General features: G+C 73.3%; 51 protein-coding genes (1 of these 51 only partly in view). 30 read left to right on the top strand and 21 right to left on the bottom strand.

Annotated features, from left to right (window positions below; all coding sequences use genetic code 11):
- Positions 1–234 precede the first annotated feature (234 nt).
- The gene (locus ACFOSY_RS12840) at positions 235–1,515 is read left to right on the top strand and encodes a transglycosylase family protein (RefSeq protein WP_394306897.1); all 1,281 of its coding nucleotides are present in this window, start codon (positions 235–237) and stop codon (positions 1,513–1,515) included.
- A 49-nt stretch (positions 1,516–1,564) separates the two neighbouring features.
- On the opposite strand, the gene ACFOSY_RS12845 is transcribed toward ACFOSY_RS12840, so the two are convergent.
- Complete coding sequence (locus ACFOSY_RS12845) at positions 1,565–2,713, bottom strand: DMT family transporter (RefSeq protein WP_394306898.1); 1,149 nt, start codon at positions 2,711–2,713, stop codon at positions 1,565–1,567.
- Positions 2,714–2,939: 226 nt separating this feature from the next.
- On the opposite strand from ACFOSY_RS12845, the gene ACFOSY_RS12850 reads away from it, so the two are divergent.
- From ACFOSY_RS12850 to ACFOSY_RS12885, 8 genes are all read left to right on the top strand, one after another.
- Positions 2,940–3,716 carry a (2Fe-2S)-binding protein gene (locus ACFOSY_RS12850; RefSeq protein WP_394306899.1) on the top strand — a complete coding sequence of 259 codons (777 nt, stop codon included), beginning with the start codon at positions 2,940–2,942 and terminating at the stop codon, positions 3,714–3,716.
- A 37-nt stretch (positions 3,717–3,753) separates the two neighbouring features.
- Positions 3,754–4,905 (top strand): glycogen synthase, encoded by a 1,152-nt coding sequence (gene glgA / locus ACFOSY_RS12855; RefSeq protein ID WP_394306900.1) that lies wholly within the window; start codon positions 3,754–3,756, stop codon positions 4,903–4,905.
- A 50-nt stretch (positions 4,906–4,955) separates the two neighbouring features.
- On the top strand, positions 4,956–6,176 hold the full coding sequence (gene glgC / locus ACFOSY_RS12860) for a glucose-1-phosphate adenylyltransferase (RefSeq protein WP_394306901.1): 1,221 nt from the start codon (positions 4,956–4,958) through the stop codon (positions 6,174–6,176).
- A gap of 196 nt (positions 6,177–6,372) precedes the next feature.
- Positions 6,373–8,991, top strand: coding sequence for a PA14 domain-containing protein (locus ACFOSY_RS12865; RefSeq protein ID WP_394306902.1), 2,619 nt, complete (start codon positions 6,373–6,375; stop codon positions 8,989–8,991).
- Positions 8,992–9,250: 259 nt separating this feature from the next.
- Positions 9,251–10,678, top strand: coding sequence for a wax ester/triacylglycerol synthase family O-acyltransferase (locus ACFOSY_RS12870; protein WP_394306903.1), 1,428 nt, complete (start codon positions 9,251–9,253; stop codon positions 10,676–10,678).
- Positions 10,679–10,781: 103 nt separating this feature from the next.
- Positions 10,782–12,275 (top strand): SDR family NAD(P)-dependent oxidoreductase, encoded by a 1,494-nt coding sequence (locus ACFOSY_RS12875; protein WP_394306904.1) that lies wholly within the window; start codon positions 10,782–10,784, stop codon positions 12,273–12,275.
- A 432-nt stretch (positions 12,276–12,707) separates the two neighbouring features.
- Entirely contained in the window at positions 12,708–12,881 is a 174-nt protein-coding gene (locus tag ACFOSY_RS12880; protein ID WP_394306905.1) for a hypothetical protein, read from the top strand.
- A 52-nt stretch (positions 12,882–12,933) separates the two neighbouring features.
- Positions 12,934–13,416, top strand: coding sequence for a GNAT family N-acetyltransferase (locus ACFOSY_RS12885; protein WP_394306906.1), 483 nt, complete (start codon positions 12,934–12,936; stop codon positions 13,414–13,416).
- A gap of 11 nt (positions 13,417–13,427) precedes the next feature.
- Here the strand turns inward: ACFOSY_RS12885 and ACFOSY_RS12890 are convergent, their stop codons facing one another.
- A complete protein-coding gene (locus ACFOSY_RS12890; protein WP_394306907.1) occupies positions 13,428–13,823 on the bottom strand; it encodes a VOC family protein in 396 nt (131 codons plus the stop codon).
- Between the two features lie 314 nt (positions 13,824–14,137).
- Here ACFOSY_RS12890 and ACFOSY_RS12895 point away from each other — a divergent pair, with 314 nt between their 5' ends.
- Positions 14,138–17,158 carry an alpha-mannosidase gene (locus tag ACFOSY_RS12895; protein ID WP_394306908.1) on the top strand — a complete coding sequence of 1,007 codons (3,021 nt, stop codon included), beginning with the start codon at positions 14,138–14,140 and terminating at the stop codon, positions 17,156–17,158.
- 114 nt (positions 17,159–17,272) lie between these two features.
- Positions 17,273–18,271 (top strand): aldo/keto reductase, encoded by a 999-nt coding sequence (locus ACFOSY_RS12900; protein ID WP_394306909.1) that lies wholly within the window; start codon positions 17,273–17,275, stop codon positions 18,269–18,271.
- On the opposite strand, the gene ACFOSY_RS12905 is transcribed toward ACFOSY_RS12900, so the two are convergent.
- The gene (locus tag ACFOSY_RS12905) at positions 18,268–19,692 is read right to left on the bottom strand and encodes a lipase maturation factor family protein (protein WP_394306910.1); all 1,425 of its coding nucleotides are present in this window, start codon (positions 19,690–19,692) and stop codon (positions 18,268–18,270) included. The two genes, ACFOSY_RS12900 and ACFOSY_RS12905, sit on opposite strands and share 4 nt — an antisense overlap.
- A 173-nt stretch (positions 19,693–19,865) precedes the next feature.
- On the opposite strand from ACFOSY_RS12905, the gene ACFOSY_RS12910 reads away from it, so the two are divergent.
- Positions 19,866–22,004, top strand: coding sequence for a SpoIIE family protein phosphatase (locus ACFOSY_RS12910; protein WP_394306911.1), 2,139 nt, complete (start codon positions 19,866–19,868; stop codon positions 22,002–22,004).
- A 31-nt stretch (positions 22,005–22,035) separates the two neighbouring features.
- Complete coding sequence (locus ACFOSY_RS12915; protein ID WP_394306912.1) at positions 22,036–22,899, top strand: Fpg/Nei family DNA glycosylase; 864 nt, start codon at positions 22,036–22,038, stop codon at positions 22,897–22,899.
- Positions 22,900–22,920: 21 nt separating this feature from the next.
- Here ACFOSY_RS12915 and ACFOSY_RS12920 read toward each other — a convergent pair whose 3' ends face one another.
- From ACFOSY_RS12920 to ACFOSY_RS12930, 3 genes are all read right to left on the bottom strand, one after another.
- The gene (locus tag ACFOSY_RS12920; protein WP_394306913.1) at positions 22,921–23,577 is read right to left on the bottom strand and encodes a zf-HC2 domain-containing protein; all 657 of its coding nucleotides are present in this window, start codon (positions 23,575–23,577) and stop codon (positions 22,921–22,923) included.
- Positions 23,578–23,794: 217 nt separating this feature from the next.
- A complete protein-coding gene (locus ACFOSY_RS12925) occupies positions 23,795–24,310 on the bottom strand; it encodes a hypothetical protein (RefSeq protein ID WP_394306914.1) in 516 nt (171 codons plus the stop codon).
- A 133-nt stretch (positions 24,311–24,443) separates the two neighbouring features.
- On the bottom strand, positions 24,444–24,989 hold the full coding sequence (locus tag ACFOSY_RS12930) for a sigma-70 family RNA polymerase sigma factor (protein ID WP_225652818.1): 546 nt from the start codon (positions 24,987–24,989) through the stop codon (positions 24,444–24,446).
- A gap of 210 nt (positions 24,990–25,199) precedes the next feature.
- On the opposite strand from ACFOSY_RS12930, the gene ACFOSY_RS12935 reads away from it, so the two are divergent.
- Entirely contained in the window at positions 25,200–26,357 is a 1,158-nt protein-coding gene (locus ACFOSY_RS12935) for a CapA family protein (RefSeq protein ID WP_394306915.1), read from the top strand.
- A gap of 12 nt (positions 26,358–26,369) precedes the next feature.
- Here the strand turns inward: ACFOSY_RS12935 and ACFOSY_RS12940 are convergent, their stop codons facing one another.
- From ACFOSY_RS12940 to ACFOSY_RS12950, 3 genes are all read right to left on the bottom strand, one after another.
- A complete protein-coding gene (locus ACFOSY_RS12940) occupies positions 26,370–27,455 on the bottom strand; it encodes a DUF3533 domain-containing protein (protein ID WP_394306916.1) in 1,086 nt (361 codons plus the stop codon).
- A gap of 50 nt (positions 27,456–27,505) precedes the next feature.
- The gene (locus ACFOSY_RS12945; RefSeq protein ID WP_394306917.1) at positions 27,506–28,180 is read right to left on the bottom strand and encodes a DUF1275 family protein; all 675 of its coding nucleotides are present in this window, start codon (positions 28,178–28,180) and stop codon (positions 27,506–27,508) included.
- A gap of 220 nt (positions 28,181–28,400) precedes the next feature.
- A complete protein-coding gene (locus ACFOSY_RS12950) occupies positions 28,401–28,874 on the bottom strand; it encodes a MarR family winged helix-turn-helix transcriptional regulator (protein WP_394306918.1) in 474 nt (157 codons plus the stop codon).
- A 57-nt stretch (positions 28,875–28,931) separates the two neighbouring features.
- Between ACFOSY_RS12950 and ACFOSY_RS12955 the strand changes: the two genes are divergently transcribed.
- Positions 28,932–29,747 carry an alpha/beta fold hydrolase gene (locus tag ACFOSY_RS12955; RefSeq protein WP_394306919.1) on the top strand — a complete coding sequence of 272 codons (816 nt, stop codon included), beginning with the start codon at positions 28,932–28,934 and terminating at the stop codon, positions 29,745–29,747.
- A gap of 25 nt (positions 29,748–29,772) precedes the next feature.
- On the opposite strand, the gene ACFOSY_RS12960 is transcribed toward ACFOSY_RS12955, so the two are convergent.
- Both ACFOSY_RS12960 and ACFOSY_RS12965 read right to left on the bottom strand, forming a co-directional pair.
- Positions 29,773–31,212, bottom strand: coding sequence for an amino acid permease (locus ACFOSY_RS12960; protein ID WP_394306920.1), 1,440 nt, complete (start codon positions 31,210–31,212; stop codon positions 29,773–29,775).
- 108 nt (positions 31,213–31,320) lie between these two features.
- The gene (locus ACFOSY_RS12965) at positions 31,321–31,782 is read right to left on the bottom strand and encodes a universal stress protein (protein ID WP_394306921.1); all 462 of its coding nucleotides are present in this window, start codon (positions 31,780–31,782) and stop codon (positions 31,321–31,323) included.
- 147 nt (positions 31,783–31,929) lie between these two features.
- Between ACFOSY_RS12965 and ACFOSY_RS12970 the strand changes: the two genes are divergently transcribed.
- Positions 31,930–32,769, top strand: a complete 840-nt coding sequence (locus ACFOSY_RS12970) for a polysaccharide deacetylase family protein (RefSeq protein ID WP_394306922.1) — start codon at positions 31,930–31,932, stop codon at positions 32,767–32,769.
- Positions 32,770–32,809: 40 nt separating this feature from the next.
- Here ACFOSY_RS12970 and ACFOSY_RS12975 read toward each other — a convergent pair whose 3' ends face one another.
- Positions 32,810–33,475, bottom strand: coding sequence for a class F sortase (locus tag ACFOSY_RS12975; RefSeq protein WP_394306923.1), 666 nt, complete (start codon positions 33,473–33,475; stop codon positions 32,810–32,812).
- Positions 33,476–33,812: 337 nt separating this feature from the next.
- Between ACFOSY_RS12975 and ACFOSY_RS12980 the strand changes: the two genes are divergently transcribed.
- The gene (locus ACFOSY_RS12980; RefSeq protein ID WP_394306924.1) at positions 33,813–34,310 is read left to right on the top strand and encodes a hypothetical protein; all 498 of its coding nucleotides are present in this window, start codon (positions 33,813–33,815) and stop codon (positions 34,308–34,310) included.
- Between the two features lie 132 nt (positions 34,311–34,442).
- Here ACFOSY_RS12980 and ACFOSY_RS12985 read toward each other — a convergent pair whose 3' ends face one another.
- Positions 34,443–35,207 carry a bestrophin-like domain gene (locus ACFOSY_RS12985; protein ID WP_394306925.1) on the bottom strand — a complete coding sequence of 255 codons (765 nt, stop codon included), beginning with the start codon at positions 35,205–35,207 and terminating at the stop codon, positions 34,443–34,445.
- 173 nt (positions 35,208–35,380) lie between these two features.
- Between ACFOSY_RS12985 and ACFOSY_RS12990 the strand changes: the two genes are divergently transcribed.
- The 5 genes from ACFOSY_RS12990 to ACFOSY_RS13010 all read left to right on the top strand — a co-directional run bounded on the left by ACFOSY_RS12990 (position 35,381) and on the right by ACFOSY_RS13010 (position 40,606).
- Positions 35,381–35,776 carry a hypothetical protein gene (locus ACFOSY_RS12990; protein ID WP_394306926.1) on the top strand — a complete coding sequence of 132 codons (396 nt, stop codon included), beginning with the start codon at positions 35,381–35,383 and terminating at the stop codon, positions 35,774–35,776.
- Between the two features lie 271 nt (positions 35,777–36,047).
- Entirely contained in the window at positions 36,048–36,974 is a 927-nt protein-coding gene (locus ACFOSY_RS12995; protein WP_394307357.1) for an SCO0930 family lipoprotein, read from the top strand.
- A gap of 281 nt (positions 36,975–37,255) precedes the next feature.
- A complete protein-coding gene (locus ACFOSY_RS13000; RefSeq protein WP_394306927.1) occupies positions 37,256–38,068 on the top strand; it encodes an SAM-dependent methyltransferase in 813 nt (270 codons plus the stop codon).
- Positions 38,065–40,206 carry a putative bifunctional diguanylate cyclase/phosphodiesterase gene (locus tag ACFOSY_RS13005; protein ID WP_394306928.1) on the top strand — a complete coding sequence of 714 codons (2,142 nt, stop codon included), beginning with the start codon at positions 38,065–38,067 and terminating at the stop codon, positions 40,204–40,206. The genes ACFOSY_RS13000 and ACFOSY_RS13005 overlap by 4 nt, the downstream gene beginning before the upstream one ends.
- Before the next feature lie 10 nt (positions 40,207–40,216).
- Entirely contained in the window at positions 40,217–40,606 is a 390-nt protein-coding gene (locus ACFOSY_RS13010; RefSeq protein WP_394306929.1) for a nuclear transport factor 2 family protein, read from the top strand.
- Here the strand turns inward: ACFOSY_RS13010 and ACFOSY_RS13015 are convergent.
- Positions 40,603–41,448, bottom strand: coding sequence for a LysR family transcriptional regulator (locus ACFOSY_RS13015; protein WP_394306930.1), 846 nt, complete (start codon positions 41,446–41,448; stop codon positions 40,603–40,605). The genes ACFOSY_RS13010 and ACFOSY_RS13015 overlap by 4 nt on opposite strands.
- A gap of 160 nt (positions 41,449–41,608) precedes the next feature.
- Here ACFOSY_RS13015 and ACFOSY_RS13020 point away from each other — a divergent pair, with 160 nt between their 5' ends.
- The gene (locus tag ACFOSY_RS13020; RefSeq protein WP_394306931.1) at positions 41,609–42,499 is read left to right on the top strand and encodes an NAD(P)H-binding protein; all 891 of its coding nucleotides are present in this window, start codon (positions 41,609–41,611) and stop codon (positions 42,497–42,499) included.
- 163 nt (positions 42,500–42,662) lie between these two features.
- On the opposite strand, the gene ACFOSY_RS13025 is transcribed toward ACFOSY_RS13020, so the two are convergent.
- A complete protein-coding gene (locus ACFOSY_RS13025; RefSeq protein ID WP_189482260.1) occupies positions 42,663–43,547 on the bottom strand; it encodes a LysR family transcriptional regulator in 885 nt (294 codons plus the stop codon).
- Between the two features lie 120 nt (positions 43,548–43,667).
- Between ACFOSY_RS13025 and ACFOSY_RS13030 the strand changes: the two genes are divergently transcribed.
- The 4 genes from ACFOSY_RS13030 to ACFOSY_RS13045 all read left to right on the top strand — a co-directional run bounded on the left by ACFOSY_RS13030 (position 43,668) and on the right by ACFOSY_RS13045 (position 48,268).
- Positions 43,668–44,339, top strand: coding sequence for a succinate dehydrogenase (locus tag ACFOSY_RS13030; protein ID WP_394307358.1), 672 nt, complete (start codon positions 43,668–43,670; stop codon positions 44,337–44,339).
- A gap of 2 nt (positions 44,340–44,341) precedes the next feature.
- Positions 44,342–46,291 carry a fumarate reductase/succinate dehydrogenase flavoprotein subunit gene (locus tag ACFOSY_RS13035; protein ID WP_394306932.1) on the top strand — a complete coding sequence of 650 codons (1,950 nt, stop codon included), beginning with the start codon at positions 44,342–44,344 and terminating at the stop codon, positions 46,289–46,291.
- Entirely contained in the window at positions 46,288–47,037 is a 750-nt protein-coding gene (locus tag ACFOSY_RS13040; protein WP_394306933.1) for a succinate dehydrogenase/fumarate reductase iron-sulfur subunit, read from the top strand. The genes ACFOSY_RS13035 and ACFOSY_RS13040 overlap by 4 nt, the downstream gene beginning before the upstream one ends.
- Positions 47,038–47,236: 199 nt before the next feature.
- Positions 47,237–48,268, top strand: coding sequence for a DUF2382 domain-containing protein (locus ACFOSY_RS13045; protein WP_394306934.1), 1,032 nt, complete (start codon positions 47,237–47,239; stop codon positions 48,266–48,268).
- A 39-nt stretch (positions 48,269–48,307) separates the two neighbouring features.
- On the opposite strand, the gene ACFOSY_RS13050 is transcribed toward ACFOSY_RS13045, so the two are convergent.
- Positions 48,308–49,324 (bottom strand): LLM class flavin-dependent oxidoreductase, encoded by a 1,017-nt coding sequence (locus ACFOSY_RS13050; protein ID WP_394306935.1) that lies wholly within the window; start codon positions 49,322–49,324, stop codon positions 48,308–48,310.
- Positions 49,325–49,383: 59 nt separating this feature from the next.
- On the opposite strand from ACFOSY_RS13050, the gene ACFOSY_RS13055 reads away from it, so the two are divergent.
- Positions 49,384–49,884, top strand: coding sequence for a phosphatase domain-containing protein (locus ACFOSY_RS13055; protein WP_394306936.1), 501 nt, complete (start codon positions 49,384–49,386; stop codon positions 49,882–49,884).
- Between the two features lie 16 nt (positions 49,885–49,900).
- Here the strand turns inward: ACFOSY_RS13055 and ACFOSY_RS13060 are convergent, their stop codons facing one another.
- Positions 49,901–50,116: a dodecin gene (locus ACFOSY_RS13060; RefSeq protein WP_006131712.1), complete on the bottom strand. Its 216-nt coding sequence runs from the start codon at positions 50,114–50,116 to the stop codon at positions 49,901–49,903.
- A gap of 212 nt (positions 50,117–50,328) precedes the next feature.
- Between ACFOSY_RS13060 and ACFOSY_RS13065 the strand changes: the two genes are divergently transcribed.
- Positions 50,329–51,579, top strand: coding sequence for an extracellular solute-binding protein (locus ACFOSY_RS13065; protein ID WP_394306937.1), 1,251 nt, complete (start codon positions 50,329–50,331; stop codon positions 51,577–51,579).
- Between the two features lie 28 nt (positions 51,580–51,607).
- On the opposite strand, the gene egtD is transcribed toward ACFOSY_RS13065, so the two are convergent.
- The 4 genes from egtD to egtA are packed head-to-tail and all read right to left on the bottom strand — an operon-like array spanning position 51,608 to position 55,981.
- The gene (gene egtD, locus ACFOSY_RS13070) at positions 51,608–52,570 is read right to left on the bottom strand and encodes an L-histidine N(alpha)-methyltransferase (protein WP_394306938.1); all 963 of its coding nucleotides are present in this window, start codon (positions 52,568–52,570) and stop codon (positions 51,608–51,610) included.
- On the bottom strand, positions 52,567–53,322 hold the full coding sequence (gene egtC / locus ACFOSY_RS13075; RefSeq protein WP_394306939.1) for an ergothioneine biosynthesis protein EgtC: 756 nt from the start codon (positions 53,320–53,322) through the stop codon (positions 52,567–52,569). Before egtC ends, egtD begins: the two co-directional genes overlap by 4 nt.
- A complete protein-coding gene (egtB, locus tag ACFOSY_RS13080) occupies positions 53,322–54,641 on the bottom strand; it encodes an ergothioneine biosynthesis protein EgtB (RefSeq protein ID WP_394306940.1) in 1,320 nt (439 codons plus the stop codon). Before egtB ends, egtC begins: the two co-directional genes overlap by 1 nt.
- Positions 54,638–55,981, bottom strand: coding sequence for an ergothioneine biosynthesis glutamate--cysteine ligase EgtA (egtA, locus tag ACFOSY_RS13085; protein WP_394306941.1), 1,344 nt, complete (start codon positions 55,979–55,981; stop codon positions 54,638–54,640). Before egtA ends, egtB begins: the two co-directional genes overlap by 4 nt.
- A 299-nt stretch (positions 55,982–56,280) precedes the next feature.
- Here egtA and ACFOSY_RS13090 point away from each other — a divergent pair, with 299 nt between their 5' ends.
- Positions 56,281–56,720 carry the 5' portion of a TIGR02452 family protein gene (locus tag ACFOSY_RS13090; RefSeq protein ID WP_394306942.1) on the top strand. It continues 430 nt past the right edge of the window, so only the first 440 of its 870 coding nucleotides appear in the window; the start codon lies at positions 56,281–56,283; its stop codon lies beyond the right edge, outside the window.

A 56,720-nucleotide genomic window follows, 5' to 3' on the forward strand; every position in this document is an offset into this window, starting at 1 on the left:
CCCGTCCCGGTGCGGCCGGCCACCCCCTCCGCGCACTCGTGCGGCGCACGCCCCCGCACGCTCCCGCGCCCGGCGGCAGGCGCCCGCGCACGCTCCCCTCCGGCGGCAAACGGGGGCGCAACGGGTGTATCTTCCACGCCATTTGACGCATCCGTGCGTCCGATAGCCGCCTTGTCACGGCCTGTTCGGAGCGCTTACTTTTGCCCCTCCTGACGCATTGTCGAGGGGGATTCCATGGCCGTGCGCGGCCGGCACCGCCGGTATCAGCCGAACAGGATCAACCGGGCCTCGCTCACCGTCACCGCCGGCGGCGCGGGCATGGCCCTCCCGCTGATGGGCACCGGTGCGGCGCAGGCCGCCGACGTGGGGACCTGGGAGAAGGTCGCCGCCTGCGAGTCCACCGGCAACTGGGACATCAACACCGGCAACGGCTACTACGGCGGACTTCAGTTCAGCCAGTCCACCTGGGAGGCGTTCGGCGGCACCCGCTACGCGCCCCGAGCGGATCTGGCCACGAAGGACCAGCAGATCGCCGTCGCCGAGAAGGTCCTCGACGGACAGGGCCCCGGCGCCTGGCCGACCTGCTCGGTACGCGCCGGACTGACCCGCGACGGCGCCGATCCGGACATCCGCCCGGCCACCGACCGCGCCGAGCGCGACGACCGCTCCGACCGTCGCACCACCGTCGAGGACGTACGGCCCCACACCACACCTCAGGCCCGTGCGGGCCGCGCCGAGATGTACACCGTGGTGCACGGCGACACTCTCTCCGGCATCGCCGACCAGGAGCGCGTCCGGGGCGGCTGGCAGGGGCTCTACCAGGCCAACAGGTCGACCATCGGCGCCGACCCCGACCTGATCCTGCCGGGCCAGCGTCTCAAGCTCACCGGCGGAAGCACGGCTACCGGCGGTACGGCCAAGGCGCCCGCCAAGCCCTCCGGCAAGAAGGCCGCCGCCCCCAGGCCCGAGCAGAAGAAGGTCGCACCCAAGACCGAACAGAGGAAGACCGAGAAGAAGACCGAGAAGAAGACCGAGAAGGCCGAGAAGCGGGACCAGGAGCGGGCCGACCGCTCCCGTTCGTCATCCTCCGCGTCCTCCGGCTCCTCCTCCGCCCAGCGCGTCGCCCCCGTCAGCGCCGCCCTCGGCACGCCGTACCACAAGGCCGGGTCCTCCTGGTCGAAGGGCTACCACACCGGCGTGGACTTCCCCGTCCCCACCGGCACGCCCGTGAAGTCGGTCGGCGCCGGCACCGTGGTCGCCGCGGGCTGGGAGGGGTCGTTCGGCTACCAGGTCGTGGTGCGGCACTCCGACGGCCGGTACAGCCAGTACGCCCATCTGTCGGCGATCTCCGTGAAGGACGGCCAGTCGGTCGGCGCAGGGCAGCGCATCGGGCGGTCCGGGTCCACGGGCAACAGTTCGGGCCCGCATCTGCACTTCGAGGTGCGGACGGGGCCCGGGTTCGGGTCGGACGTCGACCCGCTCGCCTATCTGCGCGCCGGCGGCGTCAACATCTGACGCACGCGGTCACGAGCTGACGCACGCGGTCACGCGCCGACGATCGCGGTCACGATCTGGCGAGGTGCCGGCCGGTCGCGGGCAGCGGCACGTACGGGCCGCCGTAGAAGGGCGCGTACGGCATGACCGGCACCGCCGCCGGGTCCAGGGCGTCCGGCCCGGCGGCCGCCGCGGGTACGACGGCCGGCACCGTGATGTCGTCGGGCAACGGAACCGTGACGTCGTCCGGCAACGCAACGTCCTCCGGCAAGGTGACGTCGTCCGGCACCTTCAGCTCGGCCAGCAGCAGCTCCGCGGTAGGCGCGGGTACGGGAGCGGACCCCGCGTCCGTCGGCACCGGAACCGCCCCGCCGGCGTCCCGCTGCTCCCGCGCCAGCCGCTCCGTCGTCAGCAGGATCAGGCCGCCCGCCGCCACCACTCCGCAGCTCAGCGCGAGCGCCGTGCCGGTCGTGCCGTAGCGGAAGGTCTCGCCGAACATGGTGATGCCGACCGCCGCCGCCACCACCGGGTTCACCACGGTGAGCGTCGCCAGCGGGGCCGCGAGGCCCGCGCCCCGGTAGGAGGCCTGCGACAGCAGCATGCCCGCCGTCGCCAGCACGCCGATCACCGCGAGGGACGGCAGGTCCGCCGCCGACACCCCGCCCGTCCAGTCCACCGCGACCGTCTTGGTGAAGACGGAGGACATGCCGAACGCGACCCCGGACGCCGTCGCCAGCAGGATGCTGTGCACCGCCGGATGCCGGTGCACCGCACGCGCCGCGACCATCAGCGTCACGACCGCCGCCGCCGTGACCACGGCCGCCGCGACCCGCTGCGGACCGTCCAGCGACCGCGCGCCCGACGCGCCGACCAGCGCCAGCAGACCCGCGAGACCCACCGTCGCCATCAGGGCGCCCCGCCAGGCGGTCGCCCCGGCCTTGCGGCCGACGAACAGCGCGGCCATCGGCAGCGCGAACACGATCGTCAGCGCGCCCAGCGGCTGGACCAGGCTCAGCGGGCCACAGGCCAGCGCCACCACGTGCAGGAGAGCGCCCAGACCGTTCAGCGCGACCGCCGCCCACCAGCCCGGCCGGCGCAGCGGGGCGTACTGCTGCGCGCCGGACGAGGACAGCGCCACCTGCTCCTGCACGATCGCGCCCCCGGCGTACGCCACGGCGGACACGAACGAGAGGAGCACGGACAACGCGAGGGCGCTCATCGGCTGCTCCTCTGCGTGAGGCGGGGGCGGTCTGCCCGGCGCGGCGAACGGTCGGCTTCCATGACCAACACGATGCCGTGTCAGGGTGTTCCCGTCGTCGTCCCTGAGCACCCAATGCGTCCTACTGCCGATGGAGTACGGGGACGCCCCTGTCATCCCCTGGGTGGGCACCCTGCGGCCGAGGCCCCTGACACCCACCCCGGGGAGACTTGGTACTACTCACCTCGTGGACCTCGACCCGCGCCTCACCGCCCTCCGTGACCTCGGTGGCTTCTTCGCCCTGCGCGCGGGGGACGACGCCGACCGTCACCTTCCCACGCTCGCCCAGGCATACGGCCCCCGCCGCCCGGATGTTCAGCACACCTCCGACACCGACCCCCTGGCCGTCCGCGTGCGCCGCGTCGCCGCCGCCCTGCGCACCCGGGAATCCCGCGTCGCCGCCTCCGTGGCGCATCAGGGTCTGGCGGCGCGCCTGTGGTCCGTGGCCCTCGGCTGCGCCGCCCTGTACGGGGCCGTCCCCGACCTGTCCCCGGGCGCGGTCCGCTGGGACCCGGAGGGGAGCGCCCCCGACGACCTCTGGCTCGCCGAGGTCCGCCCGCGGCCCGGCGACGCGGCCTCCCTCGCCGCCGTCGTCCTGCACGGCCATCTCGAGCCCCTGTCCGCCGCCCTGCGCGCCCGCCACCGTGTCGCGCCCGCCCTCCTGCGCGGCAACGCCGCCTCCGCCCTCGCCGCGGCCGCCCGCGAGATCACCCGCCACGCCCGTCCCGACGCCGCCGCCCGCGCCACCCGCCTGTCCCGCGACCTCCTCACCCACCCCCTCCTTGCCGGCGCCGGCACCCTCGCCGACCCCGGAACCGACACCCGTACAGGAGGCACAGCACCCGCCCCGCCCTTCCGCCGCCGCAGCTGCTGCCTGTACTACCGCGTGCCCGGCGGAGGCGTCTGCGGCGACTGCTGCTTCGTACGGCCGCCCCGCTCTTCCCCGCACGCCCCGACTGCGTGACCATGGGAGGGACGTCCGCGCAGACAGGGGGTTCAGGGTGCGAGTGGGACTGCTGACCCGGGAGTACCCCCCGGACGTGTACGGCGGCGCGGGGGTCCATGTGGAGTTCCTGGCCCGGGAGCTGCGGTCCCTGGTGGACCTGGAGGTGCACTGCTGGGGCGAGGGCCGCGCCGACGGCGTGCTGCGCCACCGCTCCTGGCCCGCGCTCGACGGCGCCAACGACGCGCTGCGCACCTTCTCCGTGGACCTCGCCATGGCCGCCGCCCTCCAGGACCGCGAACTGGTCCACTCCCACACCTGGTACGCCAACCTCGGCGGCCACCTCGCCGCCCTGCTGTACGGCATCCCGCACGTGGTCACCGCCCACTCCCTGGAGCCGCTGCGCCCCTGGAAGGCCGAGCAGCTCGGCGGCGGGTACGCCCTGTCGAGCTGGGCGGAGCGCACCGCGTACGAGGCCGCCGACGCGGTGATCGCCGTGTCCGGCGCCATGCGCGACGACATCCTGGACTGCTACCCGGCCCTCGACCCGGCCAGGGTGCACGTCGTCCACAACGGCATCGACACCTCCCTGTACCGGCCCGACCCCGGCACCGGCGCGCTGGACCGGATCGGCCTGGACCGCTCCCGCCCGTACGTGCTGTTCGTCGGCCGGATCACCCGGCAGAAGGGCGTGCCCCACCTGCTGCGGGCGGTGCGGGGCGTCGACCCGGCCGCGCAGGTGGTGCTGTGCGCGGGCGCCCCGGACACCCCGGAGATCGACCGGGAGTTCCGCGAGCTGTACGAGGAGCTGAGCCGGGTCCGTGAGGGCGTGCACTGGATCCCGCAGATGCTGCCCCGGCCCGAGGTGATCCAGCTGCTGACGCACGCGACCGTGTTCGCCTGCCCCTCGGTGTACGAGCCGCTCGGCATCGTGAATCTGGAGGCGATGGCGTGCGGCACCGCCGTGGTGGCCTCCCGGGTCGGGGGCATCCCGGAGGTCGTGGACCACGGCAGGACCGGGCTGCTGGTCGACCTGGACGACGACTTCGAGGCGGGGCTCACCCGGGCGCTGGACGCGGTGCTCGGCGACCCGGAGGCCGCGCGGGCCATGGGCGAGGCGGGACGGGAGCGCGCGGTGAGCGAGTTCGGCTGGGACGCGGTGGCCCGCCGTACGGCCGGGCTGTACGAGAAGATCCTCGGGCAGGCTTAGCACGGCCCGTCCGGGGCAGTCATGGGAAAACTCGGCGTGAGGAGACGGGCATGCGTCGTGGTGGACCATCGGTCCTGGGAATCGTGCTGGCGGGCGGCGAGGGCAAGCGCCTGATGCCTCTCACGGCGGACCGCGCCAAACCGGCGGTCACCTTCGGCGGCACGTACCGCCTGGTGGACTTCGTGCTGTCCAACCTGGTGAACGGCGACATCCTGCGGATCTGCGTGCTCACGCAGTACAAGTCGCACTCGCTGGACCGGCACATCACCACCACCTGGCGGATGTCGAGCCTGCTCGGCAACTACGTCACCCCGGTGCCCGCACAGCAGCGGCTGGGCCCGCGCTGGTACCTGGGCAGCGCCGACGCGATCCTCCAGTCGCTGAATCTGATCCACGACGAGCGCCCGGAGTACGTGGTGGTGTTCGGCGCCGACCACGTGTACCGCATGGACCCGCGCCAGATGCTCGCCCAGCACATCGAGAGCGGCGCCGGCGTCACCGTGGCCGGGATCCGGGTGCCGCGCGCGGAGTCGTCCTCGTTCGGGGTGATCACCCCGGGCTCCGACGGGCTCACCGTGGACCGTTTCCTGGAGAAGCCGGCCGACCCGCCCGGTCTCGCCGACGACCCCGATCGTGTGTTCGCCTCGATGGGCAACTACATCTTCACCACCAAGGCCCTCGTCGAGGCGCTCATGCGGGACGCCGAGGACGAGAACTCGGTGCACGACATGGGCGGCTCGATCCTGCCGCAGCTCACCGAGCGGGGCGAGGCGTACCTGTACGACTTCAGCACCAACCACGTGCCGGGGGAGACCAGCCGCGACCAGGGCTACTGGCGGGACGTCGGCACGCTCGACGCGTACTACGACGCGCACATGGACCTGATCGCCGAGCGTCCCGCGTTCAACCTCTACAACCGGCAGTGGCCCATCTACACCCACACCGGGCAGCTCTCGCCGGCCCGGTTCAACGCGGGCGGCATCGCCGGCGAGTCGATCATCAGCGCCGGCTGTCTGATCCGGGGGCAGGTGACCCGGTCCGTGCTGTCGCCGGGCGTGGTCGTCGACCCGGGCGCGGTGGTGCAGGGGTCGGTGCTGCACGACAACGTGCACATCGGGCGCGGCGCGGTGGTGCGCGGGGCGGTACTGGACAAGAACGTGGAGGTGCCGCCGGGCGCGACGATCGGCGTCAACCCGGAGCGGGACGCGGAGCTGTACACGGTGTCCGAGAACGGCGTGATCGCGCTGGGCAAGGGGCAGTTGGTGCCGTAGCGGCCGTCGTGAAGGCCCCGGTCGTCCGAGACGGCCGGGGTCTTTGTCATGTCCCTGGACTGCTGACGGAATCCGTGCTGTTATGCCAAGTACTGTTCTTTGACAACGTTGTATGGGACTGACAACGCACAGAACAGAACATGCCCAGAACAGAACATGCACAGCGAGCCGTCATTTCCTCACCGACGGAGGATCCGTGCGCATCAGACGACTCAGGAACCGCTTCGCCCTCCTCCTGGCCACCGCGCTGGGCGTCACCGGCCTCACGGCGACCGGGCCCGCCTCGGCCGCCGCCGAGGACGACCCCGTGGAGATCCACGGGCTGAAGGGCGAGTACTGGACCCACTCCGCCCCCGGCGCCTTCGACTTCCACGAGCTCAAGGCCGTCGCCTTCGACCCCAGCCTCGACTTCGACAATCTGGAGCCGCGTCTCAGCCTCACCACCGGCCAGGCGGACGACGTGAGCGTCCGCTGGACCGGCAGGATCGTGCCGGAGACCACCGGCGCCCACACCTTCTCCGTCAGCTCCGACAACGGCTTCCGCCTGTGGATCGACGGCGCCCTCGTCATCGACCACTGGCTGGACGACTGGGACAACGAACAGACCTCCGAGCCGGTCCAGCTCACCGCGGGCCGAGCCCACGACATCAAGGTCGAGTACTTCGAGCACTACGGCGGCTCCAACTTCCACCTGCGCTGGACCCCGCCCGGCGGCGCCAAGGAACCCGTGCCCCGGTCGGCGTTCCGCCTCCCGGACGGATTCGACTACGACGGCGCCCTCGATGCCACCGTCCTCGCCTCCGGACGCACCCTCAAGCTCGAGTTCCCCGAGCCGCTCGCCACCCCGCCCGCAGGCTTCACCGACCACCTCAACGCGGTGATCGGCGGCGCCCGCTGGCCGCTGACCTCGGCGACACCCGACCCGGCCGACCCGAGGGCGCTGCTCGTCACGCTCGCCGAACCCGTCGTCGGCAACAAGACCGGCACCGCCCGCGGCAGCGCCGACGTCCAGTACGACGGCGAGGGCGGGCTGACGGCCACCGACGGCGACCCCGTGGACGCCTTCCTCAGCAGCGGCCCCAACCGCTCCACCCACGAGCTGCGCACCAAGTGGGCCGACGAGGTGGGCCCCGGCAACGCCCACCCCGAGTACCCGCGCCCCCAGCTCACCCGTTCCCGGTGGCAGAACCTCAACGGCCGCTGGCAGTTCGCCGCAGCCGAGGAGGGCGAGCAGCCGCCCGTGGGCCGCACCCTGAAGGAACGCGTCCTGGTGCCGTACCCGGTGGAGTCCCAGCTCTCCGGGGTCCAGCGGCACGAGGACCGCATGTGGTACCGCCGCACCTTCACCGTCCCGCGCGGCTGGCACATCGGCTCCGGCCGGCGGCTGCGCCTGAACTTCCAGGCGGTCGACTGGCGCGCCGAGGTCTACGTCAACGGCACCAAGGTCACCGCGCACGAGGGCGGCTACGACAAGTTCTCCGTCGACGTGACCGACGCGCTGAAGCGGAGCGGCCCCCAGGAGCTGATCGTCGGCGTCTACGACCCGACCGACGCCGCCGACGGCGAGAACCCGCCGATGGGCAAGCAGCGGCTCGACCCGAGCGGCATCTGGTACACGCCCAGCTCCGGCATCTGGCAGACGGTCTGGATGGAGCCCGTCGCCCGCGACCACGTGGACTCCCTCAAGCTGATCCCCGACGTGGCCGGCGAACGGCTCACCGTCGAGGCGCGGGGCGTGCGCGCGGGACTGCCGGTCACGGCCACCGCGTACGACGGACGGCGCAAGGTCGCCACCGTGTCCGGCCGCACCGGACAGCCGCTCACCCTGAAGATCCGGAAGCCGCACCTGTGGTCGCCCGACGACCCGTTCCTGTACGGCTTGAAGGTCAGCGTCGGCGCCGACCGCGTGAGCAGCTACTTCGGGATGCGCTCCATCGCCGTGGAAAAGATCGACGGCGTGCCGCGCACCGTCCTCAACGGCAAGCCCGTCTTCCTGATGGCCACCCTCGACCAGGGCTTCTGGCCCGACGGCCTGCACACCGCGCCCACCGACGAGGCCCTGGCCTACGACCTGAAGGCGCACAAGCGGCTCGGCTTCAACTCGGTGCGCAAGCACATCAAGGTCGAGCCGGACCGCTGGTTCTACTGGGCCGACCGGCTCGGACTGCTGGTGTGGCAGGACATGCCCGCCATGCGCGACGCCCGCAACCCGGACGCCGAGGCCCGCGCCCGCTACGAGCGCGAGATGAAGGAGATGATCGACGAGCACATCAGCAGCCCGTCGATCGTCATGTGGGTCACCTTCAACGAGGGCTGGGGCCAGTACGACGTCGGCCGGATCGCGGCGCAGGCCAAGTCCTGGGACCCCAGCCGGCTGGTCAACAACCAGTCCGGGCTCAACCTGGGCGCCGACGGCGGCACCGGCGACATCATGGACGAGCACGGCTACCCGAGCCCCGCGCTGCCGCCCCGGCCGGACGGCGAACGCGCCCTGGTCAGCGGCGAGTACGGCGGTCTCGGTCTCGCGGTGCCCGGCCACGCCTGGCCCGTGCAGCAGAGTTACGTCGACGTGGACCCGGCGACCTACACCGACGACTACCTCGCCAAGCTGGACGAGGTGCGGACGCTGGTGTGCCGGGGCAGCAACGGTGCCGTCTACACCCAGATCTCCGACGTGGAGGGCGAGCTCAACGGTCTGCTCACCTACGACCGGCGGCTGATGAAGCCCGACGTGGCGCGGGTGCGGGCCGCGCAGCGGGACCTGATCCGGGACGCCTCCCAGGCCCGGCCCGAGGGCTGCCCGGCCACGGACTGACCGGCCGGAGAGCGGGGCTCCCGCCCGTCCGGGTGGCGTGCGTCCGGGTGGCGCGCGTCACCCCGCCGGACGGCGGGACGCCCCGCAGGGCCGGTCGGCCCCGCATGTCATCGACGTCTCCGCCCCATCTGCCGTAGCGGCGGATGGGGCGGAGACGTCACATGTTGTTAACTATGGGTAGCCAGATCGTACTTGACCGTAATCGGCCGGGAGCGATTGACTGCTGATCCGTTCCCGTCGTCGTTGCGAGGCCCCGCCCATGACCGCAGACCCGCTCGCCCCCCTCGACCTGGCGTTCTGGAACCTCGAGTCCGCCGGTCACCCGATGCACCTCGCGGCGCTCGGCGTCTTCACGGCCGGCTCGCCCTCCGCGGCGGCCCACGCCGCGGACCTGCTCGCCGCCCGGGCAGCGGCCGTCCCCGGCCTGCGCATGCGCATCCGCGACACCTGGCGCCCGCCCGGACTGCGGCGCTCGCTTTCGGCGCTGCGCCGCCCCTGGCCCGCCCCCGGCGAACCGCTCACGGCCGCGCTGGGCCGCCCGCTCACCTCCGTCGTCCGCGGCTCGCTCGCCTTCGGCGGCGCCGCCCGCGAGCCCGACCCCGGCTTCGACCCCGTGGACCACGTGCGGCTGCACGCACCGGTCGCCGACTTCCACGCCGCCGCCGGCGAGCTGATGGGACGACCCCTGGAGCGCACCCGTCCGCCCTGGGAGGCGCATGTGCTCCCGGAGGAGGGCGGCGCCCGCTTCGCCGTGCTGTTCAAGTTCCACCACGCCCTCGCCGACGGACTGCGCGCCCTCACCCTCGCCGCCGCCCTGATGGACCCCACCGACCTGCCCACCCCGCGCACCAGGCCCCCCGAGCCGTCCCGCGGGGTCGTCCCCGACGTCCGCGAGGTGCCCGGCATGGTGCGCGACGCCCTCGCCGAGGCCGGCCGGGCCCTGGACATCGGCGCCGCCGTCGCCCGGTCCACCCTCGACATGCGCTCCTCGCCCGCCCTGGCCTGCGCGCCCAGCGGCACCCGCCGCACCGCCGGCGTGGTCGTCGACCTCGACGACGTGCACCGCATCCGCAAGAGCGCAGGCGGCACCGTCAACGACGTCCTCATCGCGGTCGTCGCCGGCGCGCTGCGCCGCTGGCTCGACGAGCGGGGCGACGGCAGCGACGGAGTCGCCCCCCGCGCCCTCGTCCCCGTCTCCCGGCGCCGCCCCCGCACCGCCCACCCGCAGGGCAACCGGCTCTCCGGGTACTTGATACGGCTCCCGGTCGACGAGAAGGACCCGGTCACCCGGCTGACCCGGGTCCGCACCGCCATGGACCGCAACAAGGAGGCGGGCCCGCACCGCGGCGCCGGCGCGGTGGCGCTGCTCGCCGAGCACGTGCCGCCGCTCGGCCACCGGCTCGGCGGGCCGCTGCTCGGGCAGGCGGCCCGGCTCTGGTTCGACGTCCTGGTCACCAGCGTGCCGCTGCCCGGCTTCGGGCTGCGCCTCGGCGGCGACCCGCTAGGCGCCGTGTTCCCGCTCGCGCCGCTCGCCCCCGGGCACTCCCTCGCGGTCGCCGTCTCCACCTACCGCGGACGCGTCCACTACGGTCTGGTGGCCGACGGAGCGGCCGTCGAGGACCTCGGCCTGCTCGCCCGCGCGGTGACCGAGGAGGTGACGGCACTCACCGTGGCCTGCGCTCACTGAGCGCAGCGGTTTGGTGCTGCGGCCCGGCGCTCCGTAAAATCCCCCGTTCGACAGCGGACGCGAACGGAGCGCCGCGCGAACCGAGGCGGGAACGGCAGCGGCGATGACGGTGACACAGGACGGACCCGGGACCACGGACGAGGTGGCGTACGGGCCCGGCATCGACCCGGAGCGGCTGGCCGTCTGCCTGAGCGTGCTCGAGGAGCTCGACTCGATCGACGTGGACCACCCGGACGCGATCGCGGTCCGCCGGGCCACCTCGCACATCTACCGCACGGTCAAGCAGCGCCGCCGCCAGGAGCGCCGGGCGGCCAAGACCGCGCACGACAAGGCGGTCACCGAGGCCACCGCCACCGGCTCCGCGCAGCGCATCGACGACGAGACCGAGGGCATCCTGCCCTCCTCCCGCGTCGAGCAGGGCCGCATCGCGGGGATACTCCAGCGCCCGCGCTCCTGCTACGTCTGCAAGACGCGGTACGTCGAGGTCGACTACTTCTACCACCAGCTCTGCCCGGACTGCGCCGCCGAGAACCGGTCCCGCCGCGAGGCCCGCGCCGACCTGAGCGGCAAGCGGGCGCTGCTCACCGGCGGCCGCGCCAAGATCGGCATGTACATCGCGCTGCGGCTGCTGCGCGACGGCGCCCACACCACGGTCACCACGCGCTTCCCCAAGGACGCCATCCGCCGCTTCAAGGCCATGGACGACTCCGCGGACTGGGTGCACCGCCTGGAGGTCGTCGGCATCGACCTGCGCGACCCCGGCCAGGTCGTCGCGCTCGCCGACCAGGTCACGGAGCGGGGCCCGCTGGACATCCTGATCAACAACGCCACCCAGACGGTGCGCCGGCTGCCCTCCGCCTACGCCGCGCTCGTCGAGGGCGAGAGCGCCCCGCTGCCGGCCGGCGAGCTGCCCGCGCACCACGTCATCGGCGCGTTCAACTCCGGTGCGGTGGACGGCCTGACCGCGCTCCCCGCCGGGACCGCGAACCTGGACGCCCAGGCGGTGGCCGACCTCGCCCTGGTCGCGGGCAACGCCAGCGTGGAGCGGCACCGGGACGGCACCGCCATCGACGCGGGCGGCCTGCTGCCCGACGTCGTGGACTCCAACACCTGGGTGCAGACCATCGAGCAGATCTCCCCGGTGGAGCTGCTGGAGACCCAGCTCTGCAACTACACGGCGCCGTTCATCCTGATCAGCGCGCTGCGCCCGGCGATGGCCGAGGCGGCCCGCCGCGCGTCCTCGAACCGCGCCTACGTGGTCAACGTGTCCGCGATGGAGGGCGTGTTCGCCCGCGGCTACAAGGGCGCGGGACACCCCAACACCAACGCGGCCAAGGCGGCCATGAACATGGTGACGCGGACCAGCGCGCAGGAGATGTTCGACACCGACCGGATCCTGATGACCTCGGTCGACACCGGCTGGATCACCGACGAGCGCCCGCACTTCGACAAGCTGCGCCTCGCCGAGGAGGGCTTCCACGCCCCGCTCGACCTGGTGGACGGCGCGGCCCGCGTCTACGACCCGATCGTGCGCGGCGAGGCGGGCGAGGACCTGTACGGCGTCTTCCTGAAGGACTACGCGCCCGGCCGCTGGTGACCCCCGGCCCTCGGCGGTACCCGTGACGGCCGGCGGCGCCCCAACCGCGCTCCGGCTGTCCGGACTTGTCCGGTACATCGCGACGCGCGTACTCCGTTCGAGTGAGTCGCTGTGCGCATTCTGTCACGACATGACCGGACATGGCAGGTCATGATGGGCGATCCGTCATGTGATTGTTACAGCCAGTTTCCAGCCCCATCGAGCGGGGGGCCGCTCATTTGGTTAATCTGAGGCGGACGGACAGCAGCAAGGGTTCTACCCGCACCCACCATCCGTCATGGGACCGCCGGTTCACCACGGCCCGCTCTCCCTAGAACGACCGGCGCCACCGCGTCCGAACGGCATGCACACAGACCCGCTCGGGCGTCAGGGCGCCGGCCACGGGGCCGACGCGGTACGTCCCGAGGGTGACCGACACATAAGGAGTGCGCGGTGACACCGGAGCAGACGAAACTCGAACAGCGCCCCGAGGAACGCACGGAGCGTCCCGGCCGCCGGCCAGGGGAACTGGGCTTCCTCGACGTGTGGGCCCGCTCGGCCCCCATCCGCCTCGCCGGGTACGAGGAGGACCTCGCCGAGCCGCACATCCTCCCCAGCGTCGACTGACACCCGCCACCTCCGCACCCCCGCCCGCACCGGGCGTGCCAGACTCGCCACCATGCCGATCAGGGAAGCGCGCACCGACGACTGGTCCCGCATCTGGCCGTTCTGGCACCGCATCGTCGCGGCGGGCGAGACCTACACCTGGGACCCGGGCACCTCCGAGGAGGACGCCCGGGCCCTGTGGACGAGCCCCCCGAAACGGGTGTACGTCGTCGAGGACGACGACGGAACCGTCGTCGCCTCCGCCTATCTCACTTCCAACTACGGCGGCCCCGCCGCCGGCATCGCCAACGCGGGCTTCATGGTCGACCCCGACCGCGCCGGCCGCGGGACCGGACGGCGGCTGGCCGAGCACGTCCTGGCCGAGGCGCGCGACGCCGGGTTCCGGGGCATGGTGTTCAACGCCGTCGTCGAGACCAACCCCGCGGTGAGGCTGTGGACTTCACTCGGCTTCATCGTCCTGGGCACGGTCCCCGACGCCTTCGACCACCCCCGTCACGGCCGGGTCGGGCTGCACATCATGTACCGGCCGCTCTGACCGGCAGCCGCTCAGGGGCGGACGTACGGCCGGGTCATGATCTCCATGTTGTGGCCGTCCGGGTCCTCGAAGTAGGCGCCCCGGCCCCCGAACAGGGTGTTCACCCGGCCCGGTTCGGTGTGCCGAGGGTCGGCGTAGTACGTCACCCCGGCCTCCTCCAGGCGCGCGATCATGGCGTCGAACCGCTCGTCGGGCACCAGGAACGCGTAGTGCTGGGACTGCACGGGCTCGTCCCGCATCTCGTAGTAGTCCAGGGTCACGCCGTTGCCCAGGTCAACGGGCAGGAACGGACCGAACGGCGCCCCCACCTCCAGACCCAGGATCCCGGCGAGGAACTCGGCGGAGTATCTGCGGTCACGGGCGTAGACGGCGGTGTGGTTCAGCTCGATGTGCGGTGCTGCGGACATGGTGGTCTCTCGTCTCCGGAGTCGGTGTTGCCGTTTCCCGGCCGCGGAAGCGCGGCGGGCGGAAGGAACGACCGACGACGGAGGCGCACGCGCCCGCCCCGGACTCACTCCGGAGCCGGGAGCACCGTTCGTGAGAGGCCCAAGGCCGACCCGGCAGTCACGTGCCCGACCTTAGTTCCCGGACGCGGGGCAGGGCAACGGGGTGGGGCGGAGGGCGGTTCGAGGGGGCCGTGGGAGGGGAGTTGTACCCGGGGGTCCGCCGCGCGGGCGGAACCCGTACGGCAGCGAACCCGGCCACACTCATGGAGCGCCGCATGCATGACGACCGCACCCTGGTCGAAGCCCGTCTGAGGCGGGTCCTCGACGAGCGCGTCCGACCCGCCGTCCACCCCGAGTCCGTGCCCCTGGAGGTGGCGGTGTGGCACGCGCCGGGGGAGCCGGTCCCGGTCGCCGAGGGACTGGCCGCCGACGTCGAGCCGGTCACCGTCGGCTCCCGCTGGGGCGCGCCCTGGGGCACCAGCTGGTTCCGCGTCACCGGCACCGTGCCGAAGGAGTGGGCCGGGAGGACCGTCGAGGCGATTCTCGACCTCGGCTTCGACGAGAACATGCCCGGCTTCCAGTGCGAGGGGCTCGTCTACCGCCCGGACGGCACCCCCGTGAAGGGCCTCAACCCGCGCAACCAGTGGGTGCGGATCGGCGCCCCCGTCCAGGGCGGGGAGGAGGTGCGCCTGCACGTCGAGGCCGCCTCCAACCCCGTCGTCATGGGCCCCCGCCCCTTCACGCCCACCCCGCTCGGCGACCTGGAGACCGCCGGCCGCGACCCCCAGTACACCCTGACCCGCATGGACCTCGCCGTCCTCGACGAGACCGTGTGGCACCTGGTGACCGACCTCGAGGTGCTCGGCGAGCTGATGGCCGAGCTGCCCGTCGACTCGCCCCGCCGCTGGGAGATCCTCCGCGCCGTCGAACGCGCCCTGGACGCCCTCGACCTCCAGGACGTGGGCGGCACGGCCGAGCACGCCCGGGCACGCCTCGCCGACGTGCTGGCCGCCCCCGCCGTGCCGTCCGCGCACCGCATCAGCGCCGTCGGGCACGCGCACATCGACTCGGCCTGGCTGTGGCCGCTGCGCGAGACCGTCCGCAAGGTCGCCCGCACCGCCGCCAACATGACCGCCCTCCTCGACGACGAGCCCGACTTCGTCTTCGCCATGTCGCAGGCCCAGCAGTGGGCGTGGGTGAAGGAGCACCGGCCCGAGGTGTGGGCGCGCGTGAAGAAGGCCGTGGCCGACGGGCGGTTCGTGCCGGCCGGCGGCATGTGGGTGGAGTCCGACACCAACATGCCCGGCTCCGAGGCCATGGCCCGGCAGTTCGTCCACGGCAAGCGGTTCTTCCTCGACGAGTTCGGCGTCGACAACGACGAGGCCTGGCTGCCGGACACCTTCGGCTTCGCCGCCGGACTGCCCCAGATCATCAAGGCCGCCGGCTCCAGGTACCTGCTCACGCAGAAGATCTCCTGGTCCCGCACCAACAGCTTCCCGCACCACACCTTCCGCTGGGAGGGCATCGACGGCACCCGGATCTACACCCACTTCCCGCCCGTCGACACCTACAACTGCTCCATGCGCGGCGCCGAGATCGCCCACGCCGTACGCAACTTCAAGGACAAGGGCACCGCCCGGCACTCCCTCGCGCCCACCGGCTGGGGCGACGGGGGCGGCGGCACCACCCGCGAGATGGTCGCCAAGGCCGCCCGGCTCCGCGACCTCGAGGGATCGGCCACGGTCACCTGGGAGACCCCGTCCGCCTTCTTCGCCAAGGCCGAGGCGGAGAACCCCGAACCGCCCGTGTGGGTCGGCGAGCTGTACCTCGAACTGCACCGCGCCACGCTCACCAGCCAGGCCGGCACCAAGCAGGGCAACCGGCGCAGCGAACACCTCCTGAGGGAGGCCGAGCTGTGGGCGGCCACCGCCGCCGTGCGCACCGGCTTCCCCTACCCGTACGCCGACCTCGACCGGATCTGGAAGACGGTGCTGCTGCACCAGTTCCACGACATCCTGCCCGGCTCCTCCATCGCCTGGGTGCACCGCGAGGCCCGCGCCACCTACGCCCGGGTCGCCGACGAGCTGAACGGCATCGTCGACGCCGCCCAGCGCGCCCTGGCCGGCGAGGGAACCGTGCCGCTGCTCTTCAACGCCGCCCCGCACACCCGCGCCGGCGTCCCGGCCGGCGGCGCGCGCCCCGCCGAGGCGTCCGGACGCACCACGCGCGCCGGCCGCCCCGACGGCGGCCACGTCCTGGACAACGGGCTGCTCCGGGTCGGCGTCGACCCCCGGGGCCTGGTGGACTCCGTCGTCGACCTCGCCACCGGCCGCGAGACCATCGCCCCCGGCCGCACCGGCAACCTCCTCCAACTGCACCAGGACCTGCCGAACATGTGGGACGCCTGGGACGTGGACGAGTTCTACCGCAACACCGTCACCGACCTCACCGACGCCGACGAGGTCACCCCCGGCGACGACGGCGCCTCGGTGCGGATCGTCCGTACCTTCGGCGGCTCCCGGGTGACGCAGCTGCTGTCCCTGCCGCCGGGGGAGAAGCGCCTGGTGGTGGACACCGAGGCCGACTGGCACGAGACGGAGAAGTTCCTCAAGCTCGCCTTCCCCCTGGACCTGCACACCGACCGCTACGCCTCCGAGACGCAGTTCGGGCACTTCTTCCGCCCCACCCACACCAACACCTCCTGGGAGGCCGCCAAGTTCGAGGCGTGCAACCACCGCTTCGTCCACCTCCAGGAGCCCGACTGGGGCGTCGCCCTCGTCAACGACGGCACGTACGGCCACGACGTGACACGCGCCGTCCGCACCGACGGCGACGGGGGCACGACCACCACCGTCCGTGCCTCCCTGCTGCGCGCCCCGCGCTTCCCCGACCCCGAGACCGACCAGGGGACGCACCGCTTCCGGCACGCCCTGGTCCCCGGCGCGTCGATCGGGGACGCGGTGCGCGAGGGCTGGCGGATCAACCTGCCCGAGCGGCGGCTCGACGGCGCGGGCGAGGTGGCGCCGCTGGTCACCGTCGACCAGGATTCCGTGGTGGTCACGGCGGTCAAACTGGCCGACGACGGCAGCGGCGACGTGGTGGTCCGCTTCCACGAGGCGCACGGCGCCCGCGCCCGGGCCACGCTCACCGCCGGCTTCCCGGTCGCCGGGGCCGAGGTCACCGACCTGCTGGAACGCCCCCTCGCGGACACGGCGCCGCCCGCCGTCGACGACGGGCGGATCGCCGTGGCGCTGCGTCCCTTCGAGCTGAGGACGCTGCGGCTGAAGCGGGCGTGACCGGGCGGCGGGGCCCCGGCCGCCGTTCCACGCCGGAGGGCGGCGGGACGCGCGGCCGGGGCCCCGTGTGCCCGTCCGCGCCCGGCCCGTGATCATGACAAGGAGCAGCCCGGCATGAGCGACCTCCCCGCCCCCATGGCTCCGGACCGGCCGGCCCGCCGGAGACTCGGCCGCAGCGGTGTGGAGGTCACCCCGCTCGCCCTCGGCACCTCGGGCATCGCCGGTCTCCACACCCCGGTCACCGAGGAGCAGGCGTACGAGGCGGTGCGCGCGGCGCTCAGGCGGGGCATCCGCCACTTCGACACCGCCCCGCACTACGGGCTCGGCCTCGCCGAACGCCGGCTGGGCGCCGTCCTGCGGGAGCTGCCCCGCGACGCCTGCACGGTGTCCACCAAGGTGGGCCGCCGCCTCGAACCGTCCCACGCGGGCGGCGACGACCTCGCCCACGGCTTCGCCGTGCCCGCCACCCACCGCCGCGTCTGGGACTTCAGCGCCGACGGTGTGCGCCGCGGGCTCGAGGCGAGCCTGGCACGCCTCGGCCTGGACCGCGTGGACGTCGTCCTCCTCCACGACCCCGACGACCACGAGGAGCAGGCCTTCCGCGAGGCCTACCCGGCCCTCGAGCGGCTCCGCTCCGAGGGCGTCGTCGGGGCCATCGGCGCCGGCATGAACCAGACCGCGATGCTCACCCGCTTCGTCCGCGACACCGACGTCGACGTGGTGCTGTGCGCGAACCGGCACACCCTGCTCGACCACGGTGCGGCCGCCGAGCTGCTGCCCGCCGCGCTGGACCGCGGGGTGTCCGTCCTGGTCGGCGGCGTCTTCAACTCCGGCCTGCTGGCCGACCCCCGGCCGGGCGCCACCTACGACTACGCGGCGGCCCCCGCCGCACTCCTCGAGCGCGCCCTGCGGATCAAGGAGGCCGCCGAGCGGCACGGCACCTCGCTGCGCGCCGCCGCCCTGGCCCACTGCGCGGCCCACCCGGCGGTCGCCGCCGTGCTGGTCGGCGCCCGCTCGGCCGCCGAGGTCGACGACTGCGCCGACCGCTTCGCGGAACCCGTGCCGGACGCCCTGTGGGAGGAACTGCGGGCGACGGGCCTGCTGGGCGCCTAGGTTCTCCGCCCGCTTCCGGCGGCCAGCCGGGTCGGCGGGAGGAACTCCCGTACATACGTCCGCTCCCACCAGGCGCCCGTCTCGCGCAGCTCCCGCCAGGTGGTGAAGCGGTAGCGGAACAGGCGGGCGCGGACGAACCGGGGCGGGGCGTCGGCGGGGAAGGGGGAGCGGCGCAGCAGGCGCAGCGTGTCGGGGTCGTTCTCCAGCAGCCGCTCCACCAGCCCCCCGAACCACGGGCTCGCGTAGGCGGGGGACAGCGCCGCGAACCACATCAGCCAGTCCAGCCGCAGGTGGTACGGCGCGAACTGGCGTGGCAGGCGCCGGGGGTCGCCCGGCTTGCCCTTGAACTCGTACTCCCGCCAGTCGGAGTCCTCCCGGGGCGACTCGTCCGCCGTCCCCTCCAGCACCACCTCGTGCCGCACCCGGCCCACGCTGCCGAACGCCCCGTAGGTGTTCACCAGGTGCAGCGGGTCGAAGGAGCGGTTCATCTCCTGGCGGCGCGAGAGCATGTTCCGCACCGGCGCGTGACTGAGCGCGAGCAGCAGCGCGGACACCGCGAGCACCACCACCACGAACCAGAGGGGGGCGCCGGCCACCGGCGGCGCGTCGGACGGCCAGGCCACGACGGGGAGCGCCAGCACCACGGTGACCCAGTTCAGCCAGGCGAAGTTCCCGGACAGCACCAGCCACAGCTGGGTGACGATCATCAGCGCCGCGGCCGCCGACGCGACCGGCTGCGGCGCGAACAGCAGGAACGGCACCACCAGCTGGGTGACATGGTTGGCGGCCGCCTCGACGCGGTGCAGCGGCTTCGGCAGGTGGTGGAAGAACCAGCTCAGCGGCCCCGGCATCGGCTGCGTCTCGTGGTGGTACTCCAGACAGGTGAGACGGCGCCAGCACTCGTCGCCGCGCATCTTGATCAGCCCGGCGCCGAACTCCACCCGGAACAGCACCCACCGCAGCAGGAACAGCACGACGACCGGCGGCGCCACCTCGTCGTTGCCGAGGAACACGGCGAGGAACCCCACCTCGAGCAGCAGCGACTCCCAGCCGAACGCGTACCAGGTCTGCCCCACGTTCACGACCGACAGGTACAGCGCCCACGGCACCAGCCACAGCAGCATCGCCGCCCACAGCGGGACCAGCGCGTCCGCCCCCGCCAGCAGCGCCGCCGACACCGCGCACCCCGCCCACGCGCACCCGGCGAAGAAGCGGTCCGAGTAGTGGAGGTGGAACAGGCTGGGGGAGCGGCGCGCGGGCACCCGCGCCACGAAGCGCGGCACCGGCAGCATGCCCCGCTCCCCGATCAGCGCGCGGAACTGGAGCGCCGCGGTCAGGAACGCGACCAGGTAGAGCGCGGCCAGCCCCTTCTGGAACACCAGCCGGCTCGTCCAGTACTCGGTCGCGCCGAACCACTCCACGGCCGCACCCTCCGTCCCCGCGCCGCCTCGCCGGACCCGTCCCGGCCCGCGCCGGGCCCTCGTGGCGCCCTGTTGCCCGTGCCTTCCCGTGTACCACCGGCGGCCCCGGGATACCCGCGTCCCCAGGCGGCGCAGCGGTCGAAGAATCGCCCGAACCCTGGCAAGGTGGCCCCATGGCTGATCGGGGAGCGAGCCCCCTGTCACTCCCGGACGACTGGCCGGAACACCCGGATCCGATCCTGGCGCTCAACCGCATGGGCAGTTTCGACTGGGACCTGGACGCCGGGGTGATGCAGATGGACGCCCAGGCGCACGAGATCTTCGACGTGCGCCCCGACGAGTACGACGACCGGCCCGAGACCCTCGCCGTCCGCGTCCCGCCCGCGGAGGCGCGGCGGCTCGACGCGGTCGTGGCCCGCGCGCTCAACTCCGGCCAGGAGAACTACGGCGCCTACTTCCGCATCCGCTGCCGTGACGGCTCCCTGCGCTGGACCCACACCCAGGGCTACATCCGGCGCGACCCGGCGGGACGGCCCCGGCGCATCATCGGCATCGTCCGCGACGCCACCCAGGAGCTGCGCGAGAGCGGCGACCGGCGCGACCAGGCCCTCCAGGAGAGCCTGCGCCGCCAGCAGACCAACGTGGTCCAGCTGACCACCGCCGCGCTCGCCCACGCCCGGACCGTGCGGGACGTCATCGACGTCCTCAAGGACACCCACGGCCTCACCCATCTGGGCGCGACCAGCCTGGTGATGGGGCTGGTCGAGGCCGGCCGGATCCGGCTCATCGCGGAGGGCCCCGCCGGCAGCTTCGTCCCCGGCACCGAACTCACCCGGATCGACGAGCGCTACCCGATGAGCGAGGCGGTGCGCACCCTCAGCCCGCGCTTCATCGAGTCCCCGGAGGAGTTCGCCGAGCGCTACCCGGAGCTGTGGCAGGGCATCACCGGACTGAACATCACCTCGGCCGCCTACCTCCCGCTCATCGTGCAGGCCCGCCCGATCGGCGCGATGGGCCTGCTCTACAGCGACCGGCGCGGCTTCACCGCCGAGGAGCGCAACATCCTGGTCGCGCTCGGCAGCAGCATCTCCCAGAGCCTCCAGCGCGCGATGTTCTACGAGCAGGAGATGGACCTTGCCGAGGGGCTCCAGCAGGCCATGCTGCCCCGCACCATCCCCAGCGTGCCCGGCGCCGACCTCGCGGTCCGCTACCGGGCCGCCTCCTTCGGCGGCACCTTCGGCCGGGACATCGGCGGCGACTGGTACGACCTGATCCCGCTGCCCGGCGGCAGCCCCGGCGGCGGCAGCCGGGTCGGCGCCGTCATCGGCGACGTCCAGGGCCACGACACGCACGCCGCCGCCGTCATGGGGCAGCTGCGCATCGTGCTGCGCGCCTACGCCGCCGAGGGCCACACGCCCGCCACCGTGATGGCCCGCGCCTCGGTCTTCCTGCACGAACTCGACACCGACCGCTCCGCGACCTGCCTCTACGCCGAGGTCGACCTGTCCACCGGCGTCATCCAGGTGGTCCGCGCCGGGCACATCGACCCGATGGTGCGCCGCGCCGACGGCTCCTGCCGCCGGGTGCCCGTCCCCGGCGGCCTGCCGCTCGGCCTGTCCGCCGAGTTCGGCGGCCTCGACTACCCGGTGGGGAGGATAGAGCTGGAGCCGGGCGAGACGCTGGTGCTGTGCACCGACGGCCTGGTCGAGCAGCCCGGCGCGGACCTCGACGACGGCGTGGAGACCCTCGCCGCGCTGATCGCCGTGGGCCCCGACGACGTACGCGATCTGGCCGACCGGCTGATCGACGTGGCCGAGGAGCGCGGCGGCGACGACGACGTGGCGCTGCTCCTGCTGCGCCGCCGCGAACCGGAGGGCCCGCGGTCCGGCGGCCGGCTCAAACAACTGGTGCCGCCCGGCGAACCGGAGGCGCTGTCCGACACCCGGCGCATGATCCGCACCGCGGCCGCCGCCTGGGGCGCCCGGGACCGGGCCGACGAGATCGAACTGGTCGCCGACGAGATGATCACCAACGTGCTGATGCACACCGAGGGGTCCGCGGAGGTCACCCTGCGGGTGCTCGACGGCGCCGAACGGCGGCTCCGGGTGGAGGTCGAGGACTCCTCCAGCGCCCTGCCCCGCCGCCGGGAGGCGGGCGAGGGCGGCGTCTCCGGCCGGGGCCTGCTGCTGGTGGAGACCCTCACCGACCTGTGGGGCGTGGAGGCGCGCGGCGGCGGCAAGTGCGTGTGGAGCGAGTTCGTGGTGGTGAAGGACCCGGAACCGGCCGGGCGGGGGAACGACACCACGGGCTGAGGACGCGGGCCGCCGGTGGCACCCTTGACGCATGCCGGAACTCCCCGAGGTCGAGGCGCTCAAGGACTTCCTCACCGAGCACCTGACCGGCCACGAGATCGTCCGGGCGCTGCCCGTGGCGATCAGCGTCCTGAAGACCTACGACCCGCCGCTCACCGCCGTCGAGGGCCGCGAGGTCACCGCCGTCCGGCGCCACGGCAAGTTCCTCGCGCTGGCCACGGACGGCGGCCCGTATCTCGTCACGCATCTGGCACGCGCGGGCTGGCTGCACTGGAAGGACCCGCTGCCCAGCGGCGTGCCCCGCCCCGGCAAGGGGCCGCTCGCGCTGCGCGTCGCCCTGGAGACCGGCGCCGGCTTCGACCTGACGGAGGCCGGCACGCAGAAGCGGCTCGCCGTGTACGTGGTGGCGGACCCGGAGGAGGTCGAGGGCATCGCGCGGCTCGGGCCGGACCCGCTGGCCGACGGCTTCGACGAGGGGCGCCTCGCGGAGCTGCTCTCCGGGGAGCGCCGCCGGCTCAAGGGCGCCCTGCGCGACCAGAGCCTGATCGCGGGCGTCGGCAACGCCTACAGCGACGAGATCCTGCACGCCGCCCGCATGTCCCCGTTCAAGCTGGCCTCCTCGCTCACACCGGAGGAGACGGCCCGGCTGTACGAGGCGCTGCGCACCACCCTCACCGAGGCGGTGGAACGCTCGCGCGGGCTGGCGGCCGGGCGGCTGAAGGCGGAGAAGAAGACCGGCCTGCGGGTGCACGGCCGCACCGGCGAGCCCTGTCCCGTGTGCGGGGACACCATCCGCGAGGTGTCGTTCCACGACTCCTCGCTCCAGTACTGCCCCACCTGCCAGACGGGGGGCAAGCCGCTGGCGGACCGGAGACTGTCCCGGCTGCTGAAGTGACCCCGCCGCGGCGGGCCCGGGTCACTCGGGCCGCAGCACCACCAGCGTCTCGCCCTGCGTGGAGCGCACCTCGTACCGCACGAAGTCGTCGGAGTGCATCGCGGAGCCGCCCGGGACGGTGTTGGGGCGGGCGTCGTGCCGGGGCACGGCCCAGCTGGTCATGACGTGCTCGGAGCCGTCGCGGCCGATCCCCACCAGGACGCAGTCACGCGGTCCCGCCGCGTCCTTGACCCGCAGCTCCACGCTGCTGCCCCAGTCGCGGTCCTCGACCTTCACCTCCGCCCACACCCCGGAGCGCTCGTCGGTCGCCTCGACGGTCAGCGGACGAGGCCCGTCGTCACCCCCTGCCAGCACCGTGACCGCGGGGGCGGACACCGCCAGCACCACCGAGGCGGCCAGCGCCAGCAGCATCCGGCGCCGCCCGACGCGCCGCCGTGCGGACACCTGGGTGAGCAGCCGGTCCAGCACGCGCGGCGAGGGCTGCGCCATCGGGTGGACAAGGCGCGGGGTCGCGCTGCGGTAGAGCATCAACTGGCGGGTCGCGGGGCCGAACTCGGTCACCTGCACGGCGCAGCTGGGGCACTCCATGAGGTGGTCCTCGAAGCGGAACGCCTCCGCCTCGTCCAGCACGCCGAGCGCGTAGGCGCCGACGTCGCGATGCCTCTCCAGGGACCTCATGCCGAATCCTCGTGCCGTTGGGTGCGGGTGGGGTTACTCCTTGCTCCCACCGGTACGCACCAGGCTGCCGAATGACTCAGCGGCGCACCGAATCGTGACCTAAGCATTCGGAGGCCTCGGGCCCGCGGATTGGTCGGATTTTCCGCGGACCGCCGAACGGGCCGGGCCGACCCCTGAAAGAGGCCGGGGGGGCCTTGGGAAGAGGCCGGGGCGGCGGCTAGAAGAGATGGATGGCGAGGTGGCCGAGCGGCAGTCCGAGCTGCCACGCCGGCGTCCACACCTTCGGTCCCTCGTCCTCACCGCCGGCCGCCGCGCCGCCCGGCACCGCGTTCAGATCGGGGGCCAGCAGCTCCGTCTCGCGCAGCCAGCGCCAGGCCTCCACCGCCAGCTCCAGGTCCGGCCCCGGCGCGCCCCGGCCGGACGCGGCGGCGTCGGCGGCCAGGTCGTCCAGCCGCTCCTGCACCCACTCCTGCCACGGCTGGTCGTAGGCGGTCAGCGACAGCCAGGTCTCCAGCTGGGTGATGACCCGGATGCCGGACAGCTCGCCGTCGGTGTCGGACAGGAACACGGTCAGCGCCAGCGCGTCCCGGCCGGCCCGGAACTCCATGGACGTCGGCGGCATGAGGTCGCCGGTGCGCAGCAGCTCGTCGGCGATGTACTCGGCGTAGAACCACGCCATGGGGACGGCCGGTTCGCCGTCGCCCTCCGTGCTCTCTCGACCTCTGTGCAGCATCCCTTCCTGCCTCCTCCGGTGCGTGCGCGTCGCCCGAGCCCGGGTCCCCGGTCCGGACTCGGATGAGGACAGCCGATCCCCAACCGGGTCCGACGGCAAGGCGCTTTACGGAGGTTTGACCCGACGGTTGGTTTCACCGCATGTCGGAGGCGTAGCCCGGAAGCACCCGGCGCAGGGCGCGCAGCGCGTAGTACGCGCGGGACTTCACCGTACCGGGCGGGATGCCGAGGGCCGCCGCCGCTTCCGCCACACTCGCCCCCTGGAAGTACACGAGCACCAGGACCTCACGGTGCTCGGGCGTGAGAGTCTTCACAGCCTCCCGGACGTCGAGCATCGCGGCGGCCCGTTCCGCGTGGTCGGAGATCACCCGGGCGTTCTCCAGGACGGCGTCGCCGACCTCGGCCGGCCGCGCCTGCCGGGCCCGGCGCGCGTCGATGGCGAGCCGCCGCGCCACGGTCAGCAGCCAGGGGCGTACGGAGTCGAAGTTCTCGGCGCGCAGCGCCTCGGGGTGCTGCCAGGCGCGCACCAGCGTCTCCTGGACCAGGTCCTCCGCACGCTGCCGGTCCCCGTCGCAGAGCCGGACCAGCAGCGCGAAGAGGGGCCGGCCGTGCTCCCGCTGGAGTGCGGCGAGCTCGTGCTCGGCGGTGGTCCCGTTCGTGAGTGTCGTTCCGGCCGTCATGGCCGTATGGCAACGCACGCCGCCGCCGGGGGACAGGGCGCGCACAGGAGTGTGCGACAGGCGGTCGATCGCGTCGACGAACGGTTCGACGAACGGTCGGGACGGCCGTTCTCGCACGCCGGACGGGCTAAAGGGCGTGTCGGAGCGCCGCACACCGCGAGGAGGCTTCTTACCTGTTCATCCATAAATACGACCACAGCGGGGTGAGTGATGATCGCACGCAGCAGACAGCTGGCCCTCGTCCTGACGGCCGTCCTCGCCGCGGGCGCCGCCTGCCAGGCCCGCGACCACACACCGCCGCCCCAGGGACGTTCGGGCCCTACGGCCCACCGCGGCTTCACCCTGGTCGCCTCGGGCGACGTACTGCCCCACACCTCCGTCATCGAGCGCGCCGCCTTCGACGCCGGGGGCGCCGGGTACGACTTCCGGCCGATGCTCTCCGGCATCCGCTCCGTGGTGGCCCCCGCGGACCTGGCGCTGTGTCACATGGAGACCGTCTACGGCGCGGACGGCGACTACAGCGGCTACCCGCTCTTCAGATCACCGCCCGAGGTGGCCGCGGGCCTCGCCGCCACCGGCTACGACGGCTGCTCCACCGCCTCCGACCACACCTTGGACGACGGCGAGGAGGGCATCCGCCGCACCCTCGACGCCCTCGACCGGGCCGGTGTGCGCCACGCCGGCTCGGCCCGCTCCGCGCAGGAGGCCGCCGCGCCCACCCTCCTGGAGGCGGGCGGGGCACGGGTGGCGCATCTCGCCTACACCTTCGACACCAACGGGCACCCGCTGCCGCCGGACCGGCCCTGGGCGGTGAACCTGATCGACGAGCGGCGGATCGTCGCCGACGCCCGCGCCGCCCGCACGGCCGGCGCCGACGTCGTCGTGGTCTCGCTGCACTGGGGCACCGAGTGGCAGGACGAGCCCGACGGCCTCCAGCTCTCCCTCGCCCGCTCCCTCACCGCCTCCAGGAGCGGGGACCGCCCGGACGTCGACCTGATCCTCGGCATCCATGCCCATGTCCCGCAGGCGTACGAGAAGGTCAACGGCACCTGGGTGGTCTACGGCATGGGCGACCAGATCGCCGGCGAGATGACCGACCACGACGGGGTGAACGACCCGCGCGGCAACCAGTCCACCGTCGGCCGCTTCACCTTCTCCCCGCCGTCCCGCCCCGGCGGCCGCTGGGAGGTCACCCGCGCCGAGTTCGTGCCCCAGCTGTACGACGTCGACGCCGGCCGGGTCGTGGATCTGAACGCGGCCCTGGCTCAAGGCGCCGAACTGCACGCCGTGCGCGACCGCATCCGCGACGTGGTGTTCAGCAGGGGCGCGGCGAAGGACGGGCTCGTGATGGCGGGCGGGGACGGCTGAGGGGCGAGGGTGTCAGTGCCCGGTCGCCGGGGCGGGCTCGGGTGACCGGCGTCCGCGGCGGAACCGGGCGGCGAGCGCGGAGGCCAGGGCGCCGCCCACAGCCCAGGCGGACAGCACCCACCAGGCCGTGGCGGTGTGATGGCCGCCGAAGTAGGCGTAGTTGCGGAGCAGCGTCACCGAGGCGCCGTTGGGCAGGGCGGGGCCGAGGTCGCGCCAGAAGGGCGGCAGCAGGGCCGAGGGATAGACGCCGCCGGCGCTCGGGTTGCCGAGCACCACGAAGATCAGCACGGACAGGGCGATGCCCATCGGCCCCAGCAGCACCTGAAAGGCCATCCCGGCCGCCGCCGCGGCGAACGTGGTGAGCGCGCCGATCCACCAGAGCGCGGAGAAGTGCCCCGGCAGGGCGTCGAAGACCAGGTCGACGACGATCGCGCCGCCGAGCCCCGACAGCACCGACAGCACGGCGAGCGCGCCGAGCCGGATCAGCATGCGGTGCGGATTGGCCGGCCGCGCCCCGTACGTGGCGGACACCGCCGCCGAGGCCAGGTAGCCGCCGACGACCAGGCCGACCGCCAGGTAGAAGGGGGCAAGACCGCGCCCGTCGGCCTCGTTGGGCGGGCGCAGGTCGGTGATCCGCACCGGCTGTGACGGGTCCGCCTGCTGAAGGACCCGCTCCAGCGCCTGGACGCCCGACGGGCCGCCCGCCGACGCCACCAGCAGCCGGTCGGCCCGCCCGTCCGGGGCGACCAGAAGGGCCGCGTCCACCTCGCGCTCCAGCACCATCGCACGCGCCTGGGCGACGCTGTCCGCGGGCCGCCCGGACAGCGGCTCGCCGGGGATGCCGTTCAGCCGGTCGATCACCGTCCGCCGCTCCGCCTCGGGAGCCACCACGGCGACCGGGATCCTTTCCGGGGTGGGGGAGTGGAACGCCCCGATGTAGGAGACCACGAAGGCCAGTTCGAGGATGAGGACGCCCAGCATGACGAGCCCGGCGCGGGGCGTGATCGCGTCCCGCGCCTCGGCCCGGAAGCGGCCCAGCGGCGTCGCGGCGGAGGGACGTCCGGGTGACCGCCCGTCCGGTCCGGGGGTCTCGGCCATGGCGGCTCCTTGCTTTCGGTGAGGTCGGTCGGCGCTCAGGGGCGTCAGGGTCAGGTGAGGCCGTCCGGTGAGCCCGTCCGGGGAAGCGCGAGGAGCGCCACGGTGGTGCCGGCCGCCGCGACGGCGGGCCCGAGCCTGGCGTCCACCGCCATCGCCCCCGACGCCGTCAGGGCGCCCAGGAACAGCATCACGACCGCCCCCACGCGGACGGCCGCGTGCCGGGCGCTTCCGTCGGCGGCGTCCTGCGCCAGGCTGGTCAGCGTGCCCGTGACGAACGTCGTGGTCACCCCCGACCCTCCCGCCGCCCGCCTGGCGGCCGCGGTCTGGCTGCCCATCGCCGCCGCGGACGCGGCCAGCGTCAGCAGCCGCAGCGCCGTGCCGGGAGCGGGACTCACGGACTTCAGCACCAGCACCGCGAGGTCGAGCACGACGACGGCCACGAGGACCGCCCGGATCCCGTCCCACCGCGGCCCCGGCCCCTTCGGCGCCGCCCTGGACGCCGCGTACACCGCGGCCAGGAACGCCACGAGCGCCGTGGCCGCCCCCGCGACGAGCGCCCCGTACCCCGGCCGGCCGGTCAGTCCCGACAGGACGAGGCTGCCGGTCATGTTGGCGGTGAACACGCCCCCGAGCTCGACGAACGCGAAGGCGTCACCCGCTCCCGCCGCGAACGACAGCAGCGCGGCCGTGACCGCGAGGCGCGTCGAGGACGGCGCCGCCCGCATCGGTCAGGAGTCGTCGGCCGGGGGAACCGGGTCCGGGGAGAACGGGACCTGCGGCGGCGGGAGTTCGCGGGCGGCGGGCTCGGGGGAACGTCTGGCGGTCCACCGGGGAGGCGTCGCGGACATCTCGAATCATCCTTTCGGACGGAATCCCCACCATGGTGGTCATACGTCGTTGAAGGGTGCATCTCGAACGGCCGGCGGGCCGGACCGGGCGCGGGCGTCAGTCGTCGTCCACGGGGTCCAGCGCCTTGAGCAGTTCGCCCAGCACGCGCAGACAGGCCGTCACCTCGGCCTCCGTCAGCCCGCCGCCCGTCTCCCGCAGCAGCGCGTGCTCCCGGCGCAGCACCTCGCCGATCGCCGCCGCGCCCTTCTCCGTCGGGCGGATGAGCGACGAGCGCCGGTGGGCGGGGTTGGGGACGCTCTCCACCAGCCCCTGATCCGCCGCCTCGTTCACCATGCGCTGCACGAACTGGCGGCTGATCGCCTGCGCCCGGCCCATCTGCGGCACCGTCATCGGCCCGTTGCGGTGCAGCAGCGTCAGCACGGCGCGCACCCCGAGGGACAGTTCACCGTCCGTCAGGCCGCGTTCGACGCTGCGCTGGGCGCGCCGGTACAGGGGCCCGACCAGGTCGTACACCTCCGTGAGGCGTTGGCCGAGCTCGTCGGGCGGGAGGGGGGTCTCGTGATCCGTCACCCGTCCATCATGACATCCAGGTTGTCAAAGTGCCGCCGACATGACACCTTAGTTGTCATGAGTACTGCTTCGGACCTCCGCTGTCTCCCTTCCGCCGACGGCGACCTCGCCTACCGCGACAGCGGCTCCGGCGATCTCGTCGTCCTGCTCCACTCCGGCTTCGTCGACCACCGCCTCTGGGACGACCACGTGCCCGTCCTGGCCGAGCGGTACCGGGTGATCACCCCCGACACCCGCGGCCACGGCTTCTCCGCCAACGCCACCGCGCCGTTCCGCTGGGCCGACGACCTGGCCGCGCTGCTGCGCCACCTCGACGCCGGACCCGCGGTCCTCGTGGGGCTCTCCATGGGCGGCGTGATCGCCACCGACACCGTGCTCGAACACCCCGGCCTGGTCCGCGCGGTGGTCACCGCCGGGGCCGTGACCGGCGACTTCCAGTACACCGACCCCTGGCACCGCGAGGTCCAGGGGACCATCGCCCGGGCGCTGGAGACCGGGGACGTGACCGCCTGGCTCGACGCGTTCCTGCGGCTGGTGCCCGGCCCGGAGCGCACCGCCGACGACGTCGACCCGGACGTCGTGCGCCGCGTGCGCGAGATGGCCCTGCACACGCTGTCCAAGCACAGCCCCGGCGAGAAGGACTGGCTGGTGCGGGTCACCGGCTCCCTCGACCGGATCGGCGAAATCCGCGTCCCGCTGCTCGCCGTCAACGGCTCCCTGGAGCCGGCCGATCTGCACACCGCCGCCGAACGCCTGGCCGCCGCGGTCCCCGACGGCCGCACCGCGACGATCGACGGCACCGGGCACTACTCCGCGCTGGAGCGCCCCGACGCGTTCACCCGCGTCCTGCTGGACTTCCTGGAGTCCCTCTAGTCCCGCCTCCCAGTCCCGCTTCTCCTCAGTCCCGCTTCCCGGCGCCGTCCCCGTCCGCCCGCGCGAGCGCCGAACGCCGGTAGGAGTAGCCGAAGTAGACGACCAGGCCGATCACGAACCACACGGCGAACCGCGCCCAGGTCTGCCACTGGAGGAACGTGATCAGCCAGATCGAGAACACGACGCCCACCGCGGGCACCACCGGCATCCACGGCGTGCGGAAGGAGCGCGGCAGTTCCGGCTGCCGGTAGCGCAGCACGATCACCGCCGTGCACACCACCACGAACGCCAGCAGGATGCCGATGTTGGTCAGCTCGGCCGCCTCGCCGATCGGCAGGAACCCGGCGATGGCGGCCGACGCCACCCCCACGATCCAGGTGACCCGCGTCGGCACGTGCCGCGTCGGATGGGTCTTGGCGAACCACCGGGGCAGCAGCCCGTCCCGGGACATGGAGAACCAGACGCGGGTGACGCCCAGCATGAACGTGAACATCACGGTGAGGATGCCGATGATGGCGCCCACAGCGATCACGTCCGCAAGCCCGTTCAGCCCCACCGACTTGAACGCCGTGGAGAAGCCGCTCTCCGGGTCGATGTCCTTGTAGTCCTGCATGCCCGTCAGCACCAGGCAGGCCGCCACGTACAGCACCATCGAGATGACCAGCGAGTAGATGATCGCCTTCGGCATGTGCCGCTGCGCGTCCTTGGACTCCTCCGCCGCCGTCGACATGGCGTCGTAGCCGAACACCGCGAAGAACACCGTCGCCGCGCCCGTGAACGCCCCGCCGACGCCGAACGGGAAGAACGGCTCGTAGTGCTCCGCCCGGATGTGGAACACGCCGACGCCGATCACCAGCAGCACGACCAGCACCTTCAGCACCACGACGACCGTCTCGAAACGCGCCGCGTTCTTGATGCCGAGGTTCAGCAGCGCCGCGATCAGCAGACACAGCAGCGCCGCGAACAGATCGACCCGGTGCCCGTCCCCGGTGCCGGGCGCGCCCAGCATCCAGGCCGGCAGGTCCGCGCCCATCTCGTTCACCAGGAAGCTGAAGTAGCCGGAGATGCCGATCCCGACCACCGCGACGATCGCCGTGTACTCCAGCAGCAGGTCCCAGCCGATGAACCAGCCCGCCAGCTCGCCCAGCACCGCGTACCCGTACGTGTAGGCCGAGCCGGCCTTCGGGATCATCCCCGCGAACTCCGCGTACGACAGCGCCGCCGCGGCGCTCGCCACACCCGCGATCAGGAAGGACAGCAGCACCGCCGGCCCGGCCGTGCCGTTCGCCACCGTCCCGGCGAGGGTGAAGATGCCCGCGCCGATGATGCCGCCCACGCCGATCGCGGTGAGCTGCCAGAGGCCCAGGGTGCGCTCCAGCGCAGGACCCCGGCCGACCTCCGTCTCCTCGATGTGCTCGATCGGTTTGCGGCGGAGAATCCCCTCACCCGCCCGGAGCCGGTCCATGTGCCTCACCTCTTCGCGTTCGGCAAGCGGCTGACGAGGGCACATGATCCCCCCGAGGCGCCGCCGACGGAAGACACCACGCGAGCCGCACGGCCCGCCTTCACCGGACTACGGCACCACCGTCACCGGCCAGCGACCCGCCTTCACCAGGCGCACCGCCACCGACCCCACGAACCGGTGCCCCGCCTGCTCGGACGCGCCCACCACCACCGCGTCCGCCGTGAGGTCGTCCGCCGCCTTGACCAGGCCGCTGTACGGGTCGCCCCGGAAGGTGTGGAACTCCCAGCGGATGTCGAAGATCCCCTTGATCCGCTCCATCGACTCCCGGATCTGCGCCGCCAGGTCCTGCGCTATCTCCTCCGTCGTGTCCGCCACCGGCGCGCCCAGCGCCACCCCGCCCGCCAGCACCGGCTGCACGTACACGATGGCGAGCAGCGCGCCCTGGCGCCGCGCCAGCCCCGCGGCGTACGCCGCCGCGCGCAGCGACGAGTCGGAGCCGTCCACCCCGGCCACGATCACCTTCGGGCCGTCCGTGCCCCGCTCGAACCGATGCGCCTGCTGTTCCGTCACGACCGGGAGGCTATCGGAGCGCCGCCCGGCCGGACACCGCCAGGTCCCCGCACATCTCCGCCGTATGCTGCGCCGATCAGGTGAAATCGTGCCGCCGCACCGGTGTCGCGGCGCTGCGCCCGTCCCCCGCGGGGCGACTGATGAGTCATGCAGAAGGATCAATTGCTCACCCGGCGCCGGGCGTTGCTCGCCGGTGCCGCCACGCTGGGCGCGGCAGGGATGGCCGCGGCGCTCGCGCCGGGGGCCGGGAACCGGGGCGCGCCGGCGTCGCCGCCCGTCGCCGGGGCGCCCGCGGCCCGCCGCCCGCTCAGGCCCTCCGAGTACCGCCTGAGGCCCCTGACCGGCTACGGCCCCCCGCGCACCGTGCCCGGCAGGACCCCGGTGCGCGAGGAGCCGCTGCTGAAGGTGCCGGACAACGGCCGCACCGTCGTGCTCACCTTCGACGACGGACCCGACCCCCGCTACACCCCGGAGATCCTCGACACCCTGGCCCGCCACGAGGTGCGCGCCATGTTCTTCGTGTGCGGCGAGATGGCGCACTACAACCCGGGCCTGCTGGCGCGCATGGCCGACGAGGGGCACGTGGTGGGCAACCACACCTGGTCGCACCCCCTGCTGACGAGCCTGCGCCGCCGCACCGTCCGCTCCGAGATGGAACGCACCAGCGACGTCGTCGAGCGGCATTACGGCACCCGCCCGGAGTGGTTCCGCGCCCCCTACGGCGCCTGGAACCGCGCCGCCTTCGAGCTCGGCGCGGAACTGGGCATGGAGCCGCTCGCCTGGACCGTCGACACCCTCGACTGGACCGAGCCCGGCACCCGCACCATCGTGAGCCGGGTCGAGGACGGCGCCGCCCCCGGCGTCGTGGTGCTCTCGCACGACGCCGGGGGCGACCGTTCCCAGAGCGTGAAGGCCCTGCGCTCCTATCTGCCGCACCTGCTGGACTCCGGCTACCACGTCACCGTGCCCCGCCGGGAATACGTCTGAGCATGCGCGAAGCGGCCCCGCCCGCCCGGGCGGGGACCGCTCAGCGGACCTCCACCAGGCGGGCGAAGGCGACCACGTTGCCGTCGTAGCCGTTCTGCTGGGTGAAGCCGCCGCCGCAGGTGATGACCCGCAGCTCCGCGGCGCCCTTCGACGCGTAGACCCGGTCGCCGGGGAAGTCGTTCTTCGAGAAGACCTCCACGCCGTAGATCTCGAACACGGCGGTCTTGCCGTCCCTGCGGGCGATCTCGACCCGGTTGCCCTGCTTCAGCGCGCCCAGCCCGTAGAACACGGCCGGGCCCTGCGCGTTGTCCACGTGCCCGACCACGACCGCCGTGCCCTTCTCGCCCGGCGTGACCGCGCCGGTGAACCAGCCCGCCAGGTTCGGGTCCTCGGGCGGCGGCGCGTCCACCCAGCCGTCCGCGTCCAGGCCCACCGGCACGATCGGCGCGTCCACCTGGATGGCCGGGATCCGCACCCGGTCCGGCACCGCGTACGGCAGCGGCGGCAGCGCGCCGACGGTGACACCGGGGGTCACGCTGCCCGCGGCGGCCGCACCGGCCGGCTGCGGCGGGCCCACGTCGAACTCCCCGGAGCCGTTGCGGAGCAGCGCGAGGCCGGTGAGCAGGACCAGCGCTATCACGCCCCACGGAGCGCGCCTCCTCGGGCGCGCCTCCTCTTCGGCTTCGGCCGGCTCGAAAGCTGACATTCGCCTTCCCCTCTCGACACGGCCGTCGCCGTGTCACTCGCGCATGACGTGAACGCTAAGCGGAGGGTGCGCCACCGGCGACGGGACGGCGGCGAACGGGTGGCCTCCGGGCGGGCGGGGTGCGCCATCCGAGGTGAACCCGGACGAAGATCTTCTGACGGTCCGTGACCTGCGGCGATGGCCTCGCCCGCGGGGGAGGGGCGGGGGGAGCCCTCAACCGTACGGACCATTCCCGAAATGCGCGGCGGCGCACGGCAACTGAGGGTCTTTCCGGGAGGCGCTTTCTCGCCGATCGGACCGGGGACGGGACCCGGGGCGTCTCCCGCGGAGGATCACCATGCGCAACACACGTGCCCTCGCGGCCGCCGGAGCCGCGGTCGCCGTCCTCGGGGTCGCCGCCCCGGCGGCCGTCGCGGACGGCGGACGGGTGCCCAACCCGTCCAACATCGTCGCCCTGCCCAGCGTCATCGCCCGCGGCGGCCAGCTCACCATCACCGTCGACGGCTGCCCCAACGGCGGCCACGCCACCTCGAACGCCTTCCAGCGGACCAACCTGACGCCGGTCAACGGCGCCAACGACACCGCCAAGGGCACCGCCACCATCGACAACGACGCCCGTCCCGGCTCCTACGACATCACCGTCCACTGCTCGGGCCGCAGCCTGACCCGCCCGGCCGCCTTCACCGTCATCGGCGGTGTCCGCGGCGGCATCGGCGGCAGCAGCACCACCGGAGCGACCCCCACCGACATGGCGATCGGCGGGTCGCTGGTGGCCGCCGCGGTCGTCGGCAGCGGCGTGTTCTGGATGCGCCGCCGCGCCGAGAAGCGGATCTGAGGCGCTGTTTCCCCTCGGTCTCCCGTTCCGCACGTGCCCGACACCCGCGCCCCGGACCTTGGCGGTCCGGGGCGCGGCCGTGCGCGGCAGCGGTGACGGTGTCGGCAGCGGTGTCGGTGTGGGTATCGGCGGCTAGCTCTTGATGTCCGGGAACAGCCTCAGGAACGGTTCCGCCGTCGCCGCCAGGCCCCGGCCGTACGGCGCGTCGAAGTCCCAGATGAGGAACAGCAGGAAGGCGATGAGCGCGGAGAACAGCCCGGCGAGGACCAGTTCGCGGCGGGTGCGCCGGATCTGGAGGGCGAAGATCATGCCGATGGTGACCACGGCTCCGGTGACCAGGCCGAACCACACCACGCCCGGCATGGTCGCCCCGGTCGACTCCGCGCGGGCGCTGCGCGCCTGGTCGGCCGCGGCCACCTGGTCCACGAGCGGCTGGTAGGCCTGCGCCTCGAAGTCGGTGCGCGGCTCGTAGTCGGTCACGTCCCGGCGCAGCCGGTCGAGCAGTTCGGTGCCCTCGTCGGTCAGCCGGCCGTGGTCGGCCATGGTCCGCCACTCGGTGGTGACGACGTGTCCGACATAGGCGTTGACATCGTCACGGATCCGGTCGCGGATCTCGGCGGGGTAGACCCGTACCCGCTCGGAGATCTCGTGCAGGGCGACCGCCTCGGCCCGGACGTTCTCCTGGGCGGCGCTGCGGCCCTCCCAGACGCCGGCGATGGCGAGACCCAGGACGATGGCGTACACCACACCGATCCACATCGTCATGTACTCGATGACGTCCGGTGTCTCGCTGGGGTCCTCGTCCTCCGCCGCCCTCCGGTGCCGGACGAGGGTGATGATCACCACGACGGCGCAGGCGGCGAGCATGGCGAGGGTGAGAACAAGCCATTCCGGCAAGAGGTGCCTCCAGGAAGAGAGGGTCGATCGGTTGCGCGGGCGGTCGTCGTCAGCGCGGGCGCAGCGCGGCCACGGCGACCACCGCCGGGGTGGTGATGAGCAGGACGAAGACGAGCGGCGACGTGGTGCTCCGGGCCGGCCGCCGCGGCTCGGTCGCGCGGTGGCGCGGATAGGTGACGGTCCGCAGGGTCGGGCGCGGGCTCGGCGTCGCGGACGGCTTCGGGGACGGTGGCGGGGGAGGCGGCGGCGCCGGACGGAGGGTCGGGCGCGGCCTGACCGTCGGCGCCGGGCGGGGCGGCGGGGTGGGGCGCGCCACGGGCGGCTGGACGGGCCGCAGGGTGGGGGTGGGCTTCGGCGGCGGCGGAGGGGTCGGCGACGGCTTCGGAGGCGGCGGTGGCGGCGGAGGGGTCGGGGTGGGCGTCGGCGTGGGGGTGGGTGTGGGCGTCGGAGGGGGAGGGGGAGGCGGGGAACAGGGCGGGACGTCCCAGTCGATGTGGCCCGCGATCGCCACCGCCTCCGTGCCGTCCGGCCCCGTGGAGGCGTACGCGCAGGCGTCCGCCGCCGCCTGACCGGGTGCGCCGGCGAGCGCCCAGAGCAGCGTGACCACGGCCAACGTCCGCGTCGCGGTGCGGGTTTGGGTCGGTACGAGTGCTTGCACGACGAAGATCATGAGTCGTCCGGAGCCTGGTCACGCACGAGAGCGAGGGGAATGCCACGAAGGAGTTAAGAAAAGAAAAACGGGCCGCCGTTGAACACAACCTGTGCCGCCGTGCGTACCCCTCGTCGAGCGGCGGCGCGGCAGGGCGCTGCGAAAACCTCTGCGATCATCTGGAGTTGACGATGAAGACCTCCTGGCGGACCGCCTCACTGGTGGTGAGCGCCGCGGCGGTGCTGAGCCTGACGACGGCGTGCGGTCAGGACACCCAGCCGCCCTCCAGTCAGAACGTGGGGGTGACGGCGCCGGGTGACCTCGGCGGGATCGGCAGCGGCGCACAGGCGGGCCAGAACTCCCCGGCCCCGAGCCAGCCGGCCAACACGCCGGGGCAGCTGAACGTGGCCACCGACGCCAAGCTCGGCAAGGTGGTGACCGACGAACTGGGCCTGACGCTCTACCGGTTCGACCAGGACTCCGCGAACCCGCCCACGTCCAACTGCGAGGGGGACTGCGCGAAGACCTGGCCGCCGGTGCCCGCGGACGACGCCTCGGCGGGCGAGGGCATCGACAAGGCGCTGCTCGGCGAGATCACCCGCGCCGACGGCACCAAGCAGCTCACCGTGGACGGCTGGCCGGCGTACCGGTACGTGAAGGACGTCAACGCCGGTGACGTCAAGGGCCAGGGTGTGGGCGGCAAGTGGTTCGCGTTCACCCCGGAGGGCAAGAAGGCCCAGTCGGCCGATCTGCCGGGTCTGTCGACCCGGGAGGACCCGAAGCTCGGCGAGATCGTGGTCGACGAGAAGGGCATGACGGTCTACCGCTTCATGAAGGACGAGGCGTGGCCGGAGCCCGTCTCGAACTGCACCGGCGACTGCGTGAAGAAGTGGCCGGTCGTCTCGCCGGTCGACTTCGACGACACCAAGGGCATCCAGAAGAAGGGCTACATGACCTTCACCCGGCCCGACGGCGCCGAGCAGCAGACGATCAACTGCTGGCCCATCTACACCTTCGCCGGCGACAAGGCCCCCGGCGACACCAACGGTCAGGGCGTCGGCGGCACCTGGTACGCCGTGCGGCCCGACGGGAAGCCGGTCGGCGCGCCGGAGAAGTGACGACCTCCCCAGGGTGCCGACCCCGGCGCCGCCGTCCCTGAGTCCGCCCCTTCGCGTATCGCGCGGAGGGGCGGACCCTTTGGCCCGGTTCCTCCCGCGCGCCGGAACCCTCCGGAGTGACGTGATCACGTCACGTTACGATCATGTGCGCCCGCAAAGCGGGCACGTGCCAGAGGCAGTGACCGGGAACGGATGGTCAATTTCCGTTTGGGGTCGCCCTGTTGGCGGGCGATCAGTAGCCTCTGCTCGAACACCGGATCGCCTACGTGTTGGAGAGATACATGGAGCGTCCCGCCTGGGCCCCACGGAGCATCGACATCACGGTGCCCAGTGTCTCCCGGATGTACGACTACTACCTGGGCGGTTCGCACAACTTCGAGGTCGACCGGGAAGCCGCGCGCAAGGCCATGGAGTTCATGCCGGGGCTGCCCAAGGTCATGCAGGCGAACCGGGCGTTCATGCGGCGGGCGGTGCGCTTCGCGGTCGCCGAGGGGGTCACCCAGTTCCTCGACATCGGCTCCGGCATCCCCACGTTCGGGAACGTGCACGAGGTGGCCCAGGCGGCCGACCCCGAGGCCCGGGTGATGTACGTGGACCACGACCCGGTGGCGGTCGCGCACAGCAAAGTGGTGCTGGAGGGCAACGACCGCACCGGCATCCTCGCCGCCGACCTCCGCAAGCCGCAGGAAATTCTCGGCAGTGACGAAGTCGGCCAACTGATCGACCTGAATCGGCCGGTGGCGCTGCTTCTCGTTGCCATACTTCACTTCGTGGAAGAAGCGGACGACCCGTACGGGGCGGTGGCCGAGCTGAGCGAGGCCCTGGCGCCCGGCAGCATGCTGGTGCTCACCCATGCGGCGTACGAGGGCATCCCGCTGCCGCCGGAGCGGGCCGAGGGGGCGGTCGACGTGTACCGAGACATGCGCAACCCGCTGATCATGCGCACGCGCGAGGAGATCGCGCGGTTCTTCGAGGGGTACGACATGGTGGAACCCGGACTGGTGCCGATGCCGCGATGGCGTCCCGACACCGCACCGGAGGACGAGGATCCCTACGCCTTCTCCGGTCTCGCGGGCGTGGGGCGTACGGCGTGAGCGCGGAGCCGGACGGGCCGGAGGGCAGACTGCGCCGGTTCGCGACGATCTGGAGCCGGGCCGTGTACCCGGTGACCTCGACCGCCGCCACCCGCCCCGAGTTCGAGGAGCGGCTGCTCCCGGTGGCGCGGCGGCTGAGCGAGGCGCTGCGCGCGCGGTCCTTCGACGCGGAGGCGGGCCGGGCGGCAGGCAGCGCCCTGGTCGACGCGGACTGCACGGACCCCGAGGCGCTCAGCCACACCCTGGACTGCGTCGACGCCTACCTCGTCCTCTACTGCGGGGGCGACGGCGACCGCGAGACCCTCAGGGCGCGCAGCGCGCGGCTCCAGCACGCCATGGCGGCCGGCTTCGCCCAGGCCCTGCGTGAGCGGACGCTGGCCGAGCAGGAGGCCATCGCCAAGGCCGCGCTGGAGGCGCAGGGCCTCGTGGCGCAGGCCCTGCACGCCACCGAGACCCGGTTCCGCGCGGTGTTCGAAGGCGCGGCGATAGGCATCGCCATCGCCGACCTCGAAGGCAACGTCCTCCAGGTCAACGGTGCGCTCGGGCGCATGTTCGGCCTGACCGAGCAGGCCCTGCTGGGCCGCAACGTCAAGGACTGGACCCACCCCGACGACGCCCCGCAGACCTGGCGGCTCTACGCGGAGCTGGTGAGCGGCGAGCGCGAGCACTACCACCTCGAGAAGGCCTTCTACCGCCCCGACGGAACGGTCCTGTGGACCAACCTCACCGTCTCCCTGCTGCGCGACGCCGACGGCGAGCCCCAGTACCAGCTCGCCCTCATGGAGGACACCACCGAGCGGCGGCTGCTCAACCTCCGGCTGCGCTACGAGGCCACCCACGACGCGCTCACCGGGCTGCCCAACCGCACCTTCTTCTTCGAGCGCCTGGAGAAGGCCCTCGCGGCCGGCCCCGGCCAGCGGTTCGGGCTCTGCTACCTCGACCTGGACGGCTTCAAGACCGTCAACGACAGCCTCGGCCACGCGGCCGGCGACCGGCTGCTCGTCGAGGTCGCCGACCGGCTCCAGTCCTGCGCCACCGCGCCCGGCGAGATGGTGGCCCGGCTCGGCGGCGACGAGTTCGTGGCCCTCACCACCGGCCCCGACACCCGCCGCACCGTCGACGAGCTGGCCGGCCGCATCATGAACGCGCTGCTGGCCCCGATCAGCGTCGACGGCCGGGAGCTGACCGTGCGCGGCAGCATCGGCATCGTCGAGGGCCCGGCGGGGGAGCGCAGCGCGGCGGAGGTGCTGCGCAGCGCCGACATCACGATGTACCGGGCCAAGGCGGCGGGCGGCAACCGGTTCGAGCTCGCCGACCCGGAGGCCGACGCCCGCGCCATCACCCGGCACGGCCTCACCACGGCCCTGCCCACGGCCCTGGACCGGGGCGAGTTCTTCATCGAGTACCAGCCGCTGGTGCATCTCGGCGACGGCAGCGTCCGGGGCGCGGAGGCGCTGGTGCGCTGGCTCCACCCGCAGCACGGGGTGCTCTCCCCGGACCGCTTCATCCCGCTCGCCGAGCACACCGGGCTGATCGTGCCCCTCGGCCGCTGGGTGCTGGAGCAGTCCGTGCGCCAGGCCCGTGAGTGGCGCGACGCCAACGGCGGCGACGCGCTCGGCCCGCTGCGCATCAACGTGAACCTGTCGCCCTGCCAGCTCACCCACCCCGGCCTGGTGCAGGACACCGTCGAGATCCTGGAACGCACCGGCGTCACCCCCGACGCGCTGTGCCTGGAGGTCACCGAGTCCGCGCTCATCGGCGCCGACGACGACCTGCTGAAGCCGCTGCGCCGGCTCGCCGAGATGGGCGTCGACATCGCCCTCGACGACTTCGGCACCGGCTACTCCAACCTCGCCAACCTGCGCCGCCTCCCGGTGAGCGTCCTCAAGCTGGACCGCTCCTTCACCCAGAGCATGCAGCAGTTCCCCGCCGACCCGGTCGACCTGAAGATCGTGGAGGGGATCGTCGCGCTCGCCCACAGCCTCGACCTCGCGGTCACCGTGGAGGGCGTGGAGACCGGCGCGCAGGCCGAGCAGCTGCGCATCCTCGGCTGCGACACGGCCCAGGGCTGGTACTACGCCCGCCCGGGCCCGCCGGACCGGCTGCACGAGCTGGCCCTGGTGGACGCGACGGGATGAGGCGGGGACGGTGACCGACGAGGCGGCGGAGGCGGTCCGGGCGGCGATCGAGGGCGAACTGCGCCTCCTCGACCCGGCCGTGCGCGCCTCCCGCGCCCAGACGCTGCGCCTGCTGGACCCCGAGTTCACCGAGGTGGGTGCCTCCGGCCGGCACTACACGTACGAGGTGATGGTCGCCGAACTCGCCGAACATCCGGGCAGTTCGGCGGACGGCGCGCTCTACGAGCCCTCGGACATCACCGGCGTCCTCCTCGCGCCCGGCCTGGTGCACCTCACCTACGAGACCCGCTTCGAGGGCCGCCGCGCCCGCCGCAGTTCGCTGTGGCGCAAGCGGGACGAGGAAGCGGGCTGGCGCATGTACTACCACCAGGGCACGCCGGTGCCGCCGGACGTTCCTTAGGTCCCTGAGGTTCCGGTGCGGGCGGCGTCGGCCACCGCCGTCGCGGCGCGCACCAGTGCCGCGGTCGCCGTCGAGCGGGACTGCTGCGGCCAGGCGAGGTCGAGCACGACGGGCGGTGCGTCCGGCACCGGCCGGTAGGCGACACCGGGCCGCGGATAGCGGGTGGCGAGGGAGGCGGGGAGCAGGGTGACGGCCTCGCCGAGCGCGACGACCGCGAGCAGCTGCGCCAGGTCCTGAAGGCCCTGGCGGGTCCGGTCGATGTGCCGGTCCACGGTGTCCGGACCGAGGCCCAGGTCGGCGAGTTCCAGGCGGTCGCGGGCGGCGAGCGGGTGGGACGCGGCGAGGACGGCGAGACGCGGTTCGACGGCCAGGGTCTCGGTGTCCAGGCCGGTGCGGTCGTAGGGCGCGTGGACCAGGGCCGCGTCCGCCTCGCCGGAGCGCAGCAGCCGCGGCTGTTCCTGCCAGCCGCACAGCCGGACGGTGACGGGCACCGACCCGGGCTCGGACGCGTAACGCTCCAGGATCGGCTCGAGGAGGCCGGCGTCCCCGTCCGCCTTCACGGCCAGGATCAGCTCCGGCCGCTCCGCCGCGCGCCGGGCCCGCCGCCCGGCCGCCTGGAGGGCGTCCAGCGCGAGCCGGCCCTCCCTGAGCAGCACGTCCCCGGCCGGGGTCCGGGTGACCTGGTGGGTGGTCCGCTCGAACAGGGTGACGCCCAGCTCGGCCTCCAGCTTGCGGATGGCCCGGGACAGGGGCGGCGGGGAGATGCCGAGCCGTTCGGCGGCACGGGCGAAGTTCAGTTCCTCGGCGACCGCGACGAAGTACTGCAGCGAACGGGAGTCCACGATCGGGGTTCCGCCCTTCCGTCGGTATTGCCTCCAGGGTAATGACCGGGAGCGGATCGATCCTTCAGTTCAGGTGGCCCGGGCCACAGGATGAAGGTGCGCGCGGGCCCTCCAGGCCGACGCGCCCCTCCACCCGATTCTCCCGTGTACCGGAGCTCCAGTGATCGTCATCACCACCCCCACCGGCCAGATCGGCCGGCAGGTCCTCGACCACGTCCTCGACGCCACGGACGGAACGACCCAGGTCCGCGTGATCGCCCGCGACCCGAGCCGCCTCACGCCCCAGGCACGCGAGCGGACCGAGATCTTCCGGGGCTCGCACGCCGACCCCGAGGTCCTCGGCGCGGCGTGCGCCGGAGCCGACCGCGTGTTCTGGCTGGTACCGCCGGCGCCGGGCGCGGACGGCGTGGAGGGCCACTTCCGCGACTTCACCCTGCCGTTGTGCGAGGTCATCGGCCTCGGGAAGGGAGTCGAACGGGTCGTCGCCGTGTCCACCGCGGGGCGCGGGGTCGCGAAGAACGCGGGGCAGGTGTCCGCCTCGCTGGCCATGGACGACCGGATCGCGGCGACCGGCGTGCACTACCGGGCGGTGTGTCCGCCGTTCCTGATGGAGAACCTGCTCGGCCAGGCGGCGGCTCTGCGCTCCGGCGAGTTCTACATGCCCCTGACGGTGGACCGGGTCCTGCGTACGTGCGCCACTTCCGACATCGCGGCGACGGCCGCCCGCCTGCTGCTCGACACCTCCTGGACCGGCCGCGCGGACGTCCCGGTGATCGGCCCCGACGACCTCACCCCCGAGGGCATGGCCCAGGTCCTCTCCGAGGTGCTGGGCCGCACGGTGCGGGTACGTCGGATCACCCCGGAGGACTACCGCGCCGCGGCCCTGCGCTCCGGAGCGAGCGAGGCGATGGCCCAGGGCCTGGCGGACATGGCGACGGCGATGGACGCCCAGGGCTTCTACGGCCCCACGCAACCCAGCACCCCCGACACCGCCCCGACGGGCTTCCGGGAGTGGTGCGAGACGGTACTGAGGCCGGCACTGCTGTCTTGAGTCCGCGGTCGCGTCACCCGGCGGCGCGTCCGTAAAGGCGCACGGGCCGACGCGCCTGAGCCCGAACGCGTGCCGAGCCCGGGCCCGCCCCGGACACGGTGTCGCGTCCTGCCCGCCCGGACGCGGCGCCGCACCTCGACCCGCCCCCGCCCGGAGGGCACCCTCACCGCTCCAGCAGCATCCGCTGCAGCTCCCGTGCCGCCCGTGGCGGCGCGACGTCGCTGCGGTGGGCCAGGGCGATCGCGCGGTGCAGGCCCGGGCGTGCCAGGGGCGTGACGTGGAGGCCGTGGGCGGAGCGGGCGGCGACCATGCGGGGGACCACCGCGACGCCCAGCCCCGCCCGTACGAACCCCAGCACCGCGTCCATCTCGCCGCCCTCCACCGCGAACTCCGGCTCGAAGCCTTCCGCCCGGCACGCGGCCACGGTCAGCTCGCGCAGGTCGTAGCCGTGCCGGAACATCACCAGGCGTTCGCCCTCCAGGTCGGCGATGCGCACCGCGCGCCGGCCCCGGCCGGGGCGGGGGGCGTCCGGGGAGGAGACGACCACCAGGTCCTCCCGTAGCAGCTCCACCGTGGTCAGCGCGGGGGAGGGCGTCGGCAGCGGCAGCACCACCAGGGCGAGGTCCAGCGCGCCGCGGGCCAGTTCGCGCACCAGGTCGTGGGAGCCGCCCTCCTCGATCAGCAGCCGTACGCCCGGGTAGCGGTCGTGGAAGGCGCGCAGCACGTCCGGCAGCAGGCCGGTGCACAGGCTCGGGGTCGCGCCCAGGCGTACCCGCCCGCTGCGCAGCTGCGCCACCTCCTGCACCTCGTGCCGGGCGGTGTCGGCGTCGGCCAGGATCCGCCGGGCCAGCGGCAGCAGCGCCTCGCCCGCGTCGGTCAGCGTGATGTTCCCGCGCGCCCGCCGGAACAGATCCGCGCCCAGTTCCCGCTCCAGCGCCTTGATCTGCTGCGAGAGCGACGGCTGGGCGACGTGGACCAGTTCTGCGGCCCGGGTGAAGTGCCGGGTCTCGGCGACGGCGACGAAGTACTGGAGCTGCTGGAACTGCATACGGCCATGATAGGAGGCCCCTATCGAATCGAGCCGCACCATGTCTTGGACCGATGGGGCCCTTCGGCTCTAGCGTCTGCTGACATGGCTCTGGCAACGCGGACGGACCGACGGCCGTCCATGGCACGCACCGTGTGGGACTCGACCGTCGGCAAGAAGACAGTGATGGCGGTCAGCGGCCTGATCATGCTGCTGTACCTGGTCGTCCACATGATCGGGAATCTGAAGATCTTTTTCGGGGCGGGGGAGTTCAACCACTACGCCCACTGGCTGCGCACGATCGGCGAGCCGTTCATGCACTACGAGTGGACGCTGTGGGTCATCCGCGTCGTCCTCGTCCTCGCCGTCGTCGCCCACGCCGTCTCCGCCTACCAGCTCAGCCGCCGCGACATCAAGGCACGCCCGACGAAGTACGTGCACAGGAAGGCGCGGGCCAGCTACGCCACGCGCACCATGCGCTGGGGCGGTGTCATCCTCGCCCTGTTCATCGTCTGGCACCTGCTCGACCTGACCACCGGCACCGTCCACTCCGGCGGCTTCGAGCACGGCAAGCCCTACCAGAACGTCGTGGACACCTTCTCCACCTGGTACGGCAACACCATCTACATCGTCGCGATGCTGGCCGTCGGTCTGCACGTCCGGCACGGCTTCTGGAGCGCCGCCCAGACCCTCGGCGCCGGCAGCCGCACCCGCGACCGCGCCCTGAAGACCACCGCCAACGCCCTTGCGCTGCTGCTCACGGCCGGCTTCGTCGCCGTACCCGTGGGCGTCATGACCGGAGTGGTGAGCTGACCATGACCTCGTACACCGACTACACGACCGGCGCGCCGGTCGCCGACACCAAGGCCCCCGCCGGGCCGGTCCACGAGCGCTGGGACAAGCGGCGCTTCGAGGCCAAGCTGGTCAACCCGGCCAACCGCCGCAAGCACACCGTCATCGTCGTCGGCACCGGCCTCGCGGGCGGCTCCGCCGGCGCCACGCTCGCCGAACAGGGCTACCACGTCGTCCAGTTCTGCTACCAGGACTCCCCGCGCCGCGCCCACTCCATCGCCGCGCAGGGCGGCATCAACGCCGCGAAGAACTACCGCAACGACGGCGACTCCGTCCACCGCCTCTTCTACGACACCGTCAAGGGCGGCGACTTCCGCGCCCGCGAGTCCAACGTGCACCGCCTCGCGCAGATCTCCGTCGAGATCATCGACCAGTGCGTCGCGCAGGGCGTGCCCTTCGCCCGCGAGTACGGCGGTCTGCTCGACACCCGCTCCTTCGGCGGCGTCCAGGTCTCCCGCACCTTCTACGCCCGCGGCCAGACGGGCCAGCAGCTCCTCCTCGGCGCCTACCAGGCGCTGAGCCGGCAGATCGCGGCCGGCAACGTGGAGATGCACCCGCGCACCGAGATGCTCGACCTGATCGTCGTCGACGGCCGGGCCCGCGGCATCGTCGCCCGTGACCTGATCACCGGGAAGATCGACACCTACTTCGCGGACGCCGTCGTCCTCGCGACCGGCGGCTACGGCAACGTCTTCTACCTGTCGACGAACGCCATGAACTCCAACGCCACCGCGATCTGGCGCGCGCACCGGCGCGGGGCGTACTTCGCCAACCCCTGCTTCACCCAGATCCACCCCACCTGCATCCCGCGCACCGGCGACCACCAGTCCAAGCTCACCCTGATGAGCGAGTCGCTGCGCAACGACGGCCGTATCTGGGTGCCCAAGGCCAAGGGCGACACCCGTCCGCCCGCGCGGATCCCCGAGGACGAGCGCGACTACTACCTGGAGCGCATCTACCCCTCCTTCGGCAACCTCGTCCCCCGTGACATCGCCTCCCGCGCCGCCAAGAACGTCTGCGACGAGGGCAGGGGCGTGGGCCCCGGCGGCCAGGGCGTCTACCTCGACTTCTCCGACGCCATCAAGCGGATGGGCCGCAAGGCCGTCGAGGCCAAGTACGGCAACCTCTTCGACATGTACCAGCGGATCACCGACGAGGATCCGTACGAGGTGCCGATGCGGATCTACCCCGCCGTGCACTACACGATGGGCGGACTGTGGGTCGACTACGACCTCCAGACCACTGTCCCCGGCCTGTTCGCGATCGGCGAGGCCAACTTCTCCGACCACGGCGCCAACCGGCTCGGCGCCTCCGCGCTGATGCAGGGCCTCGCCGACGGCTACTTCGTGCTGCCGGCGACCCTCAACGACTACCTCGGCCGCAACCCGGGCCTCGGCGAGGTGACCGGCGACCACCCCGCCGTGCGGGAGGCGCTGGCCGAGACCGAGGACCGGCTGAACCTGCTGCTGGCCGTCGACGGCGACCGCACCCCCGACTCGTTCCACCGCGAGCTGGGCGAGCTGATGTGGGAGTTCTGCGGCATGGCGCGCAGCGACTCCGGACTGCGCAAGGCCCTGGAGCGCATCCCGCAGATCCGCGAGGAGTTCTGGCGGCGGATCAAAGTGCCCGGCACCGGCGAGGAGTTCAACCAGTCGCTGGAGAAGGCCAACCGCGTCGTCGACTACCTGGAGCTCGCCGAGCTGATGTGCCTCGACGCGCTGCACCGCACCGAGTCCTGCGGCGGGCACTTCCGCGAGGAGTCCCAGACGCCGGACGGCGAGGCGGCCCGCAAGGACGACGAGTTCTCCTACGCGGCCGCCTGGGAGTTCACCGGCACCGGCGAGGCTCCGACCCTGCACAAGGAAGACCTGGTCTTCGAGTACGTCCACCCCACCCAGCGGAGCTACGCATGAAGCTCACCCTGCGCGTCTGGCGCCAGAAGAACGCCGGCGCCGACGGCGCCATGTCCACGTACGAGGTGGACGGCATCTCACCCGACATGTCCTTCCTGGAGATGCTCGACACCCTCAACGAGGAGCTCATCCTCAAGGGCGAGGACCCGGTCGCCTTCGACCACGACTGCCGGGAGGGCATCTGCGGCGCCTGCTCGCTGGTCATCAACGGCGACGCCCACGGGCCCGAGCGCACCACCACCTGCCAGCTGCACATGCGGTCCTTCAAGGACGGCGACACCATCGACGTCGAGCCATGGCGGGCCGCCGCCTTCCCGGTGATCAAGGATCTGGTGGTCGACCGCTCCGCCTTCGACCGCATCATCCAGGCCGGCGGCTACATCACCGCGCCCACCGGATCCGCCCCCGAGGCGCACGCCACCCCGGTGCCGAAGCCGGACGCGGACCTCGCCTTCGAACACGCCGAGTGCATCGGCTGCGGCGCCTGCGTCGCGGCCTGCCCCAACGGCGCGGCGATGCTGTTCACCTCCGCCAAGATCAACCACCTCAACGTGCTGCCGCAGGGCGCGCCCGAGCGGGAGACCCGGGTGCTGGACATGGTGGCGCAGATGGACGAGGAGGGCTTCGGCGGCTGCACCCTCGCCGGGGAGTGCGCCACCGCCTGCCCCAAGGGCATCCCGCTGACCTCCATCACGGGCATGAACAAGGAGTGGCTGCGGGCGACCCGCAAGGCGGGCAAGCGGTAGCCGCCCCCATCGACGTTCGCCGGACGGTGCGGACGGGCGGGGCCGGGAGAAGGTGCTCCTTCCGGCCCCGTCTCGCATGCCCGGCGAGCCGTTCTGTCGCACTGTGGAAAATAAAGTGCGATTAATCACTTTCGTCCCGTTTTTTACCTCCTGATCAGGAGAACCGGAGAGGAGTGACCCGAGAGGAGGGTGATGACAGATGATCACCCGCGAAGAGATCTCGATCCTGCTGGATCACCCCGTGTACGACGGGGACGGCAACAAGATCGGCGACGCGAAGCACGTCTTCCTCGACGACGCGAGTGGACGCCCCGAGTGGGTGACCGTCAAGACCGGGATGTTCGGCTCCAGCGAGTCGTTCATACCCATCCGTGACGCCTCCCTGGTCCAGGACCACCTCGAGGTGCCCTACCCCAAGGACAAGGTGAAGGGCGCGCCGAGCGTCGACATCGACGCGGGCGGCCACCTGTCGGTGGACGAGGAACACCGGCTCTACGAGTACTACGGCATCAACTGGGACAGCGTGCTCGGCGACCCCAAGGACAGCGGCGGCACCACGGGCAAGGCCGGGACCGCCGGCGCCGCGGGCGCGGCCGGAGCCGCGGGCGCCGCGGGTGCCGCGGGCACGGCGGCCGGACGCCGCGGCGACACGTCCGGCGCGGGCGGCATGACGGGCACGAAGGGCGGCATGTCCGGCACGGCGGGCGCCAAGGGCACCACGGCCGAACGCTCCTCCGCCACCGGCGCGGCGGGCGCCATGTCCCGCGGCGAGACCGGCAGGCGCGGCGCGGGCGACGCGATGACACGCTCCGAGGAGCGCATGCACGTCGGCGTCGAGCGTCACGAGTCCGGCCGGGCGCGCCTGCGCAAGTACGTGGTGACCGAGGAGGTCACGGAGACCGTCCCCGTCCGCCACGAGGAAGTGCGCGTGGAGCGCGAGCCGATCACGGACGCCAACCGTGAGGAAGCCATGTCCGGGCCGGCCTTCAAGGAGGACCAGCACGAGGTCACGCTGCACGAGGAGCGCCCCGTGGTGACGACCGAGGCCGTGCCGGTCGAGCGCGTCCGGATGACCACCGAGGAGACCGTCACGAACGAGACCGTGCGCGGCCGGGTGCGCAAGGAGCGCATCGAGGCCGAGACGGAGATGACCGACGACGAAGGCCGCCGGGGCCGTGACGCCCAGGGCCGTGGCCGTGGCCGTGACGTCCCGGGCCGGGGCCGCCAGTAGCGCCCCCGTCCTCGCTCTCCCCGCGACGCGCCGGTGTGCTCACCGGCGCGTCGCGCCGTCCAGCCCCGCGAGCACGGCGAGCCGCCGGTAGGAGTCCAGCAGCGCCTCACGGTCGAAGGTGCTGGTGGTGACGAGCACCTCCTGGGCGCCGGTGTCCTTCAGCACCGTCTCCAGCTCCCGCTCCACCTCCTCCTCGGCGCCGGCCAGCTGTCCGGCCAGCCCCGCCTCGTAGAATCCGCGCTCCTTGGCACTCATGGCGAGAGACTCGACGCGCTCGGCAGGCGGCAGGGGCGGGAAGGTGCCGTGCGTGCGGGAGTACGCCATCGACCAGGCCTCCGGCACCAGCAGCCGCCGGGCCCGCTCGGGCGTCTCCGCCACCGCCACGGTGCCCGAGATCACCACGTACGGCTCCCGTGCCCACGCGGAGGGGCGGAACCGCTCGCGGTAGCGGTCGACGCCACGGCGCATCCGGTCGCGGTCGCGCAGGTCGCCGATGACCATCGGCAGCCCGGCGCGGGCGGCGATGTCCGCGCCCTCGCCCATCGCCAGCACGAACGGCGGCACGGTCAGCCCCTCCGGCGGCCGGGCGTGCACCCCGGTGGGGGAGGTGCCCCGGAACCAGCCGAGCAGCTCGTCGAGCTGGCCGGCGAAGTCCTCCGCGTCGCCCTTGTCGCGCCCGAGCGCCTTGCGCACCCCGTCGGTGAACCCCACCGAGCGGCCCAGCCCCATGTCGATCCGGTCCGGGAACAGCGAGGCCAGCACGCCGAACTGCTCGGCCACCACCAGCGGACGGTGGTTGGGCAGCATGACCCCGCCGGTGCCGACGCGGATCGTGCGGGTCGCGCCGGCGACCGCCGCCGCCAGCACGGTCGGCGCCGAACCGGCCACCCCGGGCACGCCGTGGTGCTCCGCCACCCAGAACCGGTGGTACCCGAGCCGCTCCGCCTCTTGGGCGAGTTCCACCGTGTCCCGCAGGGCCTCGGGGGCGGTGTGCCCCTCACGGACCCGTGAACGGTCCAGGACGGAGAAGCGGGTCGCGGCGATCACGGAACTCATACCCGGTTCAACACCGGGGAGCCGCCAGGATTCCTGCGCGCACTGTCTAGGGTGTGGGCGTGACCCACCGTACCGAACCCGTCCGGCGTCCGCTGGCCGTCTTCGACCTCGACAACACCCTCGCCGGCACCGCGCACCGCCAGCACTTCCTGGAGCGCAGGCCCCGCGACTGGGACGGCTTCTTCGCCGCCGCGCCGCAGGACCCGCCGCTCGCCGAGGGGATCGCGCTGGTCCGGGAGAGCGCCCAGGTGTGCGACATCGTGTACCTCACCGGCCGGCCCGAGCGCTGCCGCCGCGACACCCTGGACTGGCTGGCCGCCCAAGGCCTGCCCGACGGGGAGCTGCACATGCGCGGCAACGCCGACCGGCGGCCCGCCCGCATCACCAAGCTGGCCGTGCTGCGCCGCCTGGCCCGCACCCGGGAGGTGCGGATGCTGGTGGACGACGACGAACTGGTCTGCGCGGACGCCCGCCGGGCCGGGTTCACCGTCGTCCAGGCGCGCTGGACGGCCCCCTCGGACGAACTGAAGGACGCGCAGGAGCGCGAGGGGCGTACCTGAGCCGCACCACGGCGGCTCAGTCCGTCTCCTCCAGCCGGAAGCCCACCTTCAGGCCCACCTGGTAGTGCGCGATCCGCCCCTCCTCGACATGCCCGCGCACCTGCGTCACCTCGAACCAGTCCAGATTGCGCAGCGTCTGCGACGCCCGCTCGATGCCGTTGCGGACGGCCTCGTCCACGCCGTTGGGCGAGGTGCCGACGATCTCGGTGACCCGGTAGGTGTGGTTCGACATGCTTGCTCCTCTCACGGCGGCTCCACCGCCTGTGGCACACGTCACTCCACCGTGCCCCACCCTCGGTCCGGGCGCGAGGCGTCGGCCCCGTTCGCCTGACGCCCTTGACCCGGGCATTGGTCCATACCAAGATGCTGGGCACCCGTCCGAGCTCCGGCTCGCCCCCCACGCCGGGCCCCGCCCTGTCCGCCAGACAGAAACCAGGACCCCACGTGAGACGCCGCCTGCTCGCCCTCGTCTGTGTGTCCGCCTCCCTGCTCACCGGCTGCGGGGTGATGTCCGACAGCGCGGCGGAGCGGCGCACCGTCACCGTGTGGCTGATGCAGCACAGCGCCTCGCAGGACTTCCTGGACCTGTTCACCGAGGAGTTCGAGCGCGAGCACGAGACGCTCGACCTCGACATCCGCATCCAGGAGTGGACCGGCATCGGCGAGAAGGTCCAGCAGGCCCTGCGCGGCGACGACCCGGACGGACCCGACGTCATCGAGGTCGGCAACACCCAGGTGTCCGCCTACGCCGAGGGCGACGGCCTGCTCGACCTCACCCTGGAGTCCATGCGCGACTGGGGCCGCGACGACTGGCTGCCCGGCCTCGCCGAACCCGGCCGCTGGGGCTCCCAGCAGTACGGCATCCCCTGGTACGCCGCCAACCGCGTCGTCGTCTACCGCAAGGACCTGTTCCGCGCGGCCGGCGTCACCCCGCCGAAGACCCGCGACGAGTGGCTGGAGACCACCGAACGCCTCGACACCGGTGACACCCAGGGCATCTACCTCGCCGGACAGGACTGGTACACGCTGGCCGGGTTCATCTGGGAGGAGGGCGGTGAACTCGCCACCGAGCGCGACGGCGTCTGGCGCGGCGCCCTCGACAGCGAGGCCGCCCTGCGCGGCATGGACTTCTACCGCCGGCTCCAGCGGCTCGGCGACGGCCCCGTCGACGCCGACGAGGAACACCCGCCGCAGGCCGGCGTGTTCGCGGAAGGGCGGGTCGCGCAGATCGTCGCCGTCCCCGGACTGGTCCGCGCCATCGTCCAGCAGAACCCCGGACTCGAGGACAAGATCGGCTACTTCCCCGTCCCCGGCAAGGAGGCGGGCCGTCCCGGCGCCGTCTTCACCGGCGGCTCCGACCTCGTCGTCCCGGCCGGAACCGACGCCGAGGACGCCGCCGTCGAGGTCGTCGCCGCCCTCACCGGCGCCCGGTGGAACACCGACCTGGCCCGCACCATGAACTACGTGCCCAACAAGGCCTCCCTCGCCGGCTCGGTCGCGGGGGAGGAGGGCCTGAGGGCCATGGCCGCGGGCGCCGCACGGGGCCGGGCGACCCCGGCCACGCCCCGGTGGAGCGCGGTCGAGGCCGACAACCCGATCAAGGAGTACATGACGCGGGTGCTCACCGGCGCCGACCCCGGGAAGGAGGCCGAACGGGCCGCCCGACGCATCACGGAGACCCTCGCCTTCGACTAGGCGGAAGAGCACCGAGGGGTGTGGCCGGTCAGCGGGCGACGCTCAGCGACAGCGCGAACCGCCCCTCCCCGTCCGTCCACCACCGGGCCAGGTCCAGCCCCGCGGCGGCGAGTTCCGCGCGCACGCCCTCCCGCCGGAACTTCGCCGACACCTCGGTGCGCAGCTCCTCGCCCTCCGCGAAGTCCACGACCAGCTCCAGCGCCGGGATCTTCACGGACTGCGCGGTGCGCGAGCGCAGCCGCATCTCGATCCACTCGTGCTCCGCGTCCCACAGCGCCACGTGGTCGAAGGCGTCCGGGTCGAAGTCGGCGCCCAGCTCCCGGTCGAGGACGTTCAGCACGTTCTTGTTGAACGCCGCCGTCACCCCGGCCGCGTCGTCGTACGCCCGGACCAGCGTCTTCTCGTCCTTCACCAGGTCCGTGCCGAGCAGCAGCGCGTCACCCGGGGCGAGCAGGGCGCGGACGGAGGCGAGGAACGCGGCCCGCTCGGCCGGCAGCAGATTGCCGATGGTGCCGCCGAGGAACGCCACCAGACGCGGCCCCGGCGTGTCCGGCAGGGCCAGCTCCGCGGTGAAGTCCGCGACCAGCGCGTGCACCTCCAGACCCGGCCGTTCGGCCGCCAGCGCCCGCCCGGCCCCGGTCAGCGCGGACTCGCTGACGTCGACCGGGACGTACGTGTGCAGCCCGCCGAGGGCGGCGATCAGATGCCGCGTCTTCTCCGAGGAGCCCGACCCCAGTTCGACCAGGGTGCGGGCGCCGGACGCGGCGGCGATCCCGTCGGCGCGGGCGAGCAGGATCTCCCGCTCGGCGCGCGTCGGGTAGTACTCGGGCAGCGCGGTGATCTCCTCGAACAGCTCGCTGCCCCGGGCGTCGTAGAACCATTTGGGCGGCAGCGTCCTGGGGCTGCCGGTCAGTCCCGCGCGGACGTCGGCGCGCAGCGCGGCGCCGGTGGCGTCCTCGGGGAGGGTGCGGGTCAGACGGAACGGACTCACGTGAGGGGCTCCTTGAGCGGGGTGAGCAGCACGTCGGTGCGGCTCGCGGCGAGCAGGGTGCGGTCGGGCACCTCCTGCCAGTGCGGGTCGTCGTCGTAGGGCTCGGAGGCGACGACGGTTCCCCCGCCGGGCCGGGCGAGGTACCACAGGGTGTCCCCCCACGCGGTGGCGGTGACGGTGACGCCGTCGGTGAGCAGCAGGTTCAGCCGGGCCGCCGGCGCCGCCGCCGCGACCTCGGCGACCGTGTCGGCCAGCGCCTGCCCCATCGCGTCGCCGGCCCGCAGCCGCGCCAGCACCAGCGCCCACACGAACGCCGAGTCGTTGCGGGCCTCCAGCGACAGCAGGTCGACGGCGGGCAGCGTGGCCGCCAGCGGCGCGAGCGCACCCGGCCAGCCCGGCACCGCCCCGTTGTGGCTGAACAGCCACGCCCCCGACGCGAAGGGGGCCGCGGCCGCCTCCGCGTCGGCGCCCGAGAGCGTCGCGTCCCGCACGGCGGCGAGCAGCGCCTGGGTCCGCACCACCCGCGCCAGGTCCGTGAACGACAGGTCGGCCCAGATCGGCCCGGCCCGCCGGTAGCGGGCCGGGACCGGGTCGCCGTCGGCGTACCAGCCCACGCCGAAGCCGTCCGCGTTGACCGTGCCGTGCCGCTGCCGGCGCGGCGCCCAGGACTGCCGGTACAGCCCGTGCGGCGGCCCCGCCAGCAGCGCGCCCAGCGGCTCCGCCGGGCCCACGTACGCCAGATGACGGCACATCAGGCGTCCTCCACCGAGCGGGCGGTGCGGAACCCGGAGAAGATCTGCCGCCGGATCGGATAGTCCCAGTTGCGGAACGTGCCCCGGCACGCCACCGGGTCCACGGCGAACGAACCGCCCCGCAGCACCTTGTACTCCGGACCGAAGAACACCTCCGAGTACTCCTTGTACGGGAACGCCCGGAAGCCGGGGTACGGCAGGAAGTCGCTCGCCGTCCACTCCCACACGTCCCCGATCAGCTGCCGCACGCCCAGCGGCGACGCCCCCGCCGGGTAGCTCCCGGCCGGCGCCGGACGCAGATGGCGCTGGCCGAGGTTGGCGTGCTCGGGCGTCGGATCGGCGTCCCCCCACGGGAAGCGCCGCGAGCGGCCCGTGGCCGGATCGTGCCGGGCCGCCTTCTCCCACTCGGTCTCGGTCGGCAGCCGGCGCCCCGCCCAGCGGGCGTACGCGTCCGCCTCGTACCAGCACACGTGCAGCACCGGCTCGTCCGGCGGCACCTGCTCGGTGACGCCGAAGCGGCGCCGCAGCCACTGCCCGCCCTCCCGGCGCCAGTACAGCGGCGCGGTGAGCCGGGCCCGGCGCACGTGCGCCCAGCCCTCGGGCGTCCACCAGCGCGGGTCGTCGTAGCCGCCGTCCTCGACGAACGCCTGGTACGCGCCGTTGGTGACCGGCGTGGCGTCGATCCAGAACGGCGCCACCTCCCGCTCGTGCGCGGGCCGTTCGTTGTCCAGCGCCCACGGCTCGGCCGAGGTGCCCATGGTGAACGGGCCGCCCGGCACCAGGATCTCGGCCGGCCCGGTGTACGGCGTCACCGGCTCCGGGTCGGGCGCGGTGAGGGCGGCCGGGCCCTTGCGGAGCTGGTGGGTGATCAGCATCGTCTCGTCGTGCTGCTGCTCGTGCTGCGCGATCATCCCGAAGGCGAACCCGGCCTCGGTCAGCCGGGTGCCGTCGAACGCCGTGCGCTCCAGCACGTCCAGCGCCCGGCCGCGCACGTCGGCCGCGTACCGGCGGGCCTCCCCGGGCGACAGCAGGGGCAGCCGGGGACGCTCGGCGCGCGGGTGCTCGAAGGCGTCGTAGAGGCTGTCGATCTCCGGGCGGATCGCCTCCTGGCCGGCCACCGCGCGCAGCAGCCACTGCTCCTCCTGGTTGCCGATGTGCGCCAGGTCCCACACCAGCGGCGACATCAGCGGCGAGTGCTGCGCGGTCAGGTCGGGGTCCTCCACACAGCTGGTCAGCAGCGTGGTGCGGTCCCGCGCGACGACCAGCGAGGCGACCGCCCGCTCGCGCAGGGTCTCGGCGTCGAGGGCGGGGTCGGTCATGAGGGGGTGTCCTTCCCGTTCGGGTGGGTGGTGAGCAGGGGCGCGCCGGATCCGTCCGTGCGCCCGTCGTGCCCCGCGCGCCACGCGTCGAGCACGTCGTCGGCGGGGCAGCGGCCCCGGGCGACGTAGCGGTCCCGGAACGCCGCGACCCGGTCGACCACGGCGGTCGCGGCCCCGAGCCGGGGCAGGGCCTCCAGCGCCGCCGCGAAACAGACGGCCGCCGCCTCCCGCAGCTCGGGATCGGCCAGCCCGTCGCGGGCCGCGTCCCGCCACAGCGGATTGTGCGGGGCGGCCAGGCCCCGCGTCCGCTCGGCCAGCGGCTTCACCGCCCGGTACGCGGTCTCGGCGGCCTCCGCGTCGTCGAACAGCGCCGCCGTCACGGCCAGCGGCACCGTCCAGCCGTCCTCGCCGGGCTGCGCGTCCATCATCCGCAGCTCCAGATGGCCGCGCGGTCTGACCGGCGGGAACAGCGTCGTGACGTGGTAGTCCAGGTCGTCGTGCGTGGGCGCGCGCGGCGCCCCGCGGCGCGTCCAGTGCCGGAACGACAGATCCTCCGGCACCTCCCACGGCCCGTCGTCGTCCTGCCGCACACACATCACGGGCGCGTCCAGCACATGCCGGGCCCACGCGGCGCGCGGGTCGGCGTCCAGCGCAGGCGCACCCGCCCGCCCCGCGCCGATCTGCGCCCAGCGCAGCTGCCGCGTGGACAGCCAGCCGGTGGGCCGGCCCGCGGAGACGGGGGAGTTGGCGAAGACCGCCACCAGGACCGCGCCCAGCAGATGCGCCATCCACCAGCGGCGCACGTGGCCGAGCGGGCCGGGTTCCTCGTGGCCGGCGTCCACGCACACCTGCACCGAGGCGGAGGTGCACATCATGAACCGGCCGGCCGCGCCGGTGCGGTCCAGGGCGGCCTCCATCGCGTCGTAACGCGGCTGACGGAGGAACCGGCGGGGCGTCTGCCAGGGATCGTGGCCCATCCCGGCCAGGGTCAGACCGTCCCGGCGCAGGACCGCGCGGACGGCGTCCAGGTCGGCGGAGACGGTGGTCAGGCACTCGGTGAGGGAAGCGGCGGGCGGGGAGCTGAGCTCCAGCTGGCCGCCGGGCTCGACGGTGAGCGCCGAGCGCAGGGGCACCTCGCGCAGTGCGGCGTAAGCCGCTTCGAGTCGTTCACGGGGGACGGGGAGCCGCGGGTCGCGCGACTCGTGGACCAGCCATTCGACCTCCACGCCGAGACGGCGGGGCGGTCCGGTCTTGAAGCAGATGCCCCGTATCAGGGCCTCGGCCTCGGCCTCGGTGACGGCCGCGCGGGACGGCGCACAACCGCTCGACGGATCTGACATGCGGGAATCCTCCTGAGACACCACCATGTCGCCGGCCCGGAGCGGGTTCGTCCCGGCCGGCGTCGACGCGTCCACCCAAAACCCTCGGGCCGCCGCGCACAAGAGCGCCCGGCGGGGCGTAAGGGCTCCGTCACCTCCGCGTCCCGCCCGCCACCGGGGGATTTCACCTCCGGGCCCGGACCGTCCGGGGCGGCGAAAACCTCGTTGCGCCGCCTCACCAGCATCGCTCAGGATGCTCGCATGAGCACGACGAGGGGGAACGCGCGGAGCGCGGTCACGGCGTCCACGGGGGTGGCGCCGTGAGCGCGCGCCTGCGGGGGATCGCCAAGGAGACGGAAGAGATCGTGGCGCGGGGCGCCTACCGCGCGCCGGACGGCCGGCAGGTGCCGATCGGGCCCGCCGTCGAGGCGGCGCGGCAGGGCACCACGCTGCACGGACCGGAGCCGGTCGAGGTGCCGCCCTTCGCGCCCGTGACCACCCGCTTCGAGGTGACAGGCGAGAGCAGCCTGGCCGCCGCCCGCCGCCTCACCGGCCCCGACGCCCCGGATCCCGTGGCCGTCCTCAACTTCGCCTCGGCGCGCAACCCGGGCGGCGGCTACCTCAACGGCGCGCAGGCCCAGGAAGAGGCCCTGTGCCGCGCCTCCGCGCTGTACACGTGCCTGCTGCGGGCCCCCGGCTTCTACGACCACCACCGCGCCCACCGGGACCCGTTCTACACCGACCGGGTGATCCACACCCC

This window comes from Streptomyces lusitanus, from assembly GCF_042647945.1.
Taxonomy (GTDB): domain Bacteria; phylum Actinomycetota; class Actinomycetes; order Streptomycetales; family Streptomycetaceae; genus Streptomyces; species Streptomyces pseudogriseolus.

Bases quoted from the DNA above. Each gene is read 5' to 3' on its own strand.
- ACFOSY_RS12840 (WP_394306897.1), top strand. From the start codon at position 235: ATGGCCGTGCGCGGCCGGCACCGCCGGTATCAGCCGAACAGGATCAAC.
- ACFOSY_RS12845 (WP_394306898.1), bottom strand. From the start codon at position 2,713: ATGAGCGCCCTCGCGTTGTCCGTGCTCCTCTCGTTCGTGTCCGCCGTG.
- glgC (WP_394306901.1), top strand. From the start codon at position 4,956: ATGCGTCGTGGTGGACCATCGGTCCTGGGAATCGTGCTGGCGGGCGGC.
- ACFOSY_RS12870 (WP_394306903.1), top strand. From the start codon at position 9,251: ATGACCGCAGACCCGCTCGCCCCCCTCGACCTGGCGTTCTGGAACCTC.
- ACFOSY_RS12875 (WP_394306904.1), top strand. From the start codon at position 10,782: ATGACGGTGACACAGGACGGACCCGGGACCACGGACGAGGTGGCGTAC.
- ACFOSY_RS12885 (WP_394306906.1), top strand. From the start codon at position 12,934: ATGCCGATCAGGGAAGCGCGCACCGACGACTGGTCCCGCATCTGGCCG.
- ACFOSY_RS12890 (WP_394306907.1), bottom strand. From the start codon at position 13,823: ATGTCCGCAGCACCGCACATCGAGCTGAACCACACCGCCGTCTACGCC.
- ACFOSY_RS12895 (WP_394306908.1), top strand. From the start codon at position 14,138: ATGCATGACGACCGCACCCTGGTCGAAGCCCGTCTGAGGCGGGTCCTC.
- ACFOSY_RS12900 (WP_394306909.1), top strand. From the start codon at position 17,273: ATGAGCGACCTCCCCGCCCCCATGGCTCCGGACCGGCCGGCCCGCCGG.
- ACFOSY_RS12910 (WP_394306911.1), top strand. From the start codon at position 19,866: ATGGCTGATCGGGGAGCGAGCCCCCTGTCACTCCCGGACGACTGGCCG.
- ACFOSY_RS12915 (WP_394306912.1), top strand. From the start codon at position 22,036: ATGCCGGAACTCCCCGAGGTCGAGGCGCTCAAGGACTTCCTCACCGAG.
- ACFOSY_RS12920 (WP_394306913.1), bottom strand. From the start codon at position 23,577: ATGAGGTCCCTGGAGAGGCATCGCGACGTCGGCGCCTACGCGCTCGGC.
- ACFOSY_RS12925 (WP_394306914.1), bottom strand. From the start codon at position 24,310: ATGCTGCACAGAGGTCGAGAGAGCACGGAGGGCGACGGCGAACCGGCC.
- ACFOSY_RS12930 (WP_225652818.1), bottom strand. From the start codon at position 24,989: ATGACGGCCGGAACGACACTCACGAACGGGACCACCGCCGAGCACGAG.
- ACFOSY_RS12935 (WP_394306915.1), top strand. From the start codon at position 25,200: ATGATCGCACGCAGCAGACAGCTGGCCCTCGTCCTGACGGCCGTCCTC.
- ACFOSY_RS12940 (WP_394306916.1), bottom strand. From the start codon at position 27,455: ATGGCCGAGACCCCCGGACCGGACGGGCGGTCACCCGGACGTCCCTCC.
- ACFOSY_RS12945 (WP_394306917.1), bottom strand. From the start codon at position 28,180: ATGCGGGCGGCGCCGTCCTCGACGCGCCTCGCGGTCACGGCCGCGCTG.
- ACFOSY_RS12955 (WP_394306919.1), top strand. From the start codon at position 28,932: ATGAGTACTGCTTCGGACCTCCGCTGTCTCCCTTCCGCCGACGGCGAC.
- ACFOSY_RS12960 (WP_394306920.1), bottom strand. From the start codon at position 31,212: ATGGACCGGCTCCGGGCGGGTGAGGGGATTCTCCGCCGCAAACCGATC.
- ACFOSY_RS12970 (WP_394306922.1), top strand. From the start codon at position 31,930: ATGCAGAAGGATCAATTGCTCACCCGGCGCCGGGCGTTGCTCGCCGGT.
- ACFOSY_RS12975 (WP_394306923.1), bottom strand. From the start codon at position 33,475: ATGTCAGCTTTCGAGCCGGCCGAAGCCGAAGAGGAGGCGCGCCCGAGG.
- ACFOSY_RS12980 (WP_394306924.1), top strand. From the start codon at position 33,813: ATGCGCAACACACGTGCCCTCGCGGCCGCCGGAGCCGCGGTCGCCGTC.
- ACFOSY_RS12995 (WP_394307357.1), top strand. From the start codon at position 36,048: ATGAAGACCTCCTGGCGGACCGCCTCACTGGTGGTGAGCGCCGCGGCG.
- ACFOSY_RS13000 (WP_394306927.1), top strand. From the start codon at position 37,256: ATGGAGCGTCCCGCCTGGGCCCCACGGAGCATCGACATCACGGTGCCC.
- ACFOSY_RS13025 (WP_189482260.1), bottom strand. From the start codon at position 43,547: ATGCAGTTCCAGCAGCTCCAGTACTTCGTCGCCGTCGCCGAGACCCGG.
- ACFOSY_RS13030 (WP_394307358.1), top strand. From the start codon at position 43,668: ATGGCACGCACCGTGTGGGACTCGACCGTCGGCAAGAAGACAGTGATG.
- ACFOSY_RS13035 (WP_394306932.1), top strand. From the start codon at position 44,342: ATGACCTCGTACACCGACTACACGACCGGCGCGCCGGTCGCCGACACC.
- ACFOSY_RS13040 (WP_394306933.1), top strand. From the start codon at position 46,288: ATGAAGCTCACCCTGCGCGTCTGGCGCCAGAAGAACGCCGGCGCCGAC.
- ACFOSY_RS13045 (WP_394306934.1), top strand. From the start codon at position 47,237: ATGATCACCCGCGAAGAGATCTCGATCCTGCTGGATCACCCCGTGTAC.
- ACFOSY_RS13050 (WP_394306935.1), bottom strand. From the start codon at position 49,324: ATGAGTTCCGTGATCGCCGCGACCCGCTTCTCCGTCCTGGACCGTTCA.
- ACFOSY_RS13060 (WP_006131712.1), bottom strand. From the start codon at position 50,116: ATGTCGAACCACACCTACCGGGTCACCGAGATCGTCGGCACCTCGCCC.
- egtC (WP_394306939.1), bottom strand. From the start codon at position 53,322: ATGTGCCGTCATCTGGCGTACGTGGGCCCGGCGGAGCCGCTGGGCGCG.
- egtB (WP_394306940.1), bottom strand. From the start codon at position 54,641: ATGACCGACCCCGCCCTCGACGCCGAGACCCTGCGCGAGCGGGCGGTC.
- egtA (WP_394306941.1), bottom strand. From the start codon at position 55,981: ATGTCAGATCCGTCGAGCGGTTGTGCGCCGTCCCGCGCGGCCGTCACC.